This is a genomic window from Thalassoglobus sp. (assembly GCF_048270125.1).
Taxonomy (GTDB): domain Bacteria; phylum Planctomycetota; class Planctomycetia; order Planctomycetales; family Planctomycetaceae; genus Thalassoglobus.
In genome coordinates, this window is sequence record NZ_JBLWTN010000008.1 from 115,343 (window position 1) to 172,052 (window position 56,710).

53 protein-coding genes (2 of these 53 cut by a window edge) are annotated in these 56,710 nt (G+C 52.1%); 31 read left to right on the forward strand and 22 right to left on the reverse strand.

All coding sequences use genetic code 11. The features are described from left to right. A protein-coding gene (locus ACN0YR_RS11855; protein WP_417849436.1) for a hypothetical protein crosses the window boundary here: on the reverse strand, window positions 1-417 show its 5' portion. It extends 30 nt beyond the left edge of the window; 417 of the gene's 447 nt are visible here — the first part of the coding sequence; its start codon is at window positions 415-417; the stop codon falls past the left edge of the window. Between the two features lie 272 nt (window positions 418-689). Then, window positions 690-932 carry a hypothetical protein gene (locus tag ACN0YR_RS11860; protein ID WP_417849437.1) on the reverse strand — a complete coding sequence of 81 codons (243 nt, stop codon included), beginning with the start codon at window positions 930-932 and terminating at the stop codon, window positions 690-692. A 502-nt stretch (window positions 933-1,434) separates the two neighbouring features. Here ACN0YR_RS11860 and ACN0YR_RS11865 point away from each other — a divergent pair. Both ACN0YR_RS11865 and ACN0YR_RS11870 read left to right on the forward strand, forming a co-directional pair. Continuing rightward, window positions 1,435-2,064, forward strand: coding sequence for a type IV toxin-antitoxin system AbiEi family antitoxin domain-containing protein (locus ACN0YR_RS11865; RefSeq protein WP_417849438.1), 630 nt, complete (start codon window positions 1,435-1,437; stop codon window positions 2,062-2,064). Continuing rightward, window positions 2,061-2,984, forward strand: coding sequence for a nucleotidyl transferase AbiEii/AbiGii toxin family protein (locus ACN0YR_RS11870; protein ID WP_417849439.1), 924 nt, complete (start codon window positions 2,061-2,063; stop codon window positions 2,982-2,984). Before ACN0YR_RS11865 ends, ACN0YR_RS11870 begins: the two co-directional genes overlap by 4 nt. Before the next feature lies 1 nt (window position 2,985). Here ACN0YR_RS11870 and ACN0YR_RS11875 read toward each other — a convergent pair whose 3' ends face one another. From ACN0YR_RS11875 to ACN0YR_RS11895, 5 genes are all read right to left on the reverse strand, one after another. Beyond that, window positions 2,986-4,311 carry a recombinase family protein gene (locus ACN0YR_RS11875; protein WP_417849440.1) on the reverse strand — a complete coding sequence of 442 codons (1,326 nt, stop codon included), beginning with the start codon at window positions 4,309-4,311 and terminating at the stop codon, window positions 2,986-2,988. A gap of 12 nt (window positions 4,312-4,323) precedes the next feature. Then, window positions 4,324-5,544, reverse strand: coding sequence for a hypothetical protein (locus tag ACN0YR_RS11880; RefSeq protein WP_417849441.1), 1,221 nt, complete (start codon window positions 5,542-5,544; stop codon window positions 4,324-4,326). Window positions 5,545-5,700: 156 nt separating this feature from the next. Beyond that, window positions 5,701-6,279 carry a hypothetical protein gene (locus ACN0YR_RS11885; protein WP_417849442.1) on the reverse strand — a complete coding sequence of 193 codons (579 nt, stop codon included), beginning with the start codon at window positions 6,277-6,279 and terminating at the stop codon, window positions 5,701-5,703. Further along, window positions 6,276-6,539 (reverse strand): hypothetical protein, encoded by a 264-nt coding sequence (locus ACN0YR_RS11890; RefSeq protein ID WP_417849443.1) that lies wholly within the window; start codon window positions 6,537-6,539, stop codon window positions 6,276-6,278. The genes ACN0YR_RS11885 and ACN0YR_RS11890 overlap by 4 nt, the downstream gene beginning before the upstream one ends. A gap of 945 nt (window positions 6,540-7,484) precedes the next feature. After that, entirely contained in the window at window positions 7,485-7,724 is a 240-nt protein-coding gene (locus ACN0YR_RS11895; RefSeq protein ID WP_417849445.1) for a hypothetical protein, read from the reverse strand. A gap of 203 nt (window positions 7,725-7,927) precedes the next feature. Here ACN0YR_RS11895 and ACN0YR_RS11900 point away from each other — a divergent pair, with 203 nt between their 5' ends. The 4 genes from ACN0YR_RS11900 to ACN0YR_RS11915 are packed head-to-tail and all read left to right on the forward strand — an operon-like array spanning window position 7,928 to window position 10,343. Next, complete coding sequence (locus ACN0YR_RS11900; RefSeq protein ID WP_417849446.1) at window positions 7,928-8,296, forward strand: DUF1257 domain-containing protein; 369 nt, start codon at window positions 7,928-7,930, stop codon at window positions 8,294-8,296. After that, the gene (locus tag ACN0YR_RS11905) at window positions 8,293-8,496 is read left to right on the forward strand and encodes a DUF2997 domain-containing protein (protein ID WP_417849447.1); all 204 of its coding nucleotides are present in this window, start codon (window positions 8,293-8,295) and stop codon (window positions 8,494-8,496) included. Before ACN0YR_RS11900 ends, ACN0YR_RS11905 begins: the two co-directional genes overlap by 4 nt. 48 nt (window positions 8,497-8,544) lie before the next feature. Next, window positions 8,545-10,026, forward strand: coding sequence for an AAA family ATPase (locus ACN0YR_RS11910; RefSeq protein ID WP_417849448.1), 1,482 nt, complete (start codon window positions 8,545-8,547; stop codon window positions 10,024-10,026). Between the two features lie 41 nt (window positions 10,027-10,067). Further along, window positions 10,068-10,343, forward strand: coding sequence for a hypothetical protein (locus ACN0YR_RS11915; protein WP_417849449.1), 276 nt, complete (start codon window positions 10,068-10,070; stop codon window positions 10,341-10,343). On the opposite strand, the gene ACN0YR_RS11920 is transcribed toward ACN0YR_RS11915, so the two are convergent. Next, on the reverse strand, window positions 10,329-10,553 hold the full coding sequence (locus tag ACN0YR_RS11920; RefSeq protein ID WP_417849450.1) for a hypothetical protein: 225 nt from the start codon (window positions 10,551-10,553) through the stop codon (window positions 10,329-10,331). The genes ACN0YR_RS11915 and ACN0YR_RS11920 overlap by 15 nt on opposite strands. A gap of 19 nt (window positions 10,554-10,572) precedes the next feature. On the opposite strand from ACN0YR_RS11920, the gene ACN0YR_RS11925 reads away from it, so the two are divergent. The 9 genes from ACN0YR_RS11925 to ACN0YR_RS11965 all read left to right on the forward strand — a co-directional run bounded on the left by ACN0YR_RS11925 (window position 10,573) and on the right by ACN0YR_RS11965 (window position 15,606). After that, on the forward strand, window positions 10,573-11,598 hold the full coding sequence (locus tag ACN0YR_RS11925; RefSeq protein ID WP_417849451.1) for a hypothetical protein: 1,026 nt from the start codon (window positions 10,573-10,575) through the stop codon (window positions 11,596-11,598). A gap of 10 nt (window positions 11,599-11,608) precedes the next feature. Continuing rightward, entirely contained in the window at window positions 11,609-11,854 is a 246-nt protein-coding gene (locus ACN0YR_RS11930) for a hypothetical protein (RefSeq protein ID WP_417849452.1), read from the forward strand. Window positions 11,855-11,976: 122 nt separating this feature from the next. Further along, window positions 11,977-12,198: a hypothetical protein gene (locus ACN0YR_RS11935; RefSeq protein ID WP_417849453.1), complete on the forward strand. Its 222-nt coding sequence runs from the start codon at window positions 11,977-11,979 to the stop codon at window positions 12,196-12,198. Between the two features lie 53 nt (window positions 12,199-12,251). Then, a complete protein-coding gene (locus tag ACN0YR_RS11940; RefSeq protein ID WP_417849454.1) occupies window positions 12,252-12,542 on the forward strand; it encodes a hypothetical protein in 291 nt (96 codons plus the stop codon). Between the two features lie 39 nt (window positions 12,543-12,581). Then, entirely contained in the window at window positions 12,582-12,890 is a 309-nt protein-coding gene (locus ACN0YR_RS11945) for a hypothetical protein (RefSeq protein ID WP_417849455.1), read from the forward strand. Window positions 12,891-12,989: 99 nt separating this feature from the next. Next, window positions 12,990-13,175, forward strand: a complete 186-nt coding sequence (locus tag ACN0YR_RS11950) for a hypothetical protein (protein ID WP_417849456.1) — start codon at window positions 12,990-12,992, stop codon at window positions 13,173-13,175. After that, window positions 13,156-14,316 carry a hypothetical protein gene (locus ACN0YR_RS11955; RefSeq protein WP_417849457.1) on the forward strand — a complete coding sequence of 387 codons (1,161 nt, stop codon included), beginning with the start codon at window positions 13,156-13,158 and terminating at the stop codon, window positions 14,314-14,316. Before ACN0YR_RS11950 ends, ACN0YR_RS11955 begins: the two co-directional genes overlap by 20 nt. 31 nt (window positions 14,317-14,347) lie before the next feature. Continuing rightward, complete coding sequence (locus ACN0YR_RS11960; protein ID WP_417849458.1) at window positions 14,348-14,869, forward strand: hypothetical protein; 522 nt, start codon at window positions 14,348-14,350, stop codon at window positions 14,867-14,869. Between the two features lie 44 nt (window positions 14,870-14,913). Continuing rightward, on the forward strand, window positions 14,914-15,606 hold the full coding sequence (locus ACN0YR_RS11965; RefSeq protein WP_417849459.1) for a ThiF family adenylyltransferase: 693 nt from the start codon (window positions 14,914-14,916) through the stop codon (window positions 15,604-15,606). Window positions 15,607-15,996: 390 nt separating this feature from the next. On the opposite strand, the gene ACN0YR_RS11970 is transcribed toward ACN0YR_RS11965, so the two are convergent. Beyond that, window positions 15,997-16,716 carry a 3-keto-disaccharide hydrolase gene (locus tag ACN0YR_RS11970; protein ID WP_417849460.1) on the reverse strand — a complete coding sequence of 240 codons (720 nt, stop codon included), beginning with the start codon at window positions 16,714-16,716 and terminating at the stop codon, window positions 15,997-15,999. 350 nt (window positions 16,717-17,066) lie between these two features. Between ACN0YR_RS11970 and ACN0YR_RS11975 the strand changes: the two genes are divergently transcribed. Together ACN0YR_RS11975 and ACN0YR_RS11980 are read left to right on the forward strand one after the other, a co-directional pair. Beyond that, entirely contained in the window at window positions 17,067-20,228 is a 3,162-nt protein-coding gene (locus ACN0YR_RS11975) for a DUF1553 domain-containing protein (protein WP_417849461.1), read from the forward strand. Window positions 20,229-20,350: 122 nt separating this feature from the next. Beyond that, window positions 20,351-21,802 carry a DUF1501 domain-containing protein gene (locus ACN0YR_RS11980; protein ID WP_417849462.1) on the forward strand — a complete coding sequence of 484 codons (1,452 nt, stop codon included), beginning with the start codon at window positions 20,351-20,353 and terminating at the stop codon, window positions 21,800-21,802. A 34-nt stretch (window positions 21,803-21,836) separates the two neighbouring features. Here the strand turns inward: ACN0YR_RS11980 and ACN0YR_RS11985 are convergent, their stop codons facing one another. The 3 genes from ACN0YR_RS11985 to clpX all read right to left on the reverse strand — a co-directional run bounded on the left by ACN0YR_RS11985 (window position 21,837) and on the right by clpX (window position 25,519). Further along, window positions 21,837-22,523 carry a TIGR04283 family arsenosugar biosynthesis glycosyltransferase gene (locus tag ACN0YR_RS11985; protein ID WP_417849463.1) on the reverse strand — a complete coding sequence of 229 codons (687 nt, stop codon included), beginning with the start codon at window positions 22,521-22,523 and terminating at the stop codon, window positions 21,837-21,839. Between the two features lie 52 nt (window positions 22,524-22,575). Continuing rightward, window positions 22,576-23,871, reverse strand: a complete 1,296-nt coding sequence (locus ACN0YR_RS11990) for an MFS transporter (RefSeq protein ID WP_417849464.1) — start codon at window positions 23,869-23,871, stop codon at window positions 22,576-22,578. A gap of 376 nt (window positions 23,872-24,247) precedes the next feature. Further along, window positions 24,248-25,519, reverse strand: a complete 1,272-nt coding sequence (gene clpX / locus ACN0YR_RS11995; protein WP_417849559.1) for an ATP-dependent Clp protease ATP-binding subunit ClpX — start codon at window positions 25,517-25,519, stop codon at window positions 24,248-24,250. A 1,438-nt stretch (window positions 25,520-26,957) separates the two neighbouring features. Here clpX and ACN0YR_RS12000 point away from each other — a divergent pair. Then, window positions 26,958-27,518, forward strand: coding sequence for a hypothetical protein (locus tag ACN0YR_RS12000; RefSeq protein ID WP_417849465.1), 561 nt, complete (start codon window positions 26,958-26,960; stop codon window positions 27,516-27,518). Window positions 27,519-27,663: 145 nt separating this feature from the next. Here ACN0YR_RS12000 and ACN0YR_RS12005 read toward each other — a convergent pair whose 3' ends face one another. From ACN0YR_RS12005 to hmpA, 3 genes are read right to left on the reverse strand one after another with little or no spacing between them, the layout of a single operon-like run. Further along, a complete protein-coding gene (locus tag ACN0YR_RS12005) occupies window positions 27,664-28,563 on the reverse strand; it encodes a YwiC-like family protein (RefSeq protein WP_417849466.1) in 900 nt (299 codons plus the stop codon). Continuing rightward, on the reverse strand, window positions 28,563-29,333 hold the full coding sequence (gene ric / locus ACN0YR_RS12010) for an iron-sulfur cluster repair di-iron protein (protein WP_417849467.1): 771 nt from the start codon (window positions 29,331-29,333) through the stop codon (window positions 28,563-28,565). Before ric ends, ACN0YR_RS12005 begins: the two co-directional genes overlap by 1 nt. Before the next feature lie 2 nt (window positions 29,334-29,335). Beyond that, window positions 29,336-30,562, reverse strand: a complete 1,227-nt coding sequence (hmpA, locus tag ACN0YR_RS12015) for an NO-inducible flavohemoprotein (protein ID WP_417849468.1) — start codon at window positions 30,560-30,562, stop codon at window positions 29,336-29,338. A gap of 136 nt (window positions 30,563-30,698) precedes the next feature. Between hmpA and ACN0YR_RS12020 the strand changes: the two genes are divergently transcribed. Both ACN0YR_RS12020 and ACN0YR_RS12025 read left to right on the forward strand, forming a co-directional pair. Continuing rightward, window positions 30,699-31,124, forward strand: coding sequence for an RrF2 family transcriptional regulator (locus ACN0YR_RS12020; protein WP_417849469.1), 426 nt, complete (start codon window positions 30,699-30,701; stop codon window positions 31,122-31,124). Between the two features lie 121 nt (window positions 31,125-31,245). Continuing rightward, entirely contained in the window at window positions 31,246-32,355 is a 1,110-nt protein-coding gene (locus ACN0YR_RS12025) for a tellurite resistance/C4-dicarboxylate transporter family protein (RefSeq protein ID WP_417849470.1), read from the forward strand. Here the strand turns inward: ACN0YR_RS12025 and ACN0YR_RS12030 are convergent. Continuing rightward, window positions 32,295-33,005 carry an MOSC domain-containing protein gene (locus ACN0YR_RS12030; RefSeq protein WP_417849471.1) on the reverse strand — a complete coding sequence of 237 codons (711 nt, stop codon included), beginning with the start codon at window positions 33,003-33,005 and terminating at the stop codon, window positions 32,295-32,297. The two genes, ACN0YR_RS12025 and ACN0YR_RS12030, sit on opposite strands and share 61 nt — an antisense overlap. 249 nt (window positions 33,006-33,254) lie before the next feature. Between ACN0YR_RS12030 and ACN0YR_RS12035 the strand changes: the two genes are divergently transcribed. Beyond that, a complete protein-coding gene (locus tag ACN0YR_RS12035; RefSeq protein ID WP_417849472.1) occupies window positions 33,255-33,473 on the forward strand; it encodes a DUF542 domain-containing protein in 219 nt (72 codons plus the stop codon). Between the two features lie 24 nt (window positions 33,474-33,497). On the opposite strand, the gene ACN0YR_RS12040 is transcribed toward ACN0YR_RS12035, so the two are convergent. Next, window positions 33,498-33,953 carry an MgtC/SapB family protein gene (locus ACN0YR_RS12040; RefSeq protein WP_417849473.1) on the reverse strand — a complete coding sequence of 152 codons (456 nt, stop codon included), beginning with the start codon at window positions 33,951-33,953 and terminating at the stop codon, window positions 33,498-33,500. Between the two features lie 341 nt (window positions 33,954-34,294). On the opposite strand from ACN0YR_RS12040, the gene ACN0YR_RS12045 reads away from it, so the two are divergent. Together ACN0YR_RS12045 and ACN0YR_RS12050 are read left to right on the forward strand one after the other, a co-directional pair. Continuing rightward, window positions 34,295-35,110, forward strand: coding sequence for an MBL fold metallo-hydrolase (locus ACN0YR_RS12045; RefSeq protein WP_417849474.1), 816 nt, complete (start codon window positions 34,295-34,297; stop codon window positions 35,108-35,110). 193 nt (window positions 35,111-35,303) lie between these two features. Continuing rightward, window positions 35,304-35,849, forward strand: a complete 546-nt coding sequence (locus ACN0YR_RS12050; RefSeq protein ID WP_417849475.1) for a DUF488 family protein — start codon at window positions 35,304-35,306, stop codon at window positions 35,847-35,849. Here ACN0YR_RS12050 and ACN0YR_RS12055 read toward each other — a convergent pair. Then, window positions 35,819-36,505, reverse strand: a complete 687-nt coding sequence (locus tag ACN0YR_RS12055; RefSeq protein ID WP_417849476.1) for a helix-turn-helix domain-containing protein — start codon at window positions 36,503-36,505, stop codon at window positions 35,819-35,821. The two genes, ACN0YR_RS12050 and ACN0YR_RS12055, sit on opposite strands and share 31 nt — an antisense overlap. Before the next feature lie 955 nt (window positions 36,506-37,460). Between ACN0YR_RS12055 and ACN0YR_RS12060 the strand changes: the two genes are divergently transcribed. Next, on the forward strand, window positions 37,461-38,459 hold the full coding sequence (locus ACN0YR_RS12060; protein ID WP_417849477.1) for a metallophosphoesterase: 999 nt from the start codon (window positions 37,461-37,463) through the stop codon (window positions 38,457-38,459). A 114-nt stretch (window positions 38,460-38,573) separates the two neighbouring features. On the opposite strand, the gene ACN0YR_RS12065 is transcribed toward ACN0YR_RS12060, so the two are convergent. After that, the gene (locus tag ACN0YR_RS12065) at window positions 38,574-40,112 is read right to left on the reverse strand and encodes a sulfatase-like hydrolase/transferase (protein ID WP_417849478.1); all 1,539 of its coding nucleotides are present in this window, start codon (window positions 40,110-40,112) and stop codon (window positions 38,574-38,576) included. 296 nt (window positions 40,113-40,408) lie between these two features. On the opposite strand from ACN0YR_RS12065, the gene ACN0YR_RS12070 reads away from it, so the two are divergent. The 4 genes from ACN0YR_RS12070 to ACN0YR_RS12085 all read left to right on the forward strand — a co-directional run bounded on the left by ACN0YR_RS12070 (window position 40,409) and on the right by ACN0YR_RS12085 (window position 45,080). After that, window positions 40,409-41,476 (forward strand): hypothetical protein, encoded by a 1,068-nt coding sequence (locus ACN0YR_RS12070; RefSeq protein WP_417849479.1) that lies wholly within the window; start codon window positions 40,409-40,411, stop codon window positions 41,474-41,476. 54 nt (window positions 41,477-41,530) lie between these two features. Continuing rightward, window positions 41,531-42,769, forward strand: coding sequence for an L-2-hydroxyglutarate oxidase (gene lhgO, locus ACN0YR_RS12075; RefSeq protein WP_417849480.1), 1,239 nt, complete (start codon window positions 41,531-41,533; stop codon window positions 42,767-42,769). A 260-nt stretch (window positions 42,770-43,029) separates the two neighbouring features. After that, entirely contained in the window at window positions 43,030-43,935 is a 906-nt protein-coding gene (locus ACN0YR_RS12080; RefSeq protein ID WP_417849481.1) for a dihydroorotate dehydrogenase electron transfer subunit, read from the forward strand. Between the two features lie 143 nt (window positions 43,936-44,078). Next, window positions 44,079-45,080 carry an endonuclease/exonuclease/phosphatase family protein gene (locus tag ACN0YR_RS12085; RefSeq protein ID WP_417849482.1) on the forward strand — a complete coding sequence of 334 codons (1,002 nt, stop codon included), beginning with the start codon at window positions 44,079-44,081 and terminating at the stop codon, window positions 45,078-45,080. Window positions 45,081-45,170: 90 nt separating this feature from the next. Here ACN0YR_RS12085 and ACN0YR_RS12090 read toward each other — a convergent pair whose 3' ends face one another. After that, the gene (locus ACN0YR_RS12090) at window positions 45,171-46,280 is read right to left on the reverse strand and encodes a hypothetical protein (protein ID WP_417849483.1); all 1,110 of its coding nucleotides are present in this window, start codon (window positions 46,278-46,280) and stop codon (window positions 45,171-45,173) included. Window positions 46,281-46,791: 511 nt separating this feature from the next. On the opposite strand from ACN0YR_RS12090, the gene ACN0YR_RS12095 reads away from it, so the two are divergent. Beyond that, on the forward strand, window positions 46,792-48,747 hold the full coding sequence (locus ACN0YR_RS12095; protein ID WP_417849484.1) for a hypothetical protein: 1,956 nt from the start codon (window positions 46,792-46,794) through the stop codon (window positions 48,745-48,747). A 176-nt stretch (window positions 48,748-48,923) separates the two neighbouring features. Here ACN0YR_RS12095 and ACN0YR_RS12100 read toward each other — a convergent pair whose 3' ends face one another. Then, window positions 48,924-49,820, reverse strand: coding sequence for a hypothetical protein (locus ACN0YR_RS12100; RefSeq protein ID WP_417849485.1), 897 nt, complete (start codon window positions 49,818-49,820; stop codon window positions 48,924-48,926). Window positions 49,821-50,291: 471 nt separating this feature from the next. Here ACN0YR_RS12100 and ACN0YR_RS12105 point away from each other — a divergent pair, with 471 nt between their 5' ends. Then, the gene (locus tag ACN0YR_RS12105) at window positions 50,292-54,335 is read left to right on the forward strand and encodes a protein kinase domain-containing protein (RefSeq protein WP_417849486.1); all 4,044 of its coding nucleotides are present in this window, start codon (window positions 50,292-50,294) and stop codon (window positions 54,333-54,335) included. 63 nt (window positions 54,336-54,398) lie between these two features. On the opposite strand, the gene ACN0YR_RS12110 is transcribed toward ACN0YR_RS12105, so the two are convergent. Further along, on the reverse strand, window positions 54,399-55,835 hold the full coding sequence (locus ACN0YR_RS12110; protein ID WP_417849487.1) for a pectate lyase: 1,437 nt from the start codon (window positions 55,833-55,835) through the stop codon (window positions 54,399-54,401). Between the two features lie 104 nt (window positions 55,836-55,939). Here ACN0YR_RS12110 and ACN0YR_RS12115 point away from each other — a divergent pair, with 104 nt between their 5' ends. Next, window positions 55,940-56,710: the 5' portion of a hypothetical protein gene (locus ACN0YR_RS12115; RefSeq protein WP_417849488.1), read on the forward strand. 117 nt of this gene lie beyond the right edge of the window; the window shows 771 of its 888 coding nt (coding positions 1-771); the start codon lies at window positions 55,940-55,942; its stop codon lies off the right edge, out of view.

Consider the following 56,710-nt stretch of genomic DNA (forward strand, 5'->3'; position numbering starts at 1 on the left):
CTGAGATCTAAATCTTGAACCGGAAACAAAACCGGTGTAATTCTTTCCGCCAAAGCTGCGGAATCCTCCGGAACTGACATAAACACGAATGAATTCGTCGATTACGGAGCGTTTGAGATCGACCAAACCAGGATCTGATTGGCGATGAAGTTCCCCATCCACCAGCAAGTATTGATAGAGACCATCACCGTGGGAGGCACGCAACTCCGCGAGCAACTCACAGGCAGCGACGTACCGCTCAAGATAGGAAGGGGATTCGGCAACTTTCAGCTCGATAAATTCACGCCAGCGACTTGTCATGTCTTCCGTCCGACAAGCTTCGCTTCCCCAAGTCGAATGGATTGCTTCAAACAATCGCCACAATTCGGCAATTGACTGTGGTGTCAAGTTGTCGTGAAGTGAATCTTGCTTGCTCATCTCGGCCCCTCGATATTGCCCACAGCACCCCCGAAATGCGGCTGTGCAACGGATACACTGCCCCCCGATTAGATGAATATTGTTATTTGTACGACAAAAAAAGTTTACCCGCAAGCAACTACTGAATAGCCCATGCATTTCTGTGGAATGTTGAAGACGATGTCGTTCCCCCCAAAAGGTTCAGCCACGCTCCTGCTGAACGGATTCGATCACACAACAGCCTCTGTCGCCGGGCCGTACCCCTCCCGGCTCCACGAATGCTGTTCCAGCTTTCATTGGCGGATTACTTCGGCCAGACTTTCGCCATAAGTGAGTGCGATGAACTTGAGTCGAACCTCGTTCTCGGTAAGATCGGGATGACGTCTCTTGATGGCTGCGAATGCCATTCGGCGAATCTGTCCAGACCAGGAACACATCCGCTGAATCCGTTCCTGAGGTGTCATCTGCCGCAGACAGTCGAGCTGAACTGCCAGGGCTTCCTCGGTGGTATCGGAAATGTCAGCGGGAATTGCCATCGTACTCCGTCGGGTTATGAACCTTCATTTCGGCACCCCGTTTGAGATAACCGTGTTAACCAACGGGTACCCGTTCATCAGAGAGTCCGAGAGTTTGAACGAATTATTCCGGGGTGCGTTGGCAACAGTCATGTTTGTTCACGGACCCCGTTTGTCTCTTTCGAAACAGTGAGAGGTTCTTGGTTGGTGGCGAAGTCGTAAATCCTTGTGCCACAACGTCGTATACGCGAAACGCCCGGAACCCGAAAGTCGGGGTCCGGGCGTTCACTTGTGGGTATTTCATTTCGGAAAATGAAAAAGGCTCAAAATCCTTCTGACTCAGGCGGAACTGACCGATTAACAGTTTAACAAGGCGTGTTCCGTAAGTTGCGAATCCACAAAGGGTTGGACAAAGAGCAACGACGAGTCGAGAAGTCAGGGTGACAACGACCGAACTTGCGGAATCCTGGTGTGTGGATAAAATCACCAGCACAAACACGATTCTGCTGGTATACTTGTCCGTATGGCAAAACCGAAAAACGATCCCAAGGAACGAAGAACGATCGCTGCGGCGCTGGAGGCGTTTCGTGCGGCCGGTGGGCTGCTGCGCACGCGCGACGCTCTGAAAGCCGGGATTCATCCCCGAACACTTTACGAACTGCGAGATGAAGGGCGGATCGAGCAGATGAGCCGCGGACTGTTTCGGCTGGCTGACGCGCCGCCACTGGGCGAGCCGGACCTCGTCACGGTTGCGATCAAGGTTCCGGACGGAGTGCTGTGCCTGATCTCGGCGCTCGCCTGGCATAAGCTGACTACGCAGATCCCCCATGAAATCTATGTGGCAATTCCCCGCAACGCGGAGCCGCCTCGGATCGACTACCCACCCGTACGGCACTTCTGGTTCAGCGGCGATGCGTATTCTACAGGGATCGAGGTTCACACCGTCGATGACGTTAAGATCAATGTCTACAGTCGCGAAAAGACGCTGGCGGACTGTTTCAAATACCGGAACCGGATTGGTCTCGACACCGTCCTGGAAGCGCTGAAAGCCTACCGACAGTCGGGGGCGGTGAATGTGGAAAGTCTGATGCATTTCGCAGGCATCTGCCGCGTCAAACGTGTGATGACCCCGTATCTGGAGGCGGTGCTGTGACGGACCACCCCATCCGTAACGTCGCTGCCTCGGTTCGCCAGCGGCTGATGAACGCGGCAAAAGCTAGTGGACGCCCGTTCCAGGAAGTCCTGCAGTATTTTGCGATGGAACGGTTTCTCTATCGCCTCTCGCAATCCCCTCACAGCGATCGATTCATTCTGAAGGGCGCGTTGATGTTTAACGTCTGGGGGGCACCTGCTTCGCGCCCGACGAGAGACATCGATCTGCTGGCCCACCTGAACAACGATGTCGCTGCCATCGTGCCGGTGATTCGTGACATCTGCCAACAGGATGTTGAGCCGGACGGTCTGACGTTCGAAGTGGACAGTCTGACGGGCGAAGTCATCAAGGAGGAGGCTGACTATTCCGGGGTTCGCGTGACGTTTCTTGGGTTCCTGCAGAATGCTCGCATCGCGATGCAGATCGATATCGGGTTCGGCGACGTCGTCGAACCGGCCGCCGATCTGACCGACTATCCGACGATCTTGGAACTGGCTGGGCCGCGACTGCGAGCCTACCCCAGAGAGACGGTGGTCGCGGAGAAGTACGAAGCGATGGTCAAACTCGGTCAACTGAACAGCCGGATGAAGGACTTCTTTGATCTCTGGATGCTCTCACGGAAATTCGCATTTGACGGTCCATTGCTGACCACGGCTGTGTCCCGTACGTTCGCCAATCGGCAAACGGCGCTGAATTCGAATCCAGTCGCGTTTACGCCGGAGTTCGCTGGTGATTCCGTGAAGCAGACTCAATGGCGTGGCTTTCTGCGAAAGTCAAAACTTGAGATCGCGCCAGCTGATCTGGCTGAGACCATCACATCAATTCGCGAATTCCTGGTCCCGCTGACTGAGGCGCTCGTCGCAGGCCAGCCATTCGACATGAAATGGGAACCTCCCGGTCCGTGGAGCGAAAGACGTTAACTCATAGACGTGTGGCCTGCACGAATTCTTCAACGGCCTCCGAGTTCAGCGTGACTGAGATCGTCGATTGCTCTGAATCAAAGACGACTTCCTGAACCAGTTGAGGAATCAGCTTCCCCTGTTCATTCAGGGACAATTGTTGCCAGATCGCAGCGAGCTGCTCGTACTGCTTCGCCGACTCATCGTCGAGTCCGGCCAGTGATTCAGAGGAATTCAATTCTCCAATGGTCGTGATCGCAAACGTTTCGATCTCATAGGCCGGGAGCGAGACTCCTTTGCAGGCGGGTTGGCCGCCAGCATCGGAGCGACAGCGGTAGTAGCGGTATCTCAGCTGCTTGTACCCGGAAATGCTGGGGCTGAGCGGACGACCACACTGGCCGCAACGGAGAATGCCGCGCAGCGGCCATTCGACCACCGTCGACTGCTTCTTGCGTGAACTGGTACGGCGGGACGCGATGATCTCCCGGACCGTGTCGAACAACTCCTGTTCGATCAATGGCTCATGTCGGCCTTGGCGAGTCGTGTCGCCATCTCGAATCTTCCCGGCATAGACCGGGTTGGAGAGGACGGCCAGAACCTGCCGGGCGGTCCAGCGATTGCCGCCAGTGACTCGACCACTCTTTGAAGTGCGTTCCTTTGTCCGCCAACCGTGGTCGTTTGCGAACGTTGCGATCTCTGTCGGTTTCTTGCCTTCTGCCGCCATCGCGAACATCTGCCGCACGCGTTGTGCTTCAGTTTCGGCGAGGAGCAATTGTTTGGTGACGGGATCAGAATCGTAACCGTAGGGAACGACACCGGCGACACGACGACCGCGTTGCTTGAGTGCTGCACGAGCGTCGGCCAGTCGGTCCCGCGTCATCTGCTGTTCGAACTCGGCAAACGACGCCATTAGGTTCAGCAGCAGAGCATCATTGGCAGAGGTGCCAAGTTCGGGTTGCTTGATAATCGTGAGCGGAACCTTCAGGTTGTGCAGATCCTGAAGGAGGCGAGTGCAGTCTTCAATCCGACGCGACAGCCGGTCGAGCCGCAGAACGACGACTCGCTGAACCTTACCCTCGCGAATGTGCTGGAACAGCTTCTTCAGCCCGGGACGATCGAGCGTTTCCGAGGAACTGGCCATGTCATCATACCGCTGACCGTTGTAGACCCAGCCTTCCGGATGGCGGGCTTTCACAAATGCCCGGCAGGCATCGGACTGGGACTCGCAGGAACTGTACTCATCTTTCGATTCGCGGGACTGACGCGTATAGACACCGCACATGTGGAACTTTCGAACCCACTCCGCAAGCTGTTCTCGCCGACTTGTGTCATCATCTGAGTCAAACACGATCCGCCTCGTCTACCAACTCCGCATGCTCAGTTCTTTCAGCCAGCGTTCCTTCGTCTGTTCGTCCACGGAATAACACGGTAGAGGCTTACTTTCGTGCAGAGGGTCCATCGATGCCACGCAACGTTCTGCCCACGCCAGCCATTGGCCCACTTCGCTGTTCTTATCCACAGAACCATGCCGACGAACTGCCTCGGCTCGAACCGCCTCCACGTACTGCTTCAGTTCATGGGCGCGGTACCAAGCTGCAGCGTTGGCTTCGAATTCCTTTGCTCGGGCCTCCGCCTCACGGCGATGAACCTCAGCTTTGTGCCGCTGCTGTCGCTCTTCCTGTCGCTTCCGCTCCCGCTCTTCTTGCTCTCTCCTCGCTTCCTTTTTGTCATCAGCCGCCTGGATCAATCCTGCGATAAAACGATTCAGGAGAGTTTCCAGCGACTGCTTCTTGCCATCACCCCATCGTCGGCGGCTTCCTGTTCCACCCGATGATTCACCGATCACCAGGGCCAGTTTGCCGGAAGGGGAATAGTCGTACTCAGGCCTTCGTGAAGACAGCCATGTGTATTGCTCGCGCCGCCGTTTCTCTGCCGCCGAGAGTTCGCGTGCCCTCTTGTCGAGGGTTTCCTCGAGTCGGAAACCGATGGTCTCGGTCAGGACTTCGACGTGAGTCAACCCGCTCTTCTTATCTGCGACCGCCAGAGGAAACCCACGCGACTCCAAGGCTTTAACGAGTGCATCCAGAATGAGGCTCGCCCGATCGATCGATTGCGGTCCCACGGTGACCGCCAGACAGCCTTTGGCCCTCGGGGTCACCAATCCTTTTGCATCGGCCTTCGCTGCCCGAAGACTACGGTCGGTTTTCTCGACCAGGGGATGAGGTGAGTGCAGTGTTGTGGGGACAACAATCTGGTGCTCACTTTGCCTTTCCACCTGAATGAGCACTTCGACTTCACTCAGCGGCCGGTCGGGCTCAGCCGGTTTTTTGGTGAGCGAAATGGTGGTCGGCTGCTCTTCATCCAGTTCCGGCAATGGAGTTCGTTCGACCCGATGCCCGAATTGGAGCTTCTGCCAATAGCCAACCGGTGGCGTGGGGATTTGCAGCTTTCGGCAGATCTTCGTCAGGCCGACATCAGACAGTCCATACGAAGGCGCCAGATGGCGCATCGGGTTGGTCCAGACCGCCTCGTACAACTGCTCGCGTGTGAAACTTTCTGGACCAGTTTCTGTTTCCGACATGGCCGCCTCACCAAAATAGACTCATCTCATCATTCCATCCTATGAGCATCTCATTTGAAAGGTCAAATTACAAAGCCGCAGCCGGAAACAGGGGCGTGTGACGTCCCATCTGGGGAGACAAGCAGGGAGCCCAAGTGTCGGACAGGGGCGATCTCCTCAGACCTCGGACAGGAATTGTTCAAGCAGATCCTGAACGCCAACTGAATGGGCAGACTCTTTCAGGTACTCAACATCCGCAGCATTACCGAGCAGTTTCAGCAGCCGGGTAACGTCGTCCGACTGGCGGTCAGACGTTTCGTTTGACTTCCGGTACCTCTCCAGCTTCAAGATGATGGTGTCCTCTGCAGTGGCCACATGGATTTCGAGCGAGTGGCTGTCGCCGAGGCTTTCAATTGTGGCACGGTCCATGACGGACTGGTCAAACGATCGCTGACGACTGACAAAGACGTCGACTTTAAAAGACGTGGGCAGATGGATCAGATTGAAACAAGATGACCGTCGAATCGCATCCCGAATAGCAGGTTCGCTGAGATAGAAATCGTTATCGAAGCAACTGAGAAACTCGGGGATCATTGGCTCTGTCATTTCGGCGACGACGTCGACATCCATCGTGGACCGAGCAGCTCCATGAAAAGAACTGGCGACGCTCCCACCGACATAATGGCGGATGCCGAGTTTTTGAAAAGCGGCAGTAACCGGAGCAAGGGCAGCTACAAGATCGTCGAGATCATTCACTCGTCCCGCTCCTCCTGCCATTGGCGGATTTCGTCGGCCAGTCTTTCCCCATAAGTCAGTGCAATGAACTTGAGTCGCACGTCGTTCTCGGTAAGATCGGGATGACGCCTTTTGATGGCAGCGAATGCCATTCTACGAATTTTTCCAGACCAGGCACACATCCGCTGAATCCGTTCCTGAGGTGTCATCTGGCGCAGACAGTCGAGCTGAACTGCCAGGGCTTCCTCGGTTGTATCGGAAATGTCAGCAGGAATGGCCATCGTACTCCGTCGAGGTATGAACCTTCATTTCGGCACCCCGTTTGAGATAACCGTGTTAACCAACAAGCATCTGTTTATCAGAGAGTCCGAGAGTTTCGTTGAGAATCTACGGGGTGCGTTGGCAATAGCCATGTTTGTTCACGGACCCCGTTTTTCTCTTTCGAAACAGTGAGAGGTTCTTGGTTGGTGGCGAAGTCGTAAATCCTTGTGCCACAACATCGTATACGCGAAACGCCCGGAACCCGAAAGTCGGGGTCCGGGCGTTCACTTGTGGGTGTTTCATTTCGGAAAATGAAAAAGGCTCCCCGACAAGGACTCGAACCTCAAACCTACGGATTAACGGTTGAACATGGAATCAAGGTATTGGGGTGTTTCTCTGAAGAGAACGATTGGCAAACCTTGATTACAGTTTCTTTCACAAATACTGAGTGGGAAGAGAGTTGCGCCATCCAGGTTTTTTGAGTTCCTTGATCAGGATTACCAAGAACTTCAAATTGCTTGTTTTTCCCACCCGACAGGATGCGATGACGAATCTCGAAACACATCTCCATGTTAGTGAAAGCTCGTCCTTCGCTGCCGAGCGCCGCGTCTTCTGACCGATGTCTCACCCTCCCTAAACTGAGAGCAAAAACGCGGCAGGTAAGATGAGGCCCGTGACATAGCTATCAGAAGGAGCTTCTCTGTGATTCATCAGCCCTGTAACGACCGGAATTGGTCGGTCGTTGCAGGGCTTGCTTCGTTTCGAGGCCGATGGTCGGTTCCTTATTCAGTGTTCTGAAATATGGAGGTTCAACTACATGCCGCACATTGTTTTGATTCTCAACCGGAAGTGAGTGATCCTCTCTGCAATCACTCATTGTGTGATTGACTCAGCCTGCCGGAGCCGGTTTTCGGTAGAACCAGGTCGAAGCTCAGCGACCGATTGGGCAGTGCGGTGACCGTCATTCATTTCGGCTTCACGGATCGCTCAAATTCTTGCCGATCGAGGACAGTGTTTTCCAGACTTTTGATCTCGACGGTCATTTTCCCGCCGCGCTCGACAGTCAGTAGAAGGTAACTGTCCTCACCGGCAAGGAACTTTGAGTTTGGATCGGGGTACTGATTTCCCCGACCATTTAAGGCTGTGTTGTAATATGGGAATCCATCGACCTCGGCACGCTCGGCGTAGTCACCAAACCCTGTCATGCAGCAAGTCCCTCCACTACCTAAACTGAGGCCAAAAACGTGGCAGGTAAGATGAGACCCGTAGCATAACTATCAGAACGCGCTTCTCTGAGCTCTTTATGCCTCGTGTAGACCGGAACAATCCGGTCCACATGGGGCTTTCTTTGTTTTGGGGCCGGTGGTCGGTTCCTTTTTCTTTAACCACTCAATGGAGGTTCAACACCATGTCGCACATTGTTTCGATTCAAACAGAAGTCCGTGATCCGGTCGCCATTCGCTCGGTGTGTGATCGACTGAAGCTGCCGGAGCCTGTCTTCGGTGAAGTGAAGTTGTTCAGCAGTTCGGCGACTGGTTGGGCGGTGCGGTTGCCGGAGTGGCGGTTTCCGGTGGTGGCGGACGTCAACACCGGGACACTCGCCTTCGACAACTACAACGGTCGCTGGGGTGAGCAACAACAGCTCGATCGCTTCCTTCAAGGGTATGCGGTTGAGAAAGCAACCATCGAAGCCCGCAAGCAGGGCCATTCCGTGATCGAGCAGTCACTGGAAGATGGCTCGATCAAGCTGACCGTCAACGTCGGAGGTGCTGCATGAGCAGTTTCGGAAAAACCATCGAAATCACCGTCCTGCCTAACGGTCAGACGAACGTCGAAACGAAAGGCTTCGTCGGTGCTGAGTGTCGTCAGGCCAGCCAATTCATTGAGAAGGCACTCGGTCAGCAGACGGACGAAGTCCTCAAGGCAGAGTTTCATCAGACCGCCTCATCACAAGATCAAATCCAACAGAGCGAATAGTTCACCGCTTCCTTTTCTATTCCACAACCTAAAAACAGGAGTCCGTTCATGACATTGATCGAACGGCTTGGGGAGTACGTCCGTGCGTGCTTCACTGGCATCTGGATTGAGAGCCACGAGCACCAGGATGCGCTCGTGGCCATCGCACAACTCTGTCATCAGGAAGAGTGGCAGCTGGCCACCTGGGACATTGAACAGGGATTGAAGGTCCCGGGTGCCGAGATTGAATCGACCGGCAGTGATCCACTGGCGGCCATTCGAGCCGTCAACTCGTTGGCCACGCCGGATGGGACCGCCGTTCTCGTCCTCCAAAATTTTCACCGGTTCCTGCAATCGGCGGAGATTGTTCAGGCGATTGCCCAGCAGATCATTACAGGCAAGCAGAACCGCACGATTCTCGTCGTGCTGGCTCCCGTGGTGCAACTTCCGATCGAACTCGAAAAACTGTTCGTGGTCATCGAGCATGAACTCCCCGATCGCGAACAACTGACAGAAATTGCACGGGGGATCGCCACCGAAGATTCCGAACTTCCCGACGGACCAGAGCTGGAAACGGTTCTCGATGCCGCCGCCGGTCTGACGCGCATGGAAGCCGAAAACGCCTTCAGCCTGTCACTGGTTCGCCATGGTCGCGTGACGCCGGATGCGGTCTGGGAACTGAAAACGCAGACACTGAAGAAATCGGGTTCACTCGCACTGCATCGTGGTCGGGAAGATTTCAGCAGTCTCGGCGGGATGACAGCCTTGAAGTCGTTCTGCAAACGGGCCCTGCTGCATCCCAGCCGTGGCAATCACTTGAAGCGGCCGCGTGGCGTGCTGTTGCTCTCTCCACCGGGGTGCGGCAAATCGCAGTTCTGCAAAACACTCGGTCACGAAGTTGGCAGACCGGTACTGACTTTGGATGTCGGCAGCTTAATGGGATCGCTCGTTGGTCAAAGCGAGGAACGCACACGGCAGGCGTTGCGAGTGATCGACGCCATGGCTCCCTGCGTACTCATGATCGACGAAGTCGAGAAGGCGTTTGCGGGGGTCAATGGCAGCGGCGACTCGGGAGTGTCGTCCCGCATGTTCGGAACGTTTCTGAGCTGGCTCAACGATCACACCTCCGATGTCTTCGTGGTCTGCACAGCCAACGACGTCTCAAAACTCCCACCGGAGTTCGGACGCAGCGAACGGTTCGATGGAATCTTCTTCCTTGACCTTCCAGGGGGAGAAGAGAAAGCTGCGATCTGGAACATTTACCGGACAATGTTCCAGATTGATCCAGACCAGCGTGTGCCAAACGACGCCGACTGGACCGGTGCGGAGATTAAAGCCTGTTGCCGGTTGTCGGCACTGCTCGATGTGCCGCTGATTCAAGCAGCACAGAACGTGGTGCCGGTGGCGGTGACAGCTGCAGAGTCGGTCGAGCGCCTGCGAACCTGGGCCAGCGGTCGCTGCCTGTCCGCCAATGAGCCGGGTCTGTATCGCAGCGAAGCCAGGTCTTCGAAATCACGTCGACGTGTCAGTCGTGATCTCTCCAACAACTGACCTGGCGTGCCAGGTTGTTTCAATCTACTGAAAGGTTTTCTATGTCCGAGCAGGAGAAGTATTGGTATCAGGATGGTTGGAACCTCCTGACGATCGTAGCGGTGTTGATTCCGATTGGAGTTTGGGCCAATCAGTACTGGCAGCAGCAGAAGGAGCTGCAAAAGCCTGTAGCGATGGCGCTGAGTACAGGCTACCTGGAGCAGCCGTTCAACGGCGATCCTGTCTTACACCTGAAGTTCTGGCACGTTCATCGGGGCAACCTGAAGCAGGGACGGCTGACGGTCTTGGCAGGCTCTCCGGAGTCACCGAAAGACTAACACTTTCGCATCCACGCGTTCGACACCTGGGAACCGAACGTCGACCACGCTGTGACCTGGCAAGTGCCACTGCCCGGTTATCAACTCGATCAGCCTGTTCCGGTTCGTGTTCGTCTCGAAGCCGAGAACGCTCGCCCGTACGCAGACACCCGAGTGTGGCTCGGGACGGATTGGGTCAAAGAGGAGTCCGCTCTTTCCAAGTGAGTCCATTTCCGACTTCACTCCAACGATGTCACGCCGCTCAGTCTTCACAGACTGGACGGCGTTTTTTCATTTCACCAACCAATTCAAGGAGAACTCTGTGAGTACTGTGCTGGAAAACAACAACGACACTCAGAATGTTCAAACTCAACTGGCGGCTCGACGGATGCGGGCCAGCATGGCAGCCATCAAAGTCGTGTTCACCTGGCTGGGCACCACCAAGACCCTGTCAACCGATCAGAAGACCGTCGCGGCAGATGTTTTTGGAGCGGATGAAGCCTCCATCAGTGCCTCCAAACGGTTGCTGGATCCCAAGCACCCAGCCTTGGCGGCCGTCACCAAGATCAAGGGACGTGTCACCAAGTTCTGGAAGGACAACAGTCTGCCCTTTCCAGAAGGGGGTATCCGCCTGATCCGTCACGATCAGATCAGCGAATTCGACGACACACTGAACGGTTTTCGTGAAGAACTCGATGCTGCGGTGATGGAACTGGAACAGCACTATGACGAGATGCGTTCAGCGGCTCGTGAGCGGCTGGGTTCTTTGTTTAACGCCAGCGATTACCCGACGACATTGATCGGTGCGTTTGGCATTGAACACTGCTTTCCCGCTGTCGAGGCTCCTGAATATCTGCGACAGTTGAACCCGGAAGTCTATCAGCAGGAGTGCGACCGGGTGCAGGTGCGGTTCACCGCAGCAGTGGAACAGGCCGAACAGATGTTCTTTGAACAGCTTTCCGGTCTGGTGGATCACCTGGTCGAGCGGATGTCCGGGACCGATGATGGCAAGCCGAAGACATTTCGTGACACCACGGTGGAGAACCTGAACGAGTTCTTCGCCCGGTTCCGCCAGTTGAACATCGGCGGCAACGCGGATCTCGAAGAACTCGTGGAACGTGCTGAGTCGATCGTCAGTGGCGTACAGCCACAGCAGTTGCGTGACAACGCTTCACTGCGGCAGCACCTTGCGACGCAAATGTCGACCGTCCAGGCCAGTCTTGATGGTCTGCTCGTGGATCGCCCCCGCCGCAATATTCAACGTCGGCCTCGATAAGGAGGGTGCCGTGCAACTGCTTATTCAACAGAACGGCAACTGTCGCTGCGTGTATTCTGAGACCATCGACATTCAGCAACTCGGATCGGCAGACATTCAGCGTGGCTCGCATGTTGAGCCGACAGCAGACGGAGAATGGACTGCCGATCTCTCCCCCGTGAACGGTCCTGTGCTGGGGCCGTTCAAAAACCGCAGCGAAGCGCTCGACGCCGAAGTTGCGTGGTTACTTGCCAACTGGTTGACGCCAGCCGAGTGACAACAACCTGATCTTTCGCTTCGCATCGTGCGGGGCGGTTGTGTTTCTTCACGACCGCTCCGTGATGGAGTGGTCGTGTTCATATTTCACAGTATTTATTCCAAAACTCTATGGAGATCACGATGACCCAAAATGAAATCGACTCTGCGGTGGCATTCGCGACGGGTGAGTGCCTCTGCGAAGTTCAACGACGTGGCTTCAGTATTGCCGATCCAGTTGACGTGCACTTTGATCCTGAACCGGATGACCTGCCACCGTGCACCATCGACTGGGATGAAGTTGATCTGCAACGGAATGTCGCGGTGGTAGAACAACCGGTACGGGCGAACAGACGCCTGGTCTGAACCTTTGCTTTTACTTCAAATTCCTGAACAACTTGAGCGGGAGTTCCTCATTAATGTCTGAACCAAAGCGTTCCGCTCACAACTTGTTTTCGCACGGTCAGATCATGTGTCCCCCGCATGCTCTGGAAACAATTTCTTTCGATGAAATCCAACAAGCGTTGACCCGTCACTTCAGCGGTGATTGGGGTGACTGTGACCCCGCAGATGCAGCGGCGAATGATCTCGCAGTCGTTGAAGGAACACGACTGTTCTCAGTCTACCACGACGCCCATGGCCAGAAGTTCTGGATCATTACTGAAGCGGATCGGTCCGCAACAACGGTGTTGCGGCCGGCAGATTACTAATTACGACAACTTGCAAATTCAAACACAGAAAGACCACACATGAAAATTCTCTTGATCAACAATGACGGTGCTGGCTTCGCGGATCAAATTGAGATCGCGCACGGCACGACTCTCGGCCAATTGTTCCAAGACCGAGTTCCACACGGGAGGCCGCAGGACTACCTGATTCGCGTCAACCGACAGCCCGCCACCGCAGACGATGTGTTGCAGGAGGGCGACCGCGTTTCAATGACACCCACAAAAATTGAAGGAGCGATTCATCTTCCCAATCGCGATTTCTCGACCACGAAAGGAAATTTATGGGAGCGCGACAACGCCTCAACAGCTTGTACTTCATCGGAGTCCTGATCATCGCAGCCAGTATTGGCGGGGCTGCCAATTCGTGGACAGTGTTCTGTCTCGTCGCTGGAGTGCTGATCGCGGCAGCAATTTACGGCGGTGACATCCGTGTTTCACCAAAGACTCCACACAGAACCCATCGACGGCAGCATCACCCTCGACAACGCCGACGTCCCAAACGCTGATTCTTTTCACAACCTCACCGGGACACTTGTCAATGAACTGGCAAGTGTCCCGGTTTCTTTTTCCATCACCAACGACGGAGGTCCGCATCATGAACCGCTCCAACCATGATCGCCAACTGCTGAAAGCAGCGGTCATGCTCAAAGAAGCTTATGACACGACCCAACTTCCCACAGCAACCCACTCATTCCCCACTGAGTCATTCCCCACTGAACAGTGGCAGAGAATTCAACGGCTGGAACGACAACAACAGTTGGCCGAGAAACACGGGTATGCCGTTGCTGCTCAGTCCTGTCGTCAGCGATTGAGTGAACAGATTCGTTGCTGCGTACAGGAACTCCAGCAATACGAAATGCAACTCTCGCAGACTCTCCGATCTCAGTCCGTTCCCTCATTACAAATGTTGTACGCAGAGCTGCAAGCTCTGGATGACGAATTCGTTGACGTCGAGATCGATCGAGTCCTCAAAGAGGTTGTTGTTGGCACAGAACCAATTGTCCTGGAAGGGATCGATCTCGGTCGTTTCCAGATTCGACTTTCGCTGAAGAGAGTCGGCGTTCAGGGTTCCTTCGGTGTCACTCCTCTCGATCCGAACCCCTCATCACCAGACGACAACGTCTCGCACCCTCACGTTCAGGGCGACTCGCTCTGTCCAGGTGAGGGAACCCAAGCAATCAACAACGCGCTCGCAGCAGGTCGCCTGACCGATTTCTTTCTCACGGTGAGACAGATTCTGCTGACCTACAACTCATCGTCCGCTTATGTCTCACTCTGTGACTGGCACGGAGTCGCTTGCGGGGCTTGTGGAGACATGGTGAACAGGGATGACTGTCGCGACTGTGAGCGCTGTCAAGAATCACTCTGTGATTCCTGCAGCCGCCATTGTCAGGGCTGCGAAGTCACGCTCTGCAATGAGTGCTCAGAAACCTGCACCGAATGTGATGACAGTTATTGCCGCGACTGCCTCGAAAACGAACTCTGTCCCAGTTGCCTTGAACTAGAGGATCTTTCGAATTGGTTTGCAGGTTCTGCCTCGTGGCGAACAGTATTTTCACTAGAGAAATACGTCCTTCACGGGCACACGGTAGAGCAAACTGCTCTAGAAATGGAAGACCATGATGACGAATCGGAAGACACACCCGCTCCCCCGACGACACCTGCGACGACCACGTCAGAAGCGACAGCGAAAACCAACACGTCCCACGCTACGGTTCAGTCCCTATGCCTGGGCAAAGTTATTACACCTGCGTGACGCTGGGCCGACGGAAGTCGGTGGGTTTGGAATGACCGAAGCAGAAGACCTGTTGTTCGTCAATGACTTCGTCCTCATCGAACAACACTGCACCGAAGTGACCGTCGCATTCGAAGACCTCGCTGTCGCGGACTTCTTTGACGATCAAATCGACCGTGGCTACCGTCCCGAACAGTTTGCACGCATCTGGATCCACACGCATCCCGGAGATTCTCCTCAACCCAGCCATGTTGACGTTGAGACGTTCGAGAGAGTCTTCGGACATTGTGATTGGGCTGTGATGTTCATCATCGCGCAAGGTGGGAAGGCCTACGCCGAACTCTCCTGGCGTCATGGCGGTCCTGCGGCACTTCGCATGAATGTGAAAGTCGATTATTCACAACCGTTCGCCAGCAGCGGCCAGCATACATGGAACGCAGAATATCGCAGCTGCGTTCACAAACAACACGCACTCAATCCGTACGACTTCGACGAATGGGAAGGGTGGTTCTCCGAGAACGAGAATGCTCCAGAACTCAACAGAGATCCAACACGTGATTTCAGCACCTCATAAATCGACTACGAATCCATCATGAACTCAGCCCTCCCGGAGAACGCATGACCACAACGAAAGTCCGCTTCACTCGTCAGCAAGAACTGGTCCCGATGGAGAAACTTAAGAATCTCAAAGTGACCGTGATTGGAGTCGGCGCCATCGGCCGCCAAGTTGCCATTCAACTCGCTTCCATCGGTGCCAGGTCGATTCAACTTATCGACTTCGACACAGTCGAACCGACCAACATCACTACTCAGGGTTATTTTGAAGCAAACCTCGGTCGCTCCAAAGTCGAAGCGACTGCGGAGCACATGCGAGAGATTGACTCCAACGTCGAAGTCTCCACGATCCAAGACCGCTACCGTCCCCGGCAACATATTGGCGAGGCCGTGTTCTGCTGCGTCGATTCGATCAGCAGCCGCGCAGCAATCTGGAAGTCAGTGAAAGGCCGACAGCAGTTCTGGTGCGACGGTCGCATGCTCGGCGAAGTGATCCGCATCCTGACAGCGACCAATTCAGAATCTCGTCATCACTACCAAACAACCCTCTTCCCTCAATCCGAAGCTCAATCTGGCAGTTGCACCACCCAATCCACCATCTACACCGCCAACCTCGCCGCCGCCCTGATGCTGCACCAATTTACTAGATGGATGAGAGAGATTTCAGTGGATTTAGACATGACGCTCAATCTGGTTGCCGCTGAGATGACATCACTCTCTCTAATGGGATGGTCTGGGATGGCCACCGCCCATTGAAAACATCTCAGTTCTGATGAATTGATAACGATTCTGTCCGCAAGCCCAAAACTCTTGTGGTGTTTTTGTGGCGTTACCATTCCCTGTTCAGCTTGTTCTATGGTTAATTCATTGACTGACCTTGTGGCGCAAGTCGTTTGAAAATAGCGACTTGATGGTAATTTGAAAGGTAGGGGATTTCCACCTCGGAGAATCTCCCCCTCTCCGCTTTTGATTTTTCTGCGACACTGAGCGACAGGACGAGTGATCTCCTGTCGCTTTTTGCATTTGTGGCTCTTCGCAATCACCCTTTTGATGTCCCTTGGGCTCTTGCGGTGTGTCGATCTGAAGCCATCTATCTTCGGTGCCGATCCCCGGCCTCTTTGCGGGCGCGAGAAACGCGAAAGTGTTTTAATGGTCCTCGTCTTTGGAGAGTTTTTTGATTGGTGTCAGGTCGAGTTTGCGGAATTCGACTTCTGAGCCTTCTGCTTGTACGGCGATCTGCCCTTTTGAGGCTGTGCATTGGGTGCCGTGGTTGACGAGGTCTCCGTTGACCCAAACTTTGACCTGATCTTCAAAGCATTCAATGACCATTTCGTTCCATTCACCGACCGGTTTTTCGGAATCGTCTGTCAAATTAAGAATTCGCCGACCTTTGCCTTCCGTGATTCCCCAGTTTTCTTTTGGACCACGCCGCTTCACCATGTCGGGAACAGTGATGTCCTGCACGATGCACCAGAAGTCGCCGGCATGTTTGTGGTTCATTTGAACTTCGATCGACTTGGGGAACATTTTGTAGAGTGCTCGTGGCGTCGATGCATGAACCAGCACACCACAGTTTCCCGGTTTTCCTGCAAAACGATATTGAACGACCAGTCGATAGTTTTCGTAGGATGCATCGGTGATCAGATGACCTTGCGGAGTTCCCAGGCTGACCAGCATTCCATTGCGAACGATGAATGGAGATTCTTTATCCGGATCGTTGTCTTGGGCTGGGACGTCGATGTGCCAGCCGCTCAAGTCTTTGCCGTTAAACAGTTCTTCCGCGACTGTCGTACGTTCGCAAGTGAAGAGTGCACAAAGGCAAACAATCGCGAATCGAAGGATGTTTGAAGGAGAGTGGCTTGGCATCTGAGAATCCTGTGAATGAAAGTTGGGTCAGTCAGTCTTCAAACTATTGTAGTGATATTCATCAAGAGTTTGACCAGTCACGATCTCGAAACGAGGTGGATCGCTACCCTCGCGGTCTGTAGAAATGGATCAGGATTACATGTTCTTGGGTTGCAATGTACGATGCATTGGAATGCTATCGCATCACTGCTCAATGAATGGGAAACGGTGATGTAAGCATCATCACCAGGCAGCCTGGTCAAGAGTGACAAGTCGCGGCGATGTTTGAAGACTTTGATCCAGGGTGTTTCAAGCGGCTGCTGAGGCGGTTTTCTGAGGCTGTACAATTCAACCCGTTGATGGAAGCAATTATGAGTTTCCGAAGAACGAAAATTGCTGTTTTTCGCATCGTTCAGTGGCAGCTGATCTGCTGTGCCATACTGCTTATCTCGGCAACACTCTTAGCTGAAGATTCCCGTTCGCCGGTCTCCTTCAACCGAGACGTTCGGCCAATACTGTCGGATAAGTGCATGTTCTGTCACGGCCCCGACAAAGCGACGCGCGAAGCTGATTTGAGACTGGATCACGAACAGACGACTCACGAAAGGGTTCTGGTTGCGGGGCATCCTGGCAAGAGCGAATTGTTTCGCCGCATTACAGCGGAGGACGAAGACGAAATGATGCCGCCGAGCGATAGCGGACGCACGCTGACGAAGAAAGACATCGAAGTTCTGCGACGCTGGATTCAAGAGGGGGGACGCTACGAGGAACACTGGTCATTCATTGCCCCGGCCCGAGGTGAGCTTCGGAAAGTCTCGGAGCCGGATCGCGTTCAAAACCCTATCGACACATTCGTGCTCTCGCGATTAGAAGACCAACAACTTAGCCCATCAAAGCGGGCCGCGAAGCAGACACTCTTGCGCCGCGTGACTTTCGACCTCACCGGGTTGCCACCGACTTTGAAAGAGCTTGAAGCATTTCTCGCTGACGATTCCGAAGATGCTTACGAGCGTGTTGTCGACCGCCTGTTGAGATCGCCTCGCTACGGCGAGCACATGGCGCGCTACTGGCTCGACGCTGCTAGGTACGCTGACACCAACGGTTTCTTTGTTGATATGGAACGCTCGATGTGGCGCTGGCGAGATTGGGTCATTGATGCATTCAATGAGAACATGCCGTTTGATCAATTTACGATCGAGCAGTTGGCTGGCGATTTGCTTCCCGACGCAACTTTAGACCAGAAGATTGCCAGCGGTTTCAATCGTAACCACATGATTACGCGGGAGACCGGAGCAATTGAAGAGGAGTACCGTGTTGAATATGTCGTTGATCGGGTCCATACGACGGCGACCACTTGGCTGGGGCTGACGGTTGCATGTGCGCGTTGCCACGATCACAAGTTTGATCCCATTTCGCAGAAAGAGTTTTTTAGTCTGTTCGCATTCTTTAACAATGTTCCCGAAGATGGTGTCAGCAAACGGAGTGGGAACGCTCTCCCGCTCTTGCAACTCCCTTCCGAGGATTTAGAGCAACAGCTCTCGCGACTGAATCGTGAGATTGTCGAGATCGAAAAGAAGGTCGCAGCGATCGAACCGAAGTTTTTGGAGGCTCAGACAAACTGGGAGCAGTTCTCGCTGACCCATCAACCAAAGTTGCCGACCGAGGATTTGTTGGCTCATTTTCGGCTGGACGACAACGCTGCGAATGATGGTCTCCTCGCATCTCACGCAGAGGCAGACGGAAACGTCGAGTTCGAGAAAGGGTTTCTCGGACAAGCTGCGAAATTTGATGGGGACTCCGTTCTCGAATTCAACGAGTCAATCAGCATTGACTACGACACTCCATTTTCAATGAGTGCCTGGGTCAAGCCGACGGGGGGACGTCCTGCTTGTGTACTTTCCAAGAATGACGACGTCAAAAAGCTGCGCGGGTTTGATTTGATGATTGTGAAGAACAAGCCGATCGTGCATTTGATTCATCAGTGGAATCATAATGCGATCAGTGTCACAACGAAAAAGGGGCTCGCCGGCCCGCAGTGGCAGCACCTTTGCGTGACTTACGACGGATCTTCATCAGCTGCTGGTGTGAAGATTTATGTCGATGGAGAATCACAACAATTAGAGATCGAATTCGACAGCCTTTCTGGTTCGATTCAGACGGAGCAACCGTTACGTGTCGGTCGGCGTAGCACCAGCGCAGCGTTTGTCGGTCTAATTGACGACGTGCGGCTATATGCGGAAGAACTTCCGAAAGAGCAGGTAGATGAGTTGTTTGGAGTTCAGTTGATCGACGGGGTCGCGAGTCTTCCACGGGATGATCGACCAGGGTATGCCAAACAGCAACTTCTGCAACACTTTCTGAACACACCAGAGGCGGCGGAGTTTCGGGAGGTTTACGAAATGCGAAAGCGGCTGCTCGATCGGTACTCAGAGTTGAAAACGACGATTCCCAGTATGATGGTGATGCAGGAGAGCGAGCAGCCACGCGAAACCTTCGTGCTGATTCGTGGGCAATACGATCAGCCCGGAGAAAAAGTCGATGCGGGGGTGCCTGCGTTTCTGCCTCCATTTTCCGACGCTCTGCCGCGTAATCGACTCGGATTTGCCAAATGGCTGGTTGATCCGGCGAACCCGTTAACAGCGCGGGTGGCTGTGAATCGCTATTGGCAACAGTTCTTTGGGACTGGACTGGTGAAGTCGACAGATGACTTCGGATCTCAAGGTCAATGGCCGAGCCACCCTCAATTGCTGGACTGGTTGGCGGTTGAATATCAGGAGAGTGGATGGGACACAAAGCATCTGCTCAAATTGATTGTCATGTCAGCAACCTATCAACAGGAATCGCGAATCACCAAAGAGAGTTGGGAACGCGATCCCGAAAATCGATTGTTGGCACGCGGGCCAAGATTTCGCATGGATGCAGAAGTTGTGCGAGATAATGCGCTCGCGATCAGTGGGTTGCTAGAAAATAAGTTGGGTGGTCCGAGCGTGAAGCCGTATCAACCTGCAGGACTTTGGAAGGCGGTCTCCTACGGCGGAGACCTGTCGTATGTCCCGGATTACGGCAACGGTTTGTATCGTCGTAGCCTGTACACGTACTGGAAACGACAAAGTCCTCCGCCAGCTCTCATGGCGTTCGACGCACCGACGCGTGAGACCTGCACCGTCAGCCGTCCGCGAACTAACACGCCGATGCAGGCTTTGGTGTTGATGAATGATGTCACGTATGTCGAAGCGGCACGTCTGTTGGCTCAACAGATGATGGAGTTGTCCACAGACCGCCCCGCCGATCGGATTGTGTATGCGTTCCGGCTGGCGACGTCTCGAAAGCCTCTTGATAGTGAACTCGCCGTTCTGCAAAAGACATTTCAGCGTCAACTCAACCGTTTTCAGAATGACGAACAAGCTGCCCTGGCCCTGCTGTCAGTTGGTGAGTCTGATCGAGCTGAATCGCTGGACGTCAGCCATCACGCAGCCTGGACGATCGTCGCCAGTATGATTTTGAATTTGAATGAGACCATTACGAAAAATTAAAACGCCTTCCTGTTTTCTGTGCCAGCAGAGAGAGTGTTGTTCATGCGGAAGATGCACATGACCACGATAAGCGTTGAGGGTACTCTTAATTCGCAGAAGTTGTTCGAGACAGAGAAAAATCAATGACTCCATTCAACCACCTGACTCGGCGACAACTGCTCTCGCGTAGTGCTTGCGGGATTGGCACGGCGGCGCTTGCCTCACTCCTGACTCCCGACGCAAGCGAAGCTGCGAATCAAACGGAAGGCCCTGCTGGACTTCTCGCGCAACCGCATTTCCCTGCCAGGGCGAAACGAGTGATCTACTTGTTCATGCATGGTGGTCCGTCGCAGATGGAGATGTTCGACTACAAGCCGACTCTCCGAAAAATGCACGGGATGGAAATCCCTGATTCTGTTCGAGGTGATCAACGGCTGACCGGGATGACTTCAGGACAGGCTACTTTTCCGATTGCTTCGCCACAGCAGTTTAAGTTCAAACAACACGGAAAGAGTGGCGCGTGGGTCAGTGAACTGATGCCGCATTTGGCTCGGCGCTCCGATGAGATTTGTTTTATCAAGTCGATGCACACCGAAGCGATCAATCATGATCCTGCGATCACATTACTGCAAACGGGACACCAACAGCCCGGTCGCCCCAGCCTAGGGGCTTGGTCGAGTTATGGGTTAGGCAGCGAGAATGCAAACTTGCCGTCGTTCGTCGTGCTGATCTCAGACGGTTCCGCCTCACGTCCCACCGATCCACTCTATGCTCGCCTGTGGGGGACCGGGTTTCTACCGTCGAGTCATCAGGGGGTCAACTTCCGTAAGAGTGGCGATCCAGTCTTGTATCTGTCCAATGCGAAGGGAATAGATTCCGCCTCACGACGATTAATGCTGGATGGATTGGCAGACCTCAATCATCAGCGTTATGAGACCGAAGGGGACCCGGAAATTCTGACACGCATTGAACAGTACGAGATGGCATATCGCATGCAAACATCTGTTCCTGAACTGACGGACCTCTCCAATGAGTCCGCCAGCACGCTCAAAATGTATGGGGATGACGTCACGACTCCCGGAACCTACGCTGCGAATTGTTTGCTTGCTCGACGGTTGGCGGAGCGTGATGTGCGATTCATTCAGCTTTACCATCGTGGCTGGGACCAACACTATAATCTGCCGAGTGACATTCGTTTGCAGTGTGGAGACATCGACCAACCGACCGCTGCACTGCTCACTGATCTCAAACAGCGAGGGTTGCTGGAAGAGACGCTCATTGTCTGGGGCGGAGAGTTTGGACGGACGGCGTACAGTCAGGGGAAACTGTCAACAACCGATTATGGGCGAGACCATCACGGACGTTGCTTCACGATGTGGATGGCAGGGGGAGGGATCAAACCAGGTATCAGCTACGGCGAAACCGATGAGCTTTGCTACAACGTCGTCAACAACCCTGTTCATGTTCACGACTTGAACGCAACGATCCTTCGTTGCATGGGGGTCGACCATAAAAAGCTGACGTTTAAGTTTCAGGGTCGTGACTATCGTCTCACGGATGTCGAAGGAAATGTCGTCGAAGCAATCTTGGGATAGCGGAAGTGGTCTCTTCAACGTTGAGAAAACGGCTCTACTCTTCTCTCACGTGACCGTACCAGTTCGCTAATGTTGCGGGTTTCACGCCCATGTGAGACATGGCAATTAACGACCAGTTGCGAAGGGTTTGTTTTGCGACTCCATTTTTTTCCCAGCGGCGAGCGCTGACTTCCAATGGGTGATCAGCGACGACGAGCTTGCCCTCACGTTTTAGTTGCTTCGAAAAGTAGAGATCTTCCATCAGCGGGATTTCCGGGAATCCCCCCAGTTTCTCAAAAAGATCTCTTTTCAGGAACAGTCCCTGATCGCCGTAAATCCAACCCAGATTTCTGACGCGCCAAGAGTTTCCGCGTTCTACAATTCGATACTTCCGCGACGAATGGGCGATCTCCTGTCTAAAGCAGCCTGCTGCAACTCCCGGCATTGAGAGAGTTGCTACAACTGCGTCTGTGAAGCTTGTGACGACTTGACAGTCAGCGTGTAAGAAAAGCAAGAACTCGCCTGTCGCTTTTGCCGCTCCGGTGTTTTGCTGAAGGGCGCGACCGAGTGGAGCTGACAGAACTACGTCCGCTGCCACTGCTTTCTCCAATGTCGCATCCGTGCTCCCACCGTCAACGACGATCACCTCGCACTGCCCGGCACGTTGAGTTTGTTTGATGGTCAACTCAATATTCTGCTCTTCATTAAGCGTCGGGATGATGACAGAAATGAGTGAGCTCATGTCAAGAAAACCATTGGAGCGAACAACAGAAGAGCAGGGTAGTGTTTGATTCTCAGCTTCCTTCGTTCGCTGAAAACTGATGTCTCGGTTCGACCATTTGGAATGTCAGAATCGCACTCAAAATGACCAGGAAGCTGACACCAAAAAATGGGATCTCATAAGGAATGGTGTCGATCAGGAAACCGACCAGGGGTGAAAACACAAATGGGAGCGCGAACATGATTTTCATCGTGCTCAAGTATTGTGGATGATGTTGCTCTTCAACAAGTTCGAGCGTGTAGTTGAGGATCGTACGCATCAAAACGGGGGTGAGCCCGAGCAGGACGAATGTTAACCAGAACCATTCCGCCGCATTGGGAATCACTCCCCAGGCAAACATGATAGCCAGAATCGGCGTCAATGAGACGGCAAACAATCCGATGCGAATCGCGAGTCGGTTCCCGAACTGGTCGGCGATACGCCCTAGAATTGGACTGTAAAACCCGACGCTGATGTTCTGTGCAATCACCCAGTAAATGAGGTCTGTCTCGGATGTTCCCACTTTGGTCATTCCCAGCCATTGATAATGGGGGAATACGAGCAGCGAGGAAATAAAGAGCATCGAGACAAACGCAGCTTTTCGAAATGCTTGGTCGTGGAGGAAAATTTTCCACGCAGTTGCGAATGGCTGAATGATTTTCATCGGCCTGAGACCGTCATCTTTGTCTCGTTCTTCAACACAAAACAGAGCGACACAACCTGCTGCCAGAAAGGCTGTTCCATTGAATAGAAAGACCCACGTGAAACCATCATGATTCGGAATGCTTAGCCATGGCTGTAACCAAAACAACGCTGCCGTGACCGCAAAGAATGATCCAATGACGCCACCGACTCCGAGGAGGAATCCGCGCCGGTTTGGTCGGACCAGCTTTCCTTGCAGAGTTCCAAAGGCAAGTTGATTGATGCCAGTCGCGGAAAAGAAAATAAAGTACAACACCAAAAAGAAAGGAGGCATCCACCATGTACGACGATCTTCCAGTCCATACCAGACCGCTGACAGCAGCAGAAAGGGAAGAGCCATCGCAATAGCTGTGGCAAACAATGGAAGCTTCTTCAGTGGGTGACTTCGCAAACGGTCCGCATACATCAGCGGTGGAACGGACTGTCCGACGCGGCTAAGAATAGGCAATAGCCCGCGCATCCACCCGGCTCCGGAGATGACATCGACCACAAAGGGCATGATCACGCTCTCGGTTTTGAAGATCCAGCCCACACGAAGGACAACGTTTTGCAGTGCAAGCGTTGCTAAATTTCGATTTTCAATTTTTGCTTGATCCGATCGAACTTCGCGATCGTCCTGCCCCTCCATGATGTCCAGTCCTGGTGTGATCACCTGTTGAGAATTGTGTTTGCGATTCCATCTCCTCAAATCAAGATGAGAATCCAGAGTGACAGCAGAGGCCGTCACTCTCGGTCTGGGGTGCCATTGCACCTCCGTGCTTGCTGTGCTCGTGAAGAAACGGTTCTCTCAGAAGAAACGCTGAACTTCAAAATGCAGATCGGGCACATCAATATGAAAAATGCTTTGATCCGGTCAGTGTTCCCACATTGTTCCCATGATTGATGGGATGTGACGTTAGCTTATCGTCATTGACACCAGAATCAAACAGGCACAAAAAAAGGGCGGCACAAGAATGTGCCGCCCTGAGCGTGATTGTGAGCCATAAAATGAGTCAGCGAACTGATTACGCTGCTGCGGACTCGTCTTCTGAGAACAGTTTTTCTTCACCCAAGACAACCTGTGGAGTGATCACATAATGCTTACCCCGTTCTTGATCGGGCAGTTCGAACATGATTTCGAACATCACATCTTCGATCACACTTCGCAGTCCACGGGCTCCAGTCTCTTTGGCTCTGGCGACTTTCGCGATTTCTGTCAGAGCTTGTGGCTGGAATTCGAGGGTCGCCCCTTCCATTTCGAAGAGCTTCGTGTATTGATTCACGAGTGAGTTCTTCGGTTCGGTCAAGACGCACACCAGTTCGTCTTCGGTCAAGCTGCGAAGTGTTGTGAGTACGGGCAATCGTCCGAGGAGCTCGGGGATCAGTCCGTATTCGAGGACATCTTCGACGGTTGCTCGTGCGAGAAGTTCACGTCGCTGATCTTCTACGCTGCGAGCATCGTGTCCGAATCCGATCATCTTGCGACCGAGTCGCTTGGCGATGATTTCTTCCAGCCCGACAAATGTTCCCCCACAGATGAAGAGGACGTTTGTGGTGTCGACTTGGATATATTGTTGCTCGGGGTGTTTGCGTCCCCCTTGAGGTGGAACGTTGGCGATCGTTCCCTCAAGCATTTTCAACAGTGATTGCTGGACCCCTTCGCCGGAGACATCTCGTGTAATCGAGACGTTCTGACTGGTCTTTCCGATCTTGTCGATCTCATCAATGAAGATGATCCCACGTTGGGCACTTTCGATATCGAAGTCCGATGAGTGAAGAAGTTTGAGAAGCAAGTTCTCGACGTCTTCACCAACGTACCCAGCTTCGGTGAGGGTTGTGGCATCACCGATGGCAAAGGGGACTTGCAAGAACCGAGCGATGGTTTTCGCAAGCAGCGTTTTTCCCGATCCCGTTGGGCCGATAAACATGATGTTGGATTTTTCAATTTCCACATCGTTTTCGACATCGTCGACAAGCATGAGTCGCTTGTAGTGATTGTGGACAGCGACGGCCATTGTTCGTTTGGCACGTCCTTGACCAATCACGTATTGATCCATATGAGCGACGATCTCGCGAGGAGTCGGAACTTTTTGGAACAGTTTCTTATTGTCGCCACGCCGACGGCGATCCTGATCGAGAATGGATTGACATAAGTCGATACATTCCCCGCAGATGTAAACATCTCCAGGACCTTCTACAAGTGGCCCGACATCGCGATAGCTCTTTCCGCAGAAAGAGCAGTTCGCGTTTTTCTTTCCGGAACCGCCTCGGCTCGAAGTAAACTCTTTGGAGGTCATGTAATTTCCTTCACAGCTGTCGACCAGTGTAATGATCGTCGGCAGGTCTCGAAACATCCTCCATGCCGTGTTTCGAGTTGATTGTCATTTGGATCATCGTGAACCGAAACTGATGTGGTCAATCTCTGTCGTCAAGTTTTCAGGATTCATCGGATATAAATTAGGCAAGGTTTAGGATGCCAAATTTAGAATGTGGCCTGAAATCGCGCAAAAGTTGCACTCTTCAATCTTTTGTTGAGCGGGAACTTTGTCTCTGCAGGATTTCCAGTGTGATCACTTCACCGGAGCGATCACTCACAGAAGATGGATCCCGTCGCGTCCCAATTCGCAGTGGTACGCTTTGATCTCAACTTTTGTGTTTGGATCGACTTTTTAACTGACCCTTGATGGATCGGAATTCTTCTTTCGAGAGGTCACCTCCGAGGTGCAATTCTTCCATTTGATTTAGTATTTCATCGGTAGCGTCCGCAGGATCATCACGATCCCGATACCATGACCGTACTCTCTGGATTCCCACTGCGAGAAGAAGCAACGCAACTACGAGGCCAATACCGAGAATTGAGGTCCACTCTCTGAGGTTTTCCAGCTTTTCTTGTTGCATTGGGTTCAATTGGGTGGCCTCCCTTCAAGTTAACATGCATTATCTGCCGATAAGCCATCAAAGACAAGAACTTGATTGACTGCAACGGCAATCTTCACCGGTTACCACTTTTCTCAGCCGATTCGGTCCGTGTAACTCTTTCAAATCAGGTTCGTAGAACTGACAACCAGGAACAGTCTGAAACGGCTGTTACCCAAACCGAATGTCTCAATCAGGTCGATGATCAAAAGACCAGGGATTGAGAAACCTGGAGCATTTTCAATACTTTCCGTGGCCATGAAGTTCACAATCTTGACTTCATGAGCTGTTCGCCATGAGGCAGAACGTGAAGTCCAATATTGGATTTGCTCCATGAGAAAATGTATGGAATTGGACATTAAAATAGAATCTCAGTAATCCCAATTTTCTTTGGAGAAAAACTCCTCTGTGCCTTCATCCTGGTTTGTCAGACTTAGAGTCGCCTCCAGTCTGCCCAGGATTTCATCAGGTTACCGGTGAAATTTCCTCGGGCCCTGTCTTCCTCGGATAATTTTTCTCCAGTGCGGGAATCTTGAGGGTTTATTGAAATTTGCCACAAGTTGAAGTGGCGGTTTTTTAACGCCTTGACAGCTTTCTCGGCTCGTCAATGATTTATGGATAAGCCAACGACAGTGTCGTGTTGAGCGTTAAATCCGTCTTTCCGGAACTTGGCCGACAATCCCCAGTATGAGAACTCCCAGCGAGAGAACCGTTTGGGATTCAATGATCGCCGTGACTATTTAATAGTTGCCTGCATGATTCGGATTTCGATTTCGCGACAGTTGTCGGTTTCTGACAATCTGGGACGAGGATCGATTCATGCTAATTCTTCACGAATCATTTGGGCGTTTGATGAACGGAGCAACAGTCTCAGGCCTCTTGGTGAACTCAACGACAGGTAAACAGACTGATGTAGCCGTTGAGATTCAAGGGCTGAAACAACTGGACAGCGTTCATCGTTGGGACTTGCAGGTTTTGAAGAGGTCCGGTGGGAGTGGCGAAGCCGTTCCACTCGAAGTCGAGGTCCGCTGGGAGCATTCAACGCCTGTTCTTGTCATCGAGAACCAAACATTGCCGTCAGTGGGGCCGTTTTCTTGTCGAGCCGTGGTCTACAACCATTCTGTGATTGCGTCCTGGAAGACTTCGGAGCAACGAGGGACTTTCAGCGGGTCTTTGGACCCATCACGTAAGTCATTCGAAGGAAAGCACTTCGTCATTGAGCGGATGGGCGAAGCGACTCGAGACTGGTGGACCGGCAGCGATTGGTCCGACAATCCGATAGACGCAAAGTGGTATGACCAGGAACCATTTGCCACTCTCGAAACAGATGACGAAACCGCTCACACGATCTACTACCCGAACGGACTTGTGGATCAATAAATACGCTCTCAAATAATGGGGGCACGTTCAAATTGTGCCGAACAGCAAACCAATTCGAAAGATTCTTTAGAGCTGGTCCTGAAACTTGAAATTGCTCTCTCAAACATTGAGAAAAGTGACGATTCCAGAGGTTTTCGGACTGGTTCTAGTAATAGCTCCATGCTCCGATAGCTACGATTCCGCTTAGAATATTGACCATGAGCAGGCTCCAGCCGATTTGCTTCATGTGTTTCGGGTGTGGCGTCGTGATTCGCATCACGGTCGCTGCCAGCAGCATTGGGATGGTCACAATCCATAGTGAACTGCCAAAGCCAATTCCCGCGAAGCAGGCTGCGAAAGAGATGATCAGCAGGATGTCGCAAGTTCGCCTTGCCCATGCGGTTGCAGAGTTTTTGTGTCGAGTGATCGTGGATCGAACGCTGACTGTCGTTGCAACACGGCCTGCAAACCAAATCAGCCAGAACTGCACAGCTGTCATGACCTCTGCACCTCCCGCCAGCAAGACGACGGCACTCGGTAAGGCGAGGCCGCCGATCCCCAGCAATTGGGCAGCGAGTGTCCGATTGTGTCCACCGGTTGAGATCACGAACTCGATACTGGCGAAAATCACACAAGCGATCAGTGCAAGCCGTGTCGCACTACCGCTTAACCAGAACGCAGCTGTTCCGCAAACCACAACTGCACTGAGGCGCACAATGAGCGTCCGCATGGCGAACGGTGATGACTCACGGGCTCGTTTGCCTCTGCTCCCAGAGACGATCAGCAATGGTTCATGTGCAAGAAACGCAGCGACAGCTGCGATGGCAACAAGCACCGTTTCTGGCGTTAAACCTGAAATGATGAGTGCCGCAACCAGAGGAATTCCCAGAATTGCGTACGCTCCATGCTCTTTAGGGTTGAGTCGATCGACCTTTGCTTTTCGAACCGATTTCTCACGTTCGTCAGCTGACGACGACGAACTTTGTGAGTCGGTCCACGGTTTGGTGGCGATCGCTACGGAGGCATCATACGGGGATTCGGTCATGGTTGCGGCTGACAGACTCATCAGACTTGGCTTCCTTTCTTGGCTGCATCGCTTAGCTTTGCAGCAAGCTGAGATGAACGTGGGAAGAGCACGTTATTCTCTTTGTGAATATGCCGATGCAGATCAGATTCCAGTTCGCGGAGTCCATCCAGCATGGCCCGAAATGTGTTGCAACCACCCTCCGGGAGCGTGAAGTCAGACGAACTGGCACGAATTTCCTTCAACGCCTGACCAGCAACATCATGCTCGTGTTCCATCATGCTGATCGGATTGTCGACTGAGCCGAATGGAAAAGCTGGGACAGCCTTGGTCTGTTCGATCGTACGAATCGCCGGAAACAGAACTTGCTCTTCTTTCCTCATGTGTGGCACAAGTTCCTGATGAAGTTCTCTAAACGATTCGAGAAGACGGCCTAACCATTGATGCTGATTGCCATGTACGGAAGCAACTTTGTCCACGAGTTGGGTTAATCGTGGAAGTTCATCCTTCAGGTACGCATGATGAGTGGCTTCGATCTCGTCACACATTTCCGACAATGACTTCGAGGTGAAGTCTTCGTCCGGATCTGTTTTACAATCCCGACCTGATGTGACACCGTCCAACTGAGACAGTACGGTCTGAATGTCGACTTTCTTGGAAGAGCATGCTTCCTGGAGGGGACGTTTTCCACCGCAACAGTAGTCGATTCCGTGCTGTTCGAAGACTCGCGACGTTGCGGGGTGTCTCGTCACCCACTCACCGACAGAATCGGTCAGCGTCAGAGTCGTTGTACTCTCCTGATTGTTCAACATTGTTACACCTCAAGTGCTTGCTTGGGACCGAAGAATTCGTGGCGGACTCGACTTTCATCCACGCCTAATTCGCGAAGATTGGAGAGCATGCTGGCCATGAAAGGAGGAGGACCGCACAGGTAGAATTCCGAATCATTGACTGGAGTCCATTCGCTCAGCCTCTCTTTCGTAACCATTCCTTCTGCATCGCATTTGACTGCTTCTAAATCTTCAGCTAACGGAGCGTCGTAGATGACTTTCGTCTGAATGTTGGCGCCGTTGGCTGACAGCTCGCGAACTTCTTCCGCCATTGCATGTGCGAGGCTGTTTCTGGCAGCCTGCAGGAAGTAGATCGGCGTACTGACTTTTGCGTGGGCCAGCGACTTTGCCATCGACAGCAAAGGAGTAATACCGATGCCCCCCGCAAGAAAGACAATTGAGCGGCCGTTTGTGGTGGTCGGGTCAAGTGTGAACTCACCACATGGAGGACCGACCTCAATCTCGTCACCGACTTCCACGGAATCGTGAAGGTAGTTTGAGATCAAGCCACCCGGAGCCCCGTCGGCGAGCGACGGTTCGCGTTTGACACTAATACGGAAGTGTCCTGTGCCTGGTCGATCCGAAAGGCTGTAGTTCCGCGGCGATGTTGGTGTTGTCGGGTGATCAATTCGGACTGTGATATATTGTCCGGGCAGATACTCAGGCAGCGGATTTCCATCAACCGGTTTGAGGTAGAACGATGTGACGATATCGTTTTCAGGAACTTTGCGATCTACGACAAGTTTACGATAGCCGTTCCAGCCGCCGACTTTCGTTTTCTGATCGTTGTAAATTTCTGCCTCGCGACCAATACAAACGTCGGCCAATAAGCCGTATGCTTCGGCGACAGCTTCGATGATTTCGTCAGTCGCGGCCTCGCCCATCACATCTTTGATTGCGTCGAGCAGATGCTTTCCCACGATCGGGTAATGCTCGGGCTTGATGCCGAGTGAACAGTGCTTTTGGGCAACCAGTTCCACCGCCGGGCCCAACGCTTCGAGGTTGTCGATGTTGGAGAAGTAGGCACAAATCGCTCCAGCGAGCGCCCGTTGCTGACCTCCACTATGTTGGTGAGCCTGATTGAAGAAGGCTTTAACCTCGGGGTTTCCTTTGAACATCCGTTCATAGAATCGTGTCGTAATCACCTCAGAGTTAGCGGCGACGACGGGGGTAATCTCTTTGACGATTTGGACAGTTTTTTCGCTGAGCATGCGTATATCCAGTGAATTTCGTGGTTGTTGTTGTGGGTCCGAGAGACTAAAATTAATTAATCACCCCAATGTATAGATTGCTATTCTGCACGTCAAGGTGCAGAATAGGCGTGGCCAGATTTTTTTAGGAAGAAATATGATCTCCAAGACCGCTGAGTATGCTTTACGTGCAGTGACCTGCCTGGCAGCGGATACGGACAAACCACTCTCAGCTGATGTTCTGGCTGAGAAAACCAAGGTTCCACGTCGATATCTGACTCGCGTCATGCAGGACTTGGCGACTGCAGGCTTAGTCAGTTCACGAAGTGGCCCGGGTGGCGGTTATGAACTGGCCCATGAGGTTTCGGATTTGACGATTCTGGACGTTGTCAACGCGGTCGCACCACTGGAGAGAATCAATTCGTGTCCGCTGGGGCTGACCTCGCACACTTCACTTTGCCCATTGCATGCCGAACTCGATCGAGCATACGCAGCGACCGAAGCTGCCTTCGCTGCAGTCACGATCAGCAAACTTTTGAGTTCCACAAGCTCGATTGTTCCATTGTGTGAAGACACGGAATAAAGACACAGAATAAAGCCGTCGAGTATCAACCAGCAGAGAAACAGTCTGCAGCTTCTGAAAACATACAGGAAGAAAACATGGCTCAAGAAGCCGATACGCCAATCGCAGTGGATGTGGAGAATTGAGCGAATCAACCCCATCCGAAAGAGGATCTGTCGACTACGCGTCTCTTGATCCGTCTTGCTTTTCAATCGTGATGGCGACCGGCATCGTCTCGATCGCGTCTGTCTACGTCGGGGCTGCAGGCTCGTGGCTCAGCATGGTGTCGCTCGCCTTGCTGTGGATCAACGTCTCTGTTTTTGCTTTACAAATCGTACTGACCGGAGTTCGTGTGCTCCGGTCTTTCCCAAGAGTCATCGCGGACTTATTCGACCATAAACGAGCATTTGGTTTCTTTTCGATGGTCGCAGCGTCAGCTGTTCTGGGGGGCCAATTCTTACTGATTGCGGACCTCCCAGGTGTGGCTCTGACACTTTGGTGTTTTGCCGCTGCCTTGTGGTTGGCTTTCACCTACCTCATTTTCACATGCGTCACGATCATGCGAAACAAGCCGAGCCTCAATGATGGGCTTCATGGCGGCTGGTTGTTGGCTGTGGTGGCGACTCAATCCGTTTCGATTCTCGGTGTGTTGTGTGTTGAGTTCGTCGAATTTCGTGACTTGATGCTGTTTGTCTCGCTGGCGTTGTGGTTGAGTGGCGGAATGCTTTACGTCTTGATTATTTCGCTGATCTTCTATCGCTACTGCTTTGGGGCAATTGATGTTGAATCGATGTCGCCTCCGTACTGGATCAACATGGGAGCGATGGCGATCTCCACCTTGGCGGGGACCACGCTGATCGAAGCTGCACACAGTTCGCCATTGCTGACTCAGATCTTGCCGTTCATGAAAGGGATGTCGCTGTTGTGCTGGTCGACTGCGACGTGGTGGATCCCATTGTTAGTCATGCTGGGACTTTGGCGTCATGTCTTTCAGCGAAAAAAACTGGAGTACGACCTGCGCTACTGGAGTATCGTCTTCCCGCTGGGGATGTATTCCGTCAGTACGCGGGGAGTGAGTCAGGCAATGGATGTTCATTTGCTCGATCAGCTCTCGACCCTGTTCGCTTACATTGCTCTCGCAGCCTGGTTACTGACAAGCGTCGGTTTGGGACGTCACCTCGTTCGCAGCTTTTATCGATCGCGAGAACGTTCCGCTCCGTACAGTCGTGCTGCTGGTGAAGATTCCTGCTGATTCCTACTGCGTCGCGTCAGAGTCTCTGTCCAACTTGCTGACAACTCGGGAAGACTCGCGAGTATTTTCGCGCCGACGATGTTGTCCTTCTCAGAGTGCATCAGTCGATTGGCAGCCGTGATCGTCCAGAGAGGATTGACGCGTTCAACAAGTTGGATGGAGTCTCCAGCTTCGAGGTCGCCTTCGGACAGGACCCGCAAATACCAGCCGGTCCGTCCGGTTTGCTGTACGCGAACAGCAAGGTCCTCGACACTCCACCAGCGTGACAACTTCCAGCATGGCTGCCGAGGTTGTGAGACCTGTACTTTCGTATCGCCAATTATCCAGATGTCGCCGATGCAAACGTCGTCTTCAGTGATCCCGCAGACTGTCAGGTTTTCGCCAAATGATCCGGGGACAAGATCGAGTCCAAGTTCAGCTCGCCACAATGGATAGTGTGCGATTGGATAAACACAAAGGGCTTTGTCAGGTCCACCGTGGTGCTTCAAGTCGGCCTGCCCATCGCCGGCGAGATTCAATCGATCCAGCCGAACCGGACCATTGACCGTTTGCTTTTGAAAGCCGGTCGTCCATTCTTTGTGGTGGTCTTTTGCTTCGACCACATTTGGTTTGCCAACCTGAATCGAATGAACTGTTGCGGAATCCGTCATTGCCGTTTTCTCAAATATAATGTCGTAAGAGTCCCCAGATCAGAGTGAGCTTCGTGGCAGAGGTTTTCGGAGGGGAATGAAAGATGTATATTGTAGACATCTTTGTCTTATTTGTGTTATCACATTTTTCGAATTGGTGTTCCGGTTCTGCCTTGTGTCGAACAACAATGTCACTGGTAAAACCCGTACATCATTTTCATGCAGCTCTGGTTGAGTCGAATTATTATCTTATGTTAAGGATTTCAGCAGATGGAGTGTGACCTGGATACCTCGATTCCGGATTGGCTCATTGAGCATCCCGAAACGACTGGCGTCTTCAGCGAACTGGGGCTGGATGTGAGTTGTGGAGGCAAGTCGCTGGAATATGTAGCACTTCAAAAGGGACTTGAACCGGAGGATGTGCTGGCAAAGCTGCGTCGCGCGGTCGAAAGTGACACAAGCAGCAACAACGCTGGATCGTCCTCCTGACTGCCAGCGTTTTACGACCAGGGGCTATTCATCTTTACCTTTCCTTCGATGCTCACGAACTTTAGTGATGACAATTTCGAGGCCATCAATCCCCAGAAGAGTGAGCACCGCAAGGGTCGAGACCACAACCGCTGCGGAAAATTGACCCGCCCCAACCATCGTTCCGATAGCAGCCAACAGCCAGACGATGCTCGCAGTTGTCACTCCTGTAACGACTTCGCCGCGAGCCAGAATGACTCCCCCGCCCAGAAAGCCAATTCCCGAAACGATTTGCCCGATGATACGAGTCGGATCGGAATTCTCAGTGGCGACCAGCGACCCCATGCGAACAAACAACGCTGTGCCCAGGCAAACCAGGACACACGTTCTCACGCCGATCGGCTTGCGATTCAGTTCACGTTCGATCCCAATGATCGAGCCACATAAAATTGAAACACCGATCTCAATCCAAAACTCGGTCGTCAAGGGATCAAACTGCATCTGAAAACCTCCTTTAAGGTCTCTCGCTGGACGTACTTCAATCCTTTGTTGGTGAGCTCTCAAGCACAAGGACCGGGTGAAATTCTGACGAAACGTCGGGACTCCGCACGCGTTCCGCGACCGGCAGGTTCACATCTGCTGCCTCTCTTATACAATGTTTAGAACGGATCTTGAAACCTGAAGTTGCTCTCTCAAAAACCGAGAAAGTGGCCATCCCTCAAGTTGCCGGACTGGTCCTCTTCGGTGGAACTCTATTGAGCTGAGTTGCGCTCACAAAAGCTGAACAAGTGCGAGAAATGAAGAGGAACGGAACGATCCGAATCTGAACAAAGGTGTGGACCATGACGAATTTCATTTGCAATGCTTGTGGGACCTCGTTTCCAGAAAGCGAAAGTCCGCCGGATGAGTGTCCTGTTTGCCAGGATGAACGTCAATATATTCCACCATCAGGCCAAAGCTGGACGACGCGTGAGTCGCTTTCTCACAATCATGCAAATCTATGGCGGTCGCACGAACAGAACCTGCTGGAGATTCGCACCTCTCCGGACTTCGCCATCGGTCAGCGAGCGTTTCTGGTACAGACTCCCGAGGGCAATATTCTCTGGGATTGCATTGCGTTGCTGGATGAGGCAACCAGAGAAATTATCACGTCACTGGGGGGACTCATGGCGATTGCTATTTCGCATCCGCACTATTACACAACGATGCAAGACTGGGCTGCAGCCTTTGACGTGCCGGTTTATCTGCATGCCCGTGATCGCGAATGGGTCATGCGACCGGACTCGCGGTTGAAGTTTTGGGAAGGCGATCAACTTGAACTTGGCAAAGGGCTGACGTTACTCCGCCTGGGGGGACATTTCCCTGGTGGAACGGTTTTACACTGGGCTGCCGGCGCACAGGGACGAGGCCTGTTGCTCAGTGGCGATGTTGTGCAGGTTGCCGTCGATCCCAATCAGGTCTCGTTCATGTGGAGCTATCCGAACATGCTGCCACTTTCTGCGACGACCGTAAGACGAATCGCAAAGCGACTCGAACCGTGGGAGTTTGATCGCATCTACGGTGCCTTCAACCGAAAGACAATTCCGCAGAACGCAAAAAACATTGTGATGCGATCCGCACAGCGATACGTAGAACTCCTCGAGAACGAACAGGACTAGAGCATCTATCGAATTGGTATGCAGGTTCTGCCTCGTGGCGAACAGCATTTTTGCTGGAGAAATGCGTTCTTCACGGGCACACGGTAGCGCAAACTGCTCTCAGTTCGATCCTGAAGCCTGAGTTGACACTCGCGAACACCAGTATCGAAAATACAATAGAAAGGTCGTCACATGACGATCAATGAGTAAGGCGATGCCGAAAGAGAAACCCGTAATTCACACCATCGGTCATTCCACGAGAAGTTTCGAAGAACTGGTGGAACTTCTCCGGACATACGGAGTCCAGCGACTGATCGATGTGCGGACGGTCCCTCGTTCACGCCACAATCCTCAGTTCAATCGAGAGACGTTAGCGAAGTCGCTGCATAACCGGCGGCTCAACTATCGACATCTCAAGGGGCTCGGCGGGTTGCGGCATTCGCGTCGCGATTCGGTGAACACGGCATGGCGCAATAAATCATTTCGAGGCTATGCCGATTACATGCAGACGCCGGAATTCGAGGCTGCACTCGAGTCGTTGATTGAACTTGCTCATGAGAAACCAGCTGCAATCATGTGTGCCGAAGCTGTCCCGTGGCGATGCCATCGTTCGCTGATCGCCGATGCATTGATCATTCGGGGTTTCGATGTCTGGGACATCATGAGTCTCACGAGCGCCAGGCTGCACAAGCTTTCGCCCATCGCAAAGGTTCGCGGAACAACGATCACTTATCCCGGCGAGGAGGCATCAGGCAGCTGATGTTTTTTTAACGCACGGCTTTTTGCGATCCCTTCCGCGATTGATTTGATGTCGTAGCGGTCGTCAATCTGGATCACTTTGCTTTTGTGAAACTGGATTCGAATCGAGAGCACCACCGGCTCTTCGGGGGGGCAACCAATCGGGTGGATAAAAGTTTTGCCCCAGATAATCACGTTGTTGCCGCTGCTGAGAAAATGATAATGGGGACGGTGATCATGCCCCTCTGGGACAGTCAGAACATCAAATGTTCTTTCGATCATCTCAGCGACGCCAGAATGCCCGTGGAACTTTCCCGCGAAAGGAATTTCTTTCGGGTCACCCTGCATGTTCAGGACCACAGACTCGTCAAGAAACGGTTGGATGCGGGACATCGCATCCTTCTGGTCGATGTAGAAGGCATCAACATACTTGCGGGCAAAGCTGGCTGGGTCGCAAATCAAGTCTTCCGGGTGGACCACCAGATCTGGAGAGCTGAGTGCCTCTGCCAGGTCTGCGATGGCCTCTTTTGAGATCGACCGTCCCGATTCCGCTTTGTTGACCAGCCGTTCGCTGTACCCCGCCTCTCGGGAAAGCGCTGCTTGCGTCAAGCCGCGTCGCTCTCGGAAATACTTAATGACTTCCGGGTTACAGCCATACGACGGCTTCACGCCGTCCATCGTCCAACCCATAATCCTGCGGCCCTCTTCTGTCGAGTTTCAAAAACGATACGCCTGCTCGCTCACTTCACTAGGTAAGCGTGCGTGTTCCGTTCGTAGTGTTGAGTTATAGAAAAAGTAACACTGAACAGAACCGGCTGCAAGATGAAGAAAGAATTCTCAAGTGAATTGGGTCGCTGGGTCACGCTGCGCGCTCCGGGGAATTCTCTTTCACGGTTACGGGATAGACAACAGCGACCAGAGCATGTTTCATTGAGGTCTTGAGTGCCCCATTAAGCCCCCAATGAGTCACCGTGAGCGAAATGACCGCCAAAGATACAGCGATTTTACTGCAGACCGATTGTGAACATGTTCCAGGTGACAGGAGGATCCTCCGACTGCAGTGAAGCCTTACGCTCATTTCTGTTCAGCAGAGGAATGCATGCAGGCTATACCTTATCCCGTGTACAAATCAGACCTCGTTTTGCCACTCTCATTTCGGGCAGTCGCTGTGCTTCACAGCCTTCGTGGCAGACTCTGCTCTTTATCGCGAAGTTGTCGTCTTCTTGGCTCACCTCGACAGAACGCATTTCCCTAGAACCAGTCTGGAAACCTCTGGAAGCACCGCTTTTCTCAATGCTTGAGAGAGCAATTTCAGGTTTCAGGATCAGTTCCAGTGAAAATGCTGTTCGCCACGAGGCAGATCCTGCAAACCAAATCAAAAGATGCTCTTAGGCCAAATTCAATACTGGTCTTTACGTTCTGCCTTGTGGCGAGCAGTCTATGAAGTCATTAAAGTGAACTTTACGGGCGCGACAGGCATTCTAAATGCTCTGTGCTCATATTCCACAGGCGAAGGCTCGCGTTGATTGTTGGTTTTTATCGAGAACGCTCTGGTTTACTTATGAAATTCAAACTGCTGTCCAATAAGATCTTCTGGAGTTCAATCGGCTCTTTATTCATTTGCATAAGTAGCATGTCTTCTCTCGATGCAGCTGAGGATCGTCTTGATTCCGCGCCCGAGAACTCATTTTCGATCGTCGTCATTCCAGACACTCAGGCGTACAAGAGTCACAAGAGCGTCGACCAGAATGGGAAAGAGATCAGCCAGGTCACGAATCCCATTTTCGCAGCTCACACAGATTGGATTGCGAAGAATCTCAAGTCTCAGAAGATTGTGTTTGTTTCTCATGTCGGGGATATCGTCGACAAGAATCGCCAGGATCAGTGGAGTGTTGCCCGGAACTGTATGGACCGCATCCATGGGCTGGTTCCTTATGGGATTTCAGTTGGCAATCACGATATGACTTCGAAAGGTGACTCAAGTCTGTTCCAACAGAACTTTCCTGCCGCTCGTTATCAAGATAAGAAATGGTACGGAGGAACATTTACTCCAGCAGGCAACAACCCAAAGGTTTCCGGCAATAATGCCAACAGCTATCAACTGTATGAAGCAGGCGGTCGAAAATTCTTGCATCTGCATCTTGAATGCAATGCCCCTGATGATGTCCTCGCGTGGGCTGACAGTCTGTTCGAAGATCATTCAGACCGTGTCGCCATTGTGACAACACACATGGGACTGGGCCCCCGCGATAAGCCGAAGAATAACCAGGAGTTCATTGATGCACCGAAAGGGCGAATGCGGTGGCTGAAGATTCATGGAAAACGAGGGAACACACCGGAACAGATGTGGGAGAAATGTTTCTCTCAACACAGGAATCTGTTCATGATCTGCTGTGGTGACCAAAGTCGAACTCAGGCACGTCATGAAATCGCAGTCGGCGTACACGGGAATTCGGTTCATCAACTCTTGTCAGATTACAGTACCGGCTGGCTAAGAATGTACCGTTTCCTGCCAGATCAGAACGAAGTGCAGGCGATCACATTCGATCCACGCTCAGAAGAACTCTGTGCAAAATCAAAATACGTAAATGACCGAAACCAGCATCAGTTTCGATTTCCGTTGCCGAGATAATTCTTAGAACTGGTCTTGTAACTTGAAATTGCTCTCTCAAACGTTCAGAAAAGCGACGATTCCAGAGGTTTTCGGACTGCTCTAAGATGAACTGCTTGTCTGCTTTGCTCATGCTTACTGTGGTTGATCCCACAGGCGATGAGGATCGTGGAGCTCAGTCATTTGTTGCAGCAGCAGAGCTTCCATCTCTGCCAGCTTTTCTTTGTAGGCAGGGTCGCTGGCGAGGTTGATCTGCTTGGGAGTCGGTTTTGTTCCGACCTGCTTGACGAGTTGTGGGGCGTGGTGTTCCGAAAGAAATTCATGCGGGTTATCAGCGAGGTTGAAAAGCTGCGTCTCGCGGACTTTGCCGTCGAGGACATCGTACTTGATCAATTTCCAGTCTCCTTTCCTGACGCTGCGCATCCCCGGTTTTGTGCCGCCGCAATAGACTCCATAGAGAACCTCACGAATCGTTTGTTGTTCTCCAGTAAGAATCGATTTGAAGCTGAGCCCTTCATTCGATGCAGGAGGTTCGACCCCAGTCAAATCACACATCGTGGCGAGAATGTCAAGCAGGTAGATATTCCCCGGAGCCCGTTTTCCGGCGAGGATTCCTGGTCCTTTGGCGATGAACGGGACGCGCCAGGTATGTTCGTAGAGGTTTTGCTTTCCTTGCAACCCGTGTCGACCGATCGCCATGCCATGGTCAGCGGTGTAGAAGATGTAAGTGTTGTCGAGTTCACCCATTTCTTCAAGTTTTTTCAGGACGCGACCAATCTGGATGTCGATATTTTCATCGCAGGCAAACTCGCGACCCAGCTCGTTGCGGATCGTTTGTTCGTCGCGATTCTTCCAGACTCCGCTGACAGCGACTTCGTCTCGCAAGTTGGGATGACCATGATGGAACGGGTGCTCAGGCAGATAATTGACAGGGAGCTGCGGCTGTTTGGGGTTCGCAGCTGGAAGTTTGTTTTTGTCGGTGTGATTCGTCGCCCCGTACTTCGCGAGGAGTTCGGGTGTTCCATCTCGCGTGTCGTGCGGATGTGAAAATCCAAAGTAAATCAAGAATGGATCTTCATCGCGAGTTTCGTCTCGTTGTGCGAGGTATTCCAAAACTTGCCTGGCGTGCCAAGGGCTGCCTGTTTCATCGGTTCCGCCTCGTTTGGTTGCATCTTTGACGATAGTGAATTGTGCGTTGGCGGCGTCGTAACTGTTCCCTTTTTTGCACGTACGCATTGTGTCATACCCGGCTCGGTTGAAGACTGCTGCCATGGTGTTGTCTGCGAGGTCAGGCGGCACTCGAGTTGGGTCAGCCGTGTTGGGATTGTTCTTGCTGTTCTTACGTCGATCTGGAATGTGCCAGACAGTCCGCCCGCTCATGATCATGTGTCGAGATGGTGTGCATACAGCTCCGACCCAGGCCCCCATGTGATACGCAGCGTCGAGGACCATTCCTTCAGCAGCGAGCTTGTCAAGGTTCGGCGTTTCCAGCTTTGAGGATGGATTGTAGACCTTGAGATCGAAAGGGGATTGATCATCGACCAGAATGAATAAAATGTTTGGCCGCTTCGTTGTTTTCTCGGCAGCCAGGCTCACCTGAGTCGCAAAGGAGATAATCATCGACAGCAGAATCAGTCGGGAGGTGTGTCCGAAAAGCTGAGCGTTGTTGAGCATGATCGATTCTCTTGGGCTTCAATCGAGTGAATAGAATTCTCAAATGACTATAACAACTCCGGTCGAGCATGGCATCTTTTTGGAGTTTCACAGTTGAAATGAATCACCAGAGGGATTCCGGTCTGATTGAACTTTGCTGTAAGCAGGCAGCGATCATTTCAAAAATTGAGTCGATTATTGAGTGCGAGAACCGCGCTGAGCGGGGTGGGGCTCGCTTGCACTGTTTGTAAAAATTCGGTCTGCTGTCTGGATAGAACTCACCGTTTCAAGGTTCAACTCAACAGGAATCCGGTCTCATGTTTCGATTGTTTTTTGGAGTCCTCCTCAGTGTTAGTTTCGCTGCATTGAGCCTGGCTGATCAGCCGGTCGTCAGCAATGTTGAATTTGTGGTGGGAGACCTGTTGAAGGCGGAAGGTGGCTCGGCGACGCCGTCCTCATTTCCGTTCAATCGCCCGTTCGGGATCGACTTTGATTCCGCCGGAAAGATGTATGTGGTCGAACTCGAAGGGGGGCGGATCTTTCGCCTCGGACAGGATCGTACTCCGGTTCAGATTTCGGGAGATGGTTCCAAAAGCTACAAAGGGGATGGTGGGGAGATTGCGAAAGCGACATACAACGGGATGCACAATCTTGCCATTGATTCGAAAGATCGTGCGTATATCGCAGACTCATTTAATCATTGTCTTCGCGAGATCGATCTGAAAACGGGCACGATTCGCACTCTCGCCGGGAACGGAAAAGCGGGCTTCGCCGGTGATGGCAAAGGGGCCGAAGATGCCCAGTTCGATTACTTGATGTGTGTCTCATTGAACCCTGCTGGCGATGCACTCTTCATCGCGGATCTCAAGAACAGCCGCATTCGAAAAATTGACCTGAAAACCGGCCTGACTTCGACAGTCGCAGGCAATGGGAAACGAGGAGTCCCCGAAGATGGAGCCAAGGCGACCGAAAGTCCGCTCGTCGATCCGCGAGCAGTCGCTGTCGATTCGAAAGACAACATTTATATTCTCGAACGTGGCGGTCACGCACTCCGTAAAGTTGACAGTCAGGGACGGATTCAGACCGTCGCAGGGACTGGAGAAAAAGGATTCAAAGATGGGGCGGCTTTGGAGTCCCAACTGGCATCACCAAAGCATATTTGCATCGACGCAGAAGACCGGGTGATCATCGCTGATGACGCCAATGCAGCGATTCGTTGTTACGATCCTGAAACTAAAACCGTGAGTACTCTTCTTGGTCGAGGTTTCGGCAAAAAGGAGTTGAAGCTGAACCAACCGCACGGTGTGACGATGCAGGACGGGACTCTGTACGTGTGTGATACGTCTAATAACCGAATCTTCAAAGTCAGCTTTGCTGCCGAGTGAGAGTCGCTGAGGGATTTCGCACAAGTCAGAAATTATCGCCATACAAAGACGAAGATGTCGGTCGCCAAGACGCGGCAAGCAAAAGGACGAATAGTGCAAAAGTGTGATGTGGCGATTGTTGGCGGGGGAATTGTGGGACTGGCGACTGCGTATCAGTTGTTGCTGAAGTCTCCTCAATTGTCTGTTGTTGTTCTGGAGAAGGAACCAGAAGTCGCCTTTCATCAAACGGGGCACAACTCTGGTGTGTTGCATTCGGGAATTTACTATCGCCCCGATTCACTCCGGGCGAAGAACTGTCGCGCCGGGAAGCTGGCAATGCAGGAATTCTGCGAGCAGGAGGACATCCCTTTTGAACTATGTGGCAAAGTGATTGTTGCTGTCGACAAGATTGAAGAGGAGCGGCTGAAGGGGATCTATGAACGGGGGCAGGCGAACGGTGTCGAGTGTGAGATCATCAGTCAGTCACGACTCAATGAAATTGAACCGCACACAGCCGGAATCGCTGCGATTCACGTCCCTGAGACAGGAATCGTGGACTACAAAGTTGTGGCTCAGCGACTGGCAAAGAAGATTCGAGAAGCAGGCAGCAATGTTTGGCTGAATGCCGAAGTGACCGAAATTCGTCGCGAGCCAGACAAAGTGATCGTGGTTTCGAAACAGGGAGAATTGAAATGTTCTTACCTTGTGACCTGCGGTGGCCTATGGGCAGATCGCGTGATTGAGATGTCGGGAGAGAAAGCTGAGGCTCCGATTGTGCCGTTTCGTGGGGAGTTCTTTGAATTGAAACCGGAAGCGGAATACTTATGCCGAGGCTTAATCTATCCGGTCCCCGATCCGTCATTTCCATTTCTCGGAGTTCACTTCACAAAAATAATTTCCGGGGGTGTCGAGTGTGGCCCGAATGCGGTGCTGGCCTTTGCACGTGATGGTTACAAGAAGACAACGCTGAATCTTCGCGACCTCTCAAACTCACTGGCGCATCCAGGTTTTTTGAAATTGGCGGCCAGCAACTGGCAAACCGGGATCGGAGAAATGTGGCGATCCTGGAATAAACATGCTTTTGTCAAAGCTCTACAAAGACTTGTTCCCGACATTCGTAGTGAACATTTAATTGCCGCTCCATCGGGTGTGCGTGCTCAGGCAGTCGGGAGAGACGGAAAATTGCTGGATGATTTTGTGTTTCAAGAATCGGAACGAATAGTCCATGTTGGAAATGCTCCCTCCCCGGCAGCGACGGCGGCACTCAATATCGGTAAACTGATCGTTGAACGCCTCAACGTACGCGGTGTGTGAGTATCATTCACACTTAGAGCAGTTTGCACTACCGTGTGCCCGTGGAGGACGCATTTCTTTAGAACTGATCCTGAAACTTGAAATTGCTCTCTCAAACGTTGAGGAAAGTGGCTATTCCAGAGGTTTTCGGACTGGTTCTAGTAAAAATGCTGTTCGCCACGAGGCAGATCCTGCAAACCAATTCGAACGATGCTCTAGTCCGCATGAATGAATATGCAGAGACATCCGGGGCGAAATGAACCCAAAGCACAGAAAATTCAATGAACACTTCTCCTCAACACGATTGCCTGCCTGGACAAGTCCTGAATGCTCATCAGGAATTGGCAACAGTGATTTCTCAACGACAACTCGCTGATGGGACCTACGCTGTGCGCATCGCAGCACCGCAAATGGCATCTGCGATCAGGCCGGGGCAATTTTTTATGCTTCGCCCCGCAAATGGAACAGACCCGCTTCTCGGAAGACCGTTCGCCTTGTACGACACCGTCGTTGACGACTCCGGGACTCCAGTCGCCTTTGAGTTTGCTTATCACGTGATTGGTAAGATGACCCGTTTAATGAGTCACTGGTCAGCAGGTGAAAAAGTGGAACTCTCGGGACCGTTTGGGAATGGGTTCCCGGTTTACGAAGGTCAGCATTTGCTTTGTGTTGGTGGCGGAATTGGTTACACACCGTTTCTGGCAGTCTCCCGAGAAGTTCTCGGTCAGCGAAAGTACGGAAACGATCCTGACCGCTATAAAGGAGCTGAACCTGCGAATCGTGTGACGTTCTGCTATGGATCTCAAACGAAATCAGTCGTTGCTGATCTTTCCGACTTCGACGACCTTGAAGGTTTGGATATTCAAATTTCCACCGATGATGGAACGGCAGGGCACCACGGGCTGGTGACTGATCTCGTTAAAGAGATGCTTGCTCGAAGTGAAAGCGAACGGCCCGATGGCGTTTATTGCTGCGGCCCCGAGCCTATGATGTACGCCGTTGCCCGAATTTGTGCTGCGGCAAATCTCCCCTGTTGGCTATCGCTGGAGACTCCAATGGCGTGCGGCTTCGGTGCTTGTTTCAGTTGCGTTACAAAAGTCCGGATTGAAAATAACGAGTGGGACTACCGCCGAACTTGCGTCGAAGGTCCAATCTTCCCAGCGGAGACTCTCGCGATTCCAGAGTGACAGCAGGCAATCGGTTCTCGACATTTTAGAACACTTTCGTGTTTCTTGTGTCCGTGAGGAGCGTTTTCATTGAATGAATCACTCATCTCCACGAGACTGTTCGCGTACATCTTTTTCAATGCTGTGTTTGAGTACTTCGGTGAATGACCATCACGGGAAATGACGATCATCGACAAAGTCGACCGCTCTTGAAAATGGCGATCAGTGGTGGAGTTCTGTTGTCAGTTGCGACCGTTCTGTCGTTGTTTGCACGGTACTTCTGGATGTTCGATTTGCTGACCAGTTTTCATGTGCAGTATTCGCTGGGACTCATTCTGGTTGTTGGTCTGCTGCTGTGGCATCGACGATGGACGTATTCAGCTCTGATGGGGGTTGCGCTCGGGTACAATCTCCTGCTTGTCTTGCCGGTTTACCTCCCAGTTCGACAGTCATTTCAGCAGCAGTTACAGCAACCATTACAGCAACCGTTGTCAGATGGGCGGAGGCTCCGTCTCGTTTCAGCGAATGTACAGACTTCGAATCGAGATCATGCCGACTTTTTGAAATGGATACGGAAAGAAGATCCTGATCTTTTTCTCGTTATGGAAGTAGATGATCGATGGATGACTTCGCTGAGAGAATTGAAGGGGGAGTATCGTCATTCCGTTTCCTTCGCTCGCAGCGACAACTTTGGAATCGCTCTATTCAGCAAACTTCCGATGAATGCGGAGATCGTCCACGTTGGAGTGCGGGAGTTGCCATCGATTCTTGCTCAGGTGCAGGTCGATCATCATGTCGTGACTTTGGTCGGCACACATCCGCTCCCCCCGGGAGGGAGGAAGCTGTCCGACTGGAGGAACCAGCAGCTCGAAGCTGTTTCGGAAGTTGTTGGCAGGATCGATGGGCCGAAAATTTTATTGGGCGACTTAAATGTGACACCGTGGTCGCCATATTTCAAAGATGTTCTTGAATCAACAGGCTTGCGGGACAGCCGCGCAGGATTCGGGATTCAACCAACGTGGCCAGCAACGAATCCACTCTTCTGGATTCCAATCGATCATGTCCTCACGAGCGATGAGGTACATATTCATGAACGAGAAATCGGGAGCAGCAACGGGAGTGATCACTACCCGGTCGTTGTCGATTTCAGTATCGCACAAGATTAACGCGAGAGATGTTTTTTACGTTTTCAAAAAAACAGCCGGACATTTCATCTGTCCGGCGTTCCATCTTGGGTGCAGCATTCACTTCAGCAACTACTGTGCGGGAGCTTTCGTAATCGTGTGAAGATGCGACACCAGGTAGACAGGTTTGCCGAGTGGGTCTTTCATGACGGGATCGACTTCGCCTTTGAGTTCGACAACATCACCGTCGCTGAGACCATTTAAGTAGGGACTGGCAGCGAGGGAAAGATGTCCGGCGAATTTGTCTGACTGCTGTGGGTTGTCGGAGTAAACGACGCTCCATGTTCCTGTCGGTTCATCTTTGCTGACGACACCGCGGAGCCACTTGAAGTTTTCATCGTGAGCGAACGGTCCAGTTGCTTCAGAAATCGGTTTGTAGGACTTGATGTTGCTGGAGTTCTTCAGCATCGGGAGTGGCATCGCTTTGGGAGCGGAATCACCTTGTGATGGTGCAGGGGCTGGGGAACCGAAAGGATCGTTACCAAAGTTTGCCGGAGGAATCGCTTGCATTGGCGGTGCCGCTGGGCTGTTAATGTCAATCGCCTCGTCCATTGGAGACGAGGTTGGCGAGATTGGTGAAATCGGAGCGATTGGTGCAGATGCGGTCGGTGGGCTGTAAACGGAATTTGGCCCCGCTGGCGAATTGATGTTGGATTCCCTGAGTCCATTGTCGATCCCGCGAATTGGTTCGTCCATCGAGGCAGGTTGAATTTCGCTAGCCTGGATCGGTGGCTGAAACGTTCGGGAAGCACTGTTGTTGTAGAACGGGCTTCCATTGGGGCTAGATGGGTTGGGGACCGGTTTGTTGATCTCCGTTGAGGAATATGGCGGAGCATCGTTACTGGCTCCACTGGGGTTCGGGATGGGTTGAAGTCCACCCCCATTGTTCTGGTATGTCGGAGTGCCTGTCCCCGATCCTCCGGGGTAAACTCCCCCAGGGACGACTGTTCCATTGGGAACGTATTGCTGTCCTGGCTGAAGTGTTTGAATCGGCGCTTGTTGATAACCACCGGGGTAAGAACCGGGGTAGCTTGAACCGTAAGGCGAGGTCCCGTAGGGGTTCGCCCCGTAACCTCCACTGTAGGGGCCGGGTCCATAAGCGCAGCCATTCAGTGTGATTAAGCACAAACTGAACAGCGCCAGTGATAGGGGCAAAGTTGGTTTGATGACCGAACTCATCATCCAAATCCTCGGTCATGGAGGGAAGGGTGCTTAGAGAGGGATCTCTGAAGCAGAGAGAGGAAAAACGAAGGGAGGAAATCGACTGGTCGATTGAACTCACAGGATGATCGCCTCCATACGAAGCCTGTTTCACTCAATCCGGCCAATCCTGCCGATTGCCTTGGCTGGGGTTGTACCTTGATCGGCAAGAATGTGTCTATAGCGTTTTTTCAGTAAAAATGGCTCTCTTTCAAGAATCCTTTAAGAATTCCACGTCAAATGCCATTTTCCCGCCTGAAGTCGTGAAAACTCCAGCTTGACGATCTTTCCCAAGTCATGGAGAACACTTTTCCCATCAAAAAATCCAATCCTCAGCTGACAGGTCCACTGAATCCTGAAGTGGTCGTGTCATCCTCCACCCTCCATTACGGGGACGAACATGATGTTCCGCCCAAAGTTTGTATTCACTTTCATTTTGCTCGCCGGTCTTTTCACCCAAGGGTGTACAAACCTGATAGCGCGGCGAGCCATAATGGATTTTTCAGCGAGTCTGGAGTCGCAAGATCTTGAACAGATCCGAGTGGCGACCTCTAGCGACTTTGGGTCGAAAGCATTGCGTCAACCGGAAGCGATTTCGGACTTGAAGCTGTTGCGGTTCCCAAAAGGGGAAGTGCGCGTGATCTCAATTGAAGCGATCGACGAGGTCACGAAAATGGCGACTGTCGAGATCGGTGAGGAAGATGATGCGAAAGCGGTTGACTATAAATTGACTCTCAATCGGGAGACCGGTCGCTGGGTTGTCGATGATGTCATTCTCAGCCAGGACGATACGACTGGTCGGGAAATTCGCCGATCGGTGACCGATCAAATGGACTTGTTGCTAAGTTGCCGAGAGCTTCTGAAGGATTGGGAATCAGCTCCACGGTCTGTGAAATTGCAACACTGCACCGAAGAACTTCATGAGCATCTTGCCAAGTTGCCACCCAACTGGTTCAAACGCCTTTCCGAGGACGCAGTCGGTTCTGGTCGACGGTCCACATTCCGGCCGGAAGCTCGGTTAAACGGAGATCATGCGGTCGTCGTTGCTCCGCATCAGGACGGAAGCCTGTTTGTTGAGTATCGGAAAGAGCTCAACAATTGGAAGGTTCAGAATATTGCGATTGAGCCAAAAGGAAAAGGGGACACTGGTGTGCGTTCGCTGATGACACTGGCGAAAACCTTGAACTCGTCTGCAGGGTTCCTAACGAGCTTTGCTGCCGGTGACGTCGAACTGCTTGCCGAGTCGGCTTCTCCCGGATTTTATAAGCAATCACTTCTCAATGCGGATTTAGATTCCATTCGATTGCCTGTTGAAATGATGATTGCAGATGAGTACGACGCAAAGCAGCACAAGGACCGAACCGAACTTCTCCTCGAAGCGAACGGAACAACTTACATGTTGACTGTACGCACAGTTGACCTCGTGAACGAAGATGGTTCGCCACGTGCCGCAGAGCCAAGAGTGGATGAAGTCACAATTTTTGAAGCGAACGGCTCTGATGTGAAGAAAATCTCCGCCATGTTGCTTTCAAACTCCGTAGTTGATTTATACGTCGAGGCATTGCGGACTCGTAATCTGCAACAAATTCGGAGCATGTCGAGTAACGACTTCAATGAACGTGTTTGGAAGCTGGAAGCTTCTAAGCACTTCAAGATTATGCCTTATCCTCACATTGACGCTGGTGATCCTGAAGTTCTCTCGACTGTATTCCGGGGTGATATTACTGAAATTACTATTGCTCAAGGTGAGACTCCGATGACATTCATTCTCCGTTTGGGTGAAGGCTGGATGACTGTCGACGACGTCATTATGCCAGCTCATAATCGGCCTGTCTCATTAAAAGCCAACCTGGAGTTGATGCTTCCGATTCATGCTTTTGCATCCGGCGTGAACCGTGGAGACGTCGAAGAAGCTTCGAAGTATTCGGATAGCGGACTCGATCAGATGATCTGGAGACAGCTGAATTACGTTCCTGATTTTTCAAAGCAGATGGTGCGCCCACTGATGAGCGAAGTCATGCGAATTACGCCGAATCAATCGTGGATTGTTGTCCATACCAGCGACGGCACGATTTCATCCGAGATCAAGATGGTCCGCAGAGGGGAACGCTATGTGGTGCATGATGTTTCCATGATCAACGAGGCTTCACCAACGAAGCAATTTGCCTTCCTCCAAACTGCCCGGCAAATGATCGCTGCAGGACAGCTTCTCCCCAAGGGAGCGACAAAAGCACCAGTCATTCAGGCATCAAGATCAGTTCAGGCACAAAACCGTCCAACTCCTCAGCAAGCGGCTCCTTACACGGGCATTCCAGAGTCCCGTTATGAGCAATCGCAACCGGTCATGGAACAGGAATTCATCCAGTCACCTGAACCGCCGATCACGCATCAGGAAGGCAATCGTCATAGCTCCTTCGAACCAATTTCACGCGACCTCTACGCCCGCTAGAGCTGTTTGCTCTACCGTGTGCCCGTGAAGGACGCATTTCTCTAGGAAAAATGCTGTTCGCCACGAGGCAGAACCTGCAAACCAATTCGAAAGATGCTCTAGAGCGGTTTGATTTACCGTGTGCCCGTAATTGGAGAGTGCGCTATTGCACTCTCCAATGTTGGTCTTAGTCAGATTTACTTTTTGATTTTGGGACGACTCATGAAATAGAGTGTTTTGCCATCTGCGGACCAGTCTACACCAACGTTGTGACGATCTTCAGGTTGGCCTTCCATTCGAGTCGTTTCAACATTTGCTTCAGGTTTGAAGTTGTGAATCTCAGCCCCTTTTCCCCGTGCCCATTTTACGGTGGTGATTCGATCTCCACTGGGATGCCAGGCGAATTCGTTCCCAAAGCCCCCTGCATAGGTATAGCAAACTGACAATTCAGGCTTCTCATCTGATAGATCGAGTATTGCAATTTCGCGCGTGCCATCTGCGAGCGTCCCGCTGAAACAAAGTTTCTTCGAGTCAGGCGACCAATCTGAGTTCCAGGAGATTGAACGGTACGGGTTGTTTTCTCTTGGCTGAATCGTCTTCTTTGAATTCTCGAGCAAGTCATAAATGATGAACTTACCAGCGAGAGTGTAGGCGACTTTCTTCCCATCGGGCGACCATTGAATCCCCCAGCCGCGTTCGTCAATGATCGTCGCTGCCACGCGCTCGGCAGATTGAATACAAACTCCTCTGGGACGATAACTGCAGTAGGCTAAGTACTTGCCGTCAGCGGACCAGGTTGGCATCGCCCCATATCCCACGCTTTGGATATCTGTGGTCTTAAGATCCATAATGAAAATCTGTGCGCCGCCAGAGTTCTCTCCAGCCTGCCAGCCGTCAAAAGCAATGCGTGTTCCATCAGGTGAGACGTCCGGAGATCCCCCTTTCGGAAACCCTTCCAGTTCTGTGATCTTGCGGAGATTTTTGCCATCGGCATCGATAGCAAAAACAGCAATCAGTTCGTCGTCGGCCCGAGACTGAGCGGGAAGGGCAACAAGGATCATGCAAATCGCGATACGGCTGAGATATCCTGGCATATGCTTGGCTTCCTGATTTTTGTTGAGAATTCGATTTCATCGTACCGAACACGATCTCTGACATCTACAATCGCTTTCTTGAACCCGGATCTGAAGATCTACTCCGAGGTTTGTCTGTTCCTTGTGATGGAAAGGTGCTCAGGAGCAACGGATCAGACCGCTCTGACTTGCATCTCGGTAATCACGATCACTGAGATGCCCCGCTATAATTGGTGAGAACAGGGCCATTTGATTGATGTTCCCGGCACAGGGGGACCGAGTCTCCGAACCCGTAAAAACGTCAATCGGCAAGGTCGCTTTCGGTTCTGGTGGCCTGATTTGCGTTCAAAAACGATCAACCCAGAGCGGAATGCGTCAGAATCGAAACTTCTGGATGAGAACTTGGCGACAACTGCGATCTTTTGATGTAGAATTGGGATAAGACGTCGCGTTGGTTCCCCTTCACTTTGCTCGGCCGCTTGCTGTTGCCTCATGACTTCAGACTCGCAATCGCTGACTTTCAAGCCCTCTGGACATGTTCAAGCTGATCTGAAAAAGCTTGGCAAGTACCGGATCGTCCGTCGAATCGGTGCTGGCGGGATGGGGACTGTCTATCTCGCTGAGGACACGCTTCTTGGCCGCACGGTGGCGCTGAAAGTCCTTCCCAAAGAACGGGCCGAAAATCCGATTCTCATCCGCCGCTTTCAATCTGAAGCGCGGGCCTCTGCGATGCTCACTCACGATAATATCGTCAGTGTTTTCGATGCCGATCAAGCTGATGGCTATCTTTATATCGCACTGGAGTTCGTGGACGGGATTGATCTTCATCAATGGATGAAAAAACGGGAACGTATCCCCGTAAAACGATCGATCAACATCATTAAGCAGGTTGCTGCTGCTCTTCAACATGCACATGAAAAGAAACTGGTTCACCGAGATATCAAACCAGCGAATATCATGATCGCCAAAGACGGGACCGTCAAACTGGCTGATATGGGTCTGGCCCGTTCCATCGATGAGACACTGGACACCACCATCACCCGGGCGGGAACAACCGTTGGCACCGTCGACTATATGTCACCGGAACAAGCTGCAAACAGTAAGCATGCCGATATTCGCAGCGATATCTATTCACTCGGCTGTACCTGGTTTCACATGCTGACGGGCTCCCCTCCTTATCCGGAAGGGGATCTCACCAATAAATTACGGGCACATTCGGAGAAGCCGATTCCCGATCCGCGAGACTTCAACGACAGCGTGAGTGAAGCGCTGGTTGCTGTCATTCACCGCATGATGTCCAAGAAGAAACAGGATCGCTACCAGACACCGGAAGAACTCCTGGACGATCTCAACAATACTCCCAATCTGGAAGCCGACTCGAACCAGCTCCTCGCGACACTTTTGGCTGAGGAGGACGACGATGAGATGATTTCGTCCAGCGAAGACGATGATTCCCTCGACTTTGTTATCCAGGAAGAGACTCAATCAAAACTTCTCAAGAAAAGTGATTACGCTCCCGCTCCATCCACGAGTTTCAATGTTCCTGAACAAGCCAGGGAGAACACGGAACAATCTGATGACAAGTCGGTAGACCAGCAGAAAAAACTGCCGCCGAAAAAATCTCAAAGTGATGAGGAGCCTGACGAGCCCGTCACACAGGAAGCCCCAATTCACCGTCAACCGCTCAGGCGTGTTCGCAGTGCAGAGGAACTTCACGAACCGGAGCCAATTCCCCAAACTTCACGCAAACGGAAGTCGGCCGACGAGAAAACGAAGGCTTCCAAATCGGACAGAAAAAAGTCTGCTAAGAAAAAGAATTCACAGCGACCCAAAGAACAAAACAAACCACAAACAATAAAAGATTCCTCGAAAGCGAACCCCGCGAAGAAGAAAAAAGCTGCATTGACCTCGAAGTCTCTCGACAATGAGTCCCGCCCTTCGAAGAAGTCTGCGCCAATTTCAATTTCGCTGGACTGGAAAAAGGCGGGGGGGATTCTTGTTGGGGTCGCGGGTGTGATCGCGTTGTTCTTCTGGGGCTATTCAAAGTTTGGCGGAGATTCCGGCATCCCGCTGGTGAATCCGTATGACGAAACCTCCGAGAACCACGCCTCGAAAAACTCGCAGGATCTCGCACTGCACGAAGCGGGGAATCCCTCAAAGTCGGAGAAAGATCGCAATCTTCAAAATCAATCTGAGAACTCGCAATCAACAGAAGATCGCAATGCTCAGCAAGGTCTTCCTCCACGTTGGGTGATTGCCGATCGAGAACGACCTAAGGACACCAATGCCGAAGCGTTCCGTGTCCAAAAAGGACAGAAAGGGCGTTCGACATTTTTGAATCTGAGTCAAGCACTTCAGTCCGTCGGTGATCGCCCTTGCGATATTGAGCTTCCTCAAGAACTATACGATGACCTTCAGCCGGTCAGTCTTTCGTTAAAAGAACGGCTCACGATCCGTGGTGGCGGAGAAGGCTCTGTTCTGATCTATCAGGCTGGCTTGCAGGAGAAAACGGAACTCCCGAAGCCATGGTTGCGAGTTGAAGGAGGGACTCTGGAACTCGTCGGGCTGAACTTCATGATTTCAAATTCGAGTGAACATCTGTTGGAATTTCTTCAGCTCGATGGGACTGATTTAGTACTCCGCGATTGCACATTTACTTCTCTCTCTGATGTCTCCACGACTCTCGCTGCGATTCAGGGGCAATCTTCAAATGGGAACCAAATTCTGATCGAAAATTGCCTGATTCGTGGAGACCATTTCTCCGCTGTGGATATCAAGCATGTCTCTTGCGAACTGTACTGCCACAATTCGTTGCTCATTTCAAAGAGCGATCCCCTCGTTCGCGTTGGGATCGGAACCGGGAAGGTCGACCAGCATCTTCAAATTTCAAATAGTACATTTTGTGGTGGGACCGCCGGAATTCAGTTTGTCAGTCAGGACCAAGGTCAACCAGCCGGGAACTGTCGCCTTGACTGGCAGCGATCCATTTCAATCGGGCAAGAGGCTCCGAGCGCCGCGATTCAACTCGTGAATATCCCTGCGAAAGAATCGGCGAAACAGGTTTCTCTGAAGACTCAACACGTTCTGTTTTTTAATCAGCCAGTGCTCACAGAAGTTGTCGTGGAGAAAGTCTCAGTCGAATCTGTATTGAATGCCAACAAATGGAAGACATTTTGGAAGACTGCTCTCCCCAGCAGCGATGTCATTGAAATTGAGCAAATGAGTGACTTGTTCAAAAATTCAGTTCTGGTCACCGCTGCCGATGTCAGCGAGCGATTGAAGAAATTCCTCGAACCTGGAACGGGTGAACGATCTCAGTTGGGTGTCGACTTCGAATCTGTGGCAACCATCGAACCGGTCGCTGTCGAACGTCAACAAGCACTGGAGAAAATTAGTCGTCAAATTGCTCAGCACAAGCTAATGACCTTTAAGGGGAAGACAGTCCGATTCGATATGAATCACGCAGATCGGCTCCCCAAGTTTCTTGCTAGCCCTGAATGTCCCGATGGAACAACCGTCGTATGTTTTGGAGCGGGTGTGCGGACATTTCCTCCTGTAACGTTGACAAACCGCAGCCTGAGAATCCGATTCGAACAAACTCCCGGAATCGCTCTCACGATTTCACCGAAATCAGCTGCTCAAGCGACACCGATGTTTCTGGTTGAGGGTGGGGAGCTACAACTCGAAGACGCTCGTATTGAATTGCGAGCCACAAACACAGACTCACCTTCTCCACTCTTTCTGGAAGTTCGTCAGGGAGGCAACGTGCAGATTGTTCGGTCCCAGATCTTTCAACTATTCAAAAAACCAAACCCGAGAACTCTGATAAGATTCGAGGCCAATTCGACCGCAAAGCACAATTTGATTTCGATTGAATCTTCGCTGCTCAGCAGTTCGGGACCACTCGTTTCGCTCGACGCCACCAATCAGTCACTCCGTTTCGTGGATTCGGTTCTGGTTTCAGGAGCTGACGCAATTACGATGAAGGGGGAGGCTTCGGTTGGTTTCATTGATGTCGAACAATCGACATTCAGCCATGCCAAAGCAGCCTTCGCGACAACAGGCTCGCAACAGCCGATTGTGGTTTCTGTCTCTGATTCCGTGTTCGCGCCATCGATTACCGATTCCAGCGAGTCTTCCGTTCTGAGGAGTGATTCGTTGAAGACGCTCCGGGCAAGCCTCCAGTGGTGGGAAGCTTCCTGTGCGTTTGCTCCGCAAATTCAAAATCCAATCTTGGTTCCCGATGAACACTTGCCTGGCTCTTTTCCAGTTGCCTGGAAAAGTTTCTGGGGACCTCATCATGTTGTGAACCCGCTATACGGACCACGGGCGATTATTTTTGACAAGAAAATCGGAGATGTCGACAAATTGGCTCCGCAGGATTTGCAGATCGCTGGCAGCAGCCAGTCTGCTGTCTGGTCTTCAACAGGAACCCCCATCGGGGCAACCATTTCAACGATTGGCCCGCAAGAGGCCGGGAAGGCTTCGGAAAAAAGTTCCAATCCTGGACGAGTCAACACGCCGAAAGGGTTTTGAGAACCGAGGCGAAAGAACTTTTCTCGGCATCAGCTCAACGTTCGTTGAACTCTTTTCAAAACGTCATTTTTTTGCTGCTGCGATGAAGTCCGCGAGCGTTAAGATGTTCCGCGTGTAGGTGCGAGTGTCGATGACTTTACTGACGCCATCGAAGTTCTTCATGCTTCCATCTTGAACCCAAGCTCCGCGTTGATCGAGTGAGCGGATCACTTCTGCTGTCCGCTTTGCCAGGCTCTCACTCATCTTCGGCGCTCTCACTGAGCGAATCAGGGATCTTTTGGAGGGGCCTTTGCTGCGCAAAGATTTGTATTGACTCTCCAGCCTGTCCAGTTTGGAGCCGACTTTGAAGCCGTAATGAGTCGGCAGGTCATCATCGGTGTAGACAAGTTTGTAATCGCGAGTGAAGTACAATGGTTTGTCGGTTCCCATTTCGTAAAAACGGGCCAGTTGACCATCTTTAAATTGAATGGAACGATAATACTCGAGAGCCCGGGGGATCGGTTTCAGAAATCGTTCTTCTCCAGTTTTATCGTACAACAGCAGCAGGACTTCCATCGCACCTTGCGACTCCAGCCCACTGATGGCGGGGGGCTCAAACTTTCGTGCCCATTTCGGTTGCATACGTTCATTATATTGCTGAGCCCACCCCGGTTGCGGTTCGGGAAGTTGGGCGAGAAGTAAAAATTCACCACCCCGTTTGGCTGCATCTAGCCATTGATCGTCCTGATAAATTTCGTGGGCGATCAGCATCAGTCGAATCAGGTCGGAAATGGTGTTGTCGTTGAGCGTGTAGAATTTCGAATAAGAAACCTTTTGGTATGTCCGGCTCCATGAGTCGGGAAAGCTTGCTTTGAGTTGGGCGTTTTCAACGTTTGGCGCATCGGCAGGAAATCGCTGTGGCCATGCTCCATTGGGGTACTGCGCATCAACAAAGGCGTTCAAGGCATACATCGCTGCTTCGTGAATTTGTTGATTCTTAAAGTCTAAAGCCTGATCGGTGAGCATTAAGCACTGAAGAGATGACTGCGATTTATTGTCATCGAAAGTGGAGTGATATTTTCGGTTCTTCGAGTCTGTTCGAGGATCGACACGATAGGCGTACCGAGGTCGCAAGTCTGGATCGAATTCGATGTTTTCTCCCCATCCCCCGGACTCAAGTTGACCACGAATCAGTCCGTCCGCCGTTTCCAGCATGGCCTCTTTGAAGACAGGCAAGTTGGTCAACTTCCAGGCGTGGACATATGCCATCCCTACCGCTCCTGTCGCTGGTGGTTCAATCCACGCTTCGAGAGGACCGACGCGTGTTTCGCCTTCTCGTTTTTTTAAATCGGAACTGACACGATAAACCGAACCTCCCTGAACTCCGACGTTCTTACGGTAGAAACGGACCGCCTTTTGGAGTGCCGCTTCCGCCTGCTCTCTCGAGGGAAAATCCTGAGCGTTGGCAGCGCTGGAACTCGACACAATCAGTACGAGAATCATGTGAAAAACGGACTTCATTGGTTTTCTCATCTTCTTTGATTACATTTCATTCGCCGTACACGTATCATCGCTCTTTGATCCATTGAGTCAACTTCATAACCTGTTCTTTAAGGCACGATGTCATGTCTGATGAATCCAATTCTCCCAGCGTAGCGACAACACCAGCGAAACCGAAACGAAATCCTGCGGAACGAATCTTCGTCTGGGGATTGATTGCGGTGATGGCCTTCTTCGTCTGCACCGAGGGAATCGCACGCTTTGGATACTCGATGACGCTGCCCAGGCTCCAAAAGCGAATCAATGAAGATGACGGGGCAGACCCGAGACCACTCACGGTTGAAGAGGCAGATACGCTCGTCTTTGGTTTTCCAACGAAGACTGTGGAAGGTCAAAAAGTCACATACCGCTGGAAAGGACTCCTCAAAGATTTTGGAGCTATTCACCTTCCGTACGACGAGGATAATATCGTTCTCACTTTAGTGACTGACGCCCCACCTGAAGTTGAAGAGAAAGTCGCAGCCACTGGTGAAGAGGAAGCAGGAAGCGATCCTTCGATCGAAGGGGCCCCGGCAGGAGCCGCACCGGCGGAAGGCGATGGCGATGAAGCAACCGGTCGCGAGGGTGGCGGACGAAACTTTGATCCAATGCAGCTTGATACCGATGGAGATGGAAAGCTTAGCAAGGAAGAAGCTCCCGAACGGATGCAGCAAATCTTTGATCGTATCGATACGAACGGCGATGGTTTTGCAGATGCTGAAGAATTCGCTGCCATGCGGGCTGCTCGCCAGAATCGAGGAAGCGAAGCCCCCGCAGCAGAAGGCAACGCTCCTGAAAAACCGAAGAAAGAATCTGAACCAGCCGGAGAGAAAAAGCCGGAACCAAAAGAAGACACA

What these genes read in the sequence shown, in the direction of transcription:
- ACN0YR_RS11860 (WP_417849437.1), bottom strand. Translation starts at nt 932, where the DNA reads ATGGCAATTCCCGCTGACATTTCCGATACCACCGAGGAAGCCCTGGCA.
- ACN0YR_RS11865 (WP_417849438.1), top strand. Translation starts at nt 1,435, where the DNA reads ATGGCAAAACCGAAAAACGATCCCAAGGAACGAAGAACGATCGCTGCG.
- ACN0YR_RS11880 (WP_417849441.1), bottom strand. Translation starts at nt 5,544, where the DNA reads ATGTCGGAAACAGAAACTGGTCCAGAAAGTTTCACACGCGAGCAGTTG.
- ACN0YR_RS11890 (WP_417849443.1), bottom strand. Translation starts at nt 6,539, where the DNA reads ATGGCCATTCCTGCTGACATTTCCGATACAACCGAGGAAGCCCTGGCA.
- ACN0YR_RS11895 (WP_417849445.1), bottom strand. Translation starts at nt 7,724, where the DNA reads ATGACAGGGTTTGGTGACTACGCCGAGCGTGCCGAGGTCGATGGATTC.
- ACN0YR_RS11900 (WP_417849446.1), top strand. Translation starts at nt 7,928, where the DNA reads ATGTCGCACATTGTTTCGATTCAAACAGAAGTCCGTGATCCGGTCGCC.
- ACN0YR_RS11905 (WP_417849447.1), top strand. Translation starts at nt 8,293, where the DNA reads ATGAGCAGTTTCGGAAAAACCATCGAAATCACCGTCCTGCCTAACGGT.
- ACN0YR_RS11910 (WP_417849448.1), top strand. Translation starts at nt 8,545, where the DNA reads ATGACATTGATCGAACGGCTTGGGGAGTACGTCCGTGCGTGCTTCACT.
- ACN0YR_RS11915 (WP_417849449.1), top strand. Translation starts at nt 10,068, where the DNA reads ATGTCCGAGCAGGAGAAGTATTGGTATCAGGATGGTTGGAACCTCCTG.
- ACN0YR_RS11920 (WP_417849450.1), bottom strand. Translation starts at nt 10,553, where the DNA reads ATGGACTCACTTGGAAAGAGCGGACTCCTCTTTGACCCAATCCGTCCC.
- ACN0YR_RS11925 (WP_417849451.1), top strand. Translation starts at nt 10,573, where the DNA reads ATGTCACGCCGCTCAGTCTTCACAGACTGGACGGCGTTTTTTCATTTC.
- ACN0YR_RS11935 (WP_417849453.1), top strand. Translation starts at nt 11,977, where the DNA reads ATGACCCAAAATGAAATCGACTCTGCGGTGGCATTCGCGACGGGTGAG.
- ACN0YR_RS11940 (WP_417849454.1), top strand. Translation starts at nt 12,252, where the DNA reads ATGTCTGAACCAAAGCGTTCCGCTCACAACTTGTTTTCGCACGGTCAG.
- ACN0YR_RS11945 (WP_417849455.1), top strand. Translation starts at nt 12,582, where the DNA reads ATGAAAATTCTCTTGATCAACAATGACGGTGCTGGCTTCGCGGATCAA.
- ACN0YR_RS11955 (WP_417849457.1), top strand. Translation starts at nt 13,156, where the DNA reads ATGAACCGCTCCAACCATGATCGCCAACTGCTGAAAGCAGCGGTCATG.
- ACN0YR_RS11960 (WP_417849458.1), top strand. Translation starts at nt 14,348, where the DNA reads ATGACCGAAGCAGAAGACCTGTTGTTCGTCAATGACTTCGTCCTCATC.
- ACN0YR_RS11965 (WP_417849459.1), top strand. Translation starts at nt 14,914, where the DNA reads ATGACCACAACGAAAGTCCGCTTCACTCGTCAGCAAGAACTGGTCCCG.
- ACN0YR_RS11970 (WP_417849460.1), bottom strand. Translation starts at nt 16,716, where the DNA reads ATGCCAAGCCACTCTCCTTCAAACATCCTTCGATTCGCGATTGTTTGC.
- ACN0YR_RS11975 (WP_417849461.1), top strand. Translation starts at nt 17,067, where the DNA reads ATGAGTTTCCGAAGAACGAAAATTGCTGTTTTTCGCATCGTTCAGTGG.
- ACN0YR_RS11980 (WP_417849462.1), top strand. Translation starts at nt 20,351, where the DNA reads ATGACTCCATTCAACCACCTGACTCGGCGACAACTGCTCTCGCGTAGT.
- ACN0YR_RS11985 (WP_417849463.1), bottom strand. Translation starts at nt 22,523, where the DNA reads ATGAGCTCACTCATTTCTGTCATCATCCCGACGCTTAATGAAGAGCAG.
- ACN0YR_RS11990 (WP_417849464.1), bottom strand. Translation starts at nt 23,871, where the DNA reads ATGGAGGGGCAGGACGATCGCGAAGTTCGATCGGATCAAGCAAAAATT.
- clpX (WP_417849559.1), bottom strand. Translation starts at nt 25,519, where the DNA reads ATGACCTCCAAAGAGTTTACTTCGAGCCGAGGCGGTTCCGGAAAGAAA.
- ACN0YR_RS12000 (WP_417849465.1), top strand. Translation starts at nt 26,958, where the DNA reads ATGCTAATTCTTCACGAATCATTTGGGCGTTTGATGAACGGAGCAACA.
- ACN0YR_RS12005 (WP_417849466.1), bottom strand. Translation starts at nt 28,563, where the DNA reads ATGAGTCTGTCAGCCGCAACCATGACCGAATCCCCGTATGATGCCTCC.
- ric (WP_417849467.1), bottom strand. Translation starts at nt 29,333, where the DNA reads ATGTTGAACAATCAGGAGAGTACAACGACTCTGACGCTGACCGATTCT.
- hmpA (WP_417849468.1), bottom strand. Translation starts at nt 30,562, where the DNA reads ATGCTCAGCGAAAAAACTGTCCAAATCGTCAAAGAGATTACCCCCGTC.
- ACN0YR_RS12020 (WP_417849469.1), top strand. Translation starts at nt 30,699, where the DNA reads ATGATCTCCAAGACCGCTGAGTATGCTTTACGTGCAGTGACCTGCCTG.
- ACN0YR_RS12030 (WP_417849471.1), bottom strand. Translation starts at nt 33,005, where the DNA reads ATGACGGATTCCGCAACAGTTCATTCGATTCAGGTTGGCAAACCAAAT.
- ACN0YR_RS12035 (WP_417849472.1), top strand. Translation starts at nt 33,255, where the DNA reads ATGGAGTGTGACCTGGATACCTCGATTCCGGATTGGCTCATTGAGCAT.
- ACN0YR_RS12040 (WP_417849473.1), bottom strand. Translation starts at nt 33,953, where the DNA reads ATGCAGTTTGATCCCTTGACGACCGAGTTTTGGATTGAGATCGGTGTT.
- ACN0YR_RS12045 (WP_417849474.1), top strand. Translation starts at nt 34,295, where the DNA reads ATGACGAATTTCATTTGCAATGCTTGTGGGACCTCGTTTCCAGAAAGC.
- ACN0YR_RS12050 (WP_417849475.1), top strand. Translation starts at nt 35,304, where the DNA reads ATGCCGAAAGAGAAACCCGTAATTCACACCATCGGTCATTCCACGAGA.
- ACN0YR_RS12055 (WP_417849476.1), bottom strand. Translation starts at nt 36,505, where the DNA reads ATGGACGGCGTGAAGCCGTCGTATGGCTGTAACCCGGAAGTCATTAAG.
- ACN0YR_RS12060 (WP_417849477.1), top strand. Translation starts at nt 37,461, where the DNA reads ATGTCTTCTCTCGATGCAGCTGAGGATCGTCTTGATTCCGCGCCCGAG.
- ACN0YR_RS12065 (WP_417849478.1), bottom strand. Translation starts at nt 40,112, where the DNA reads ATGCTCAACAACGCTCAGCTTTTCGGACACACCTCCCGACTGATTCTG.
- ACN0YR_RS12070 (WP_417849479.1), top strand. Translation starts at nt 40,409, where the DNA reads ATGTTTCGATTGTTTTTTGGAGTCCTCCTCAGTGTTAGTTTCGCTGCA.
- lhgO (WP_417849480.1), top strand. Translation starts at nt 41,531, where the DNA reads ATGTCGGTCGCCAAGACGCGGCAAGCAAAAGGACGAATAGTGCAAAAG.
- ACN0YR_RS12080 (WP_417849481.1), top strand. Translation starts at nt 43,030, where the DNA reads ATGAACACTTCTCCTCAACACGATTGCCTGCCTGGACAAGTCCTGAAT.
- ACN0YR_RS12085 (WP_417849482.1), top strand. Translation starts at nt 44,079, where the DNA reads ATGACCATCACGGGAAATGACGATCATCGACAAAGTCGACCGCTCTTG.
- ACN0YR_RS12090 (WP_417849483.1), bottom strand. Translation starts at nt 46,280, where the DNA reads ATGATGAGTTCGGTCATCAAACCAACTTTGCCCCTATCACTGGCGCTG.
- ACN0YR_RS12095 (WP_417849484.1), top strand. Translation starts at nt 46,792, where the DNA reads ATGGATTTTTCAGCGAGTCTGGAGTCGCAAGATCTTGAACAGATCCGA.
- ACN0YR_RS12100 (WP_417849485.1), bottom strand. Translation starts at nt 49,820, where the DNA reads ATGCCAGGATATCTCAGCCGTATCGCGATTTGCATGATCCTTGTTGCC.
- ACN0YR_RS12105 (WP_417849486.1), top strand. Translation starts at nt 50,292, where the DNA reads ATGACTTCAGACTCGCAATCGCTGACTTTCAAGCCCTCTGGACATGTT.
- ACN0YR_RS12110 (WP_417849487.1), bottom strand. Translation starts at nt 55,835, where the DNA reads ATGAAGTCCGTTTTTCACATGATTCTCGTACTGATTGTGTCGAGTTCC.